The following is a 57,671-nucleotide window of genomic DNA, read 5'->3' as shown; positions in this document are numbered from 1 at the left end:
TAAAAGTAAAAGGTAATATAGATAAAAATGTCATCGAAGCTATGCAAAATGGCTTAGAAATTCAAAATGAAAAAAAAGGGGCTCACGCCAAAACTAAAATAACCTCAATGAGTTTTGCTCCATTTTTAGGCTTTGAAATTTTTGGTTCAAGCGGAGGCTATACGAAACTAAAAGTAATCATTAATGAAGGTAAAAATAGAGAGTTAAGACGCTTTTTTGGACATTTTGATTTAGAAGTGATGGATCTTAAAAGAGTGGCATTTGGAGCATTAGATCTTGGTATGTTAAAAGCTGGCAAATATCGTTATTTGGAAAATGGCGAGTATGAAAAACTGCGCGATTTTTTAAAAATAAATGATATTAGGTATTAAAATTAATACTTTAAAAATACTTAAATTAATTAAAATTTAATTTTAATTTTGTATAATTAGCAATTTAATTTATATAAAAAAGGAAAATTATGGCAAACCATAAATCTGCTGAAAAAAGAGCAAGACAAACTATCAAAAGAACTGAAAGAAATAGATTTTATAGAACAAGATTAAAAAACATTACAAAAGCGGTTCGTGAAGCAGCGGCAAATAACGATAAAGAAGCTGCACAAAATGCATTAAAAGTAGCTAATAAAAGCATTCACGCTATGGTAAGTCGCGGATTTTTGAAAAAACAAACTGCATCACGCCGTGTTAGCAGATTAGCATTATTGGTAAACAAATTAGCATAATTAATGTTAGCTGATAAACTCAAACCTTTTTTAGCACGCTTTGATGAGTTAAATACTCTTCTTAGTGATGTTAATATCTCTAATGATATTTCTAAAATGACAGCTCTATCTAAAGAGCAAAAAAATTTAGAACCCATAGTAGAAAAAGCAAAAGAATATCTCAAAACCTTAGATGATATAGAAGAAAATAAACTTCTTTTATCTGATCCTGAACTAGGTGAACTTGCAAAAGAAGAACTTAAAAATCTCGAAGTTTTAAAGCCACAACTTGAAGAAAAATTAAAAATTCTTTTATTACCTAAAGATCCAAACGATGATAAGAATATCTTTTTAGAAATTCGTGCAGGTACAGGTGGTGATGAAGCTTCTTTATTTGTTGGAGATTTAGTAAAAGCTTATATACGCTATGCTGAAAATCGTGATTACAAATATGAAATTGTAAGTTCAAGTGAAGGTAGCGTAGGTGGATTTAAAGAAATCATCATTCTTATCAAAGGAAATGGAGCTTATTCAAGGCTAAAATACGAAGGTGGCACGCATAGGGTTCAAAGAGTACCTGAAACAGAATCTCAAGGTAGAGTTCATACTTCAGCTATTACAGTGGCTATTATGCCTGAAGTTGATGATGTTGAAATTCAAATCAATCCAAATGATTTAAAAATCGATGTAATGCGTAGTAGCGGTCATGGTGGTCAAAGCGTAAATACCACAGATAGTGCTGTAAGAATCACTCACATTCCAACAGGTATAGTTGTAGTAAATCAAGATGGTAAAAGCCAACATAAAAACAAAGAAAGTGCCATGAAAGTCTTAAAGGCAAGACTTTTTGAAATGCAAGAACAAGAACGCTTAGCTAAAGAAAGCCAAGCAAGAAAATCACAAGTTGGAAGTGGTGATAGAAGCGAACGCATACGCACTTATAATTTCCCTCAAAATAGAATTAGTGATCATAGAATAAATCTTACTTTATATAGACTTGATGCGATTTTAGAAGGTGGACTTTTTGATGAAATCATCGAGCCATTAATCGCTTATTATCAAGCAGAGGCTTTAAAACAAGAAAATTTATAATTCTTGTTTTAATTATTGCTTGCTAATAAAATTCTATATTGTTCTTTATCAACATTTATCAAAAGCGAAACTAATTTAAAAGCTCTAAATTTTTCCATTACAAAAAGATCTTTACTATCTTTTAAAACTATAGCAACTAAATTTTTCATTACTTTATCAAGCCAAATATTTTTATATTTATCATTTGCTGAATGATATCTTCCAATAGCATTCCAATTAAACCCGTATCGTTGTATAATTTCATAAAGTAATCTTGCTGCTATGTCTATATTTGCACTAACTTTTACAATCTCTTTTTCGCTAACACCATAACGCTTTAAATGAATGCTATTAATTTGCATTAAACCATAATCTCTTGTTTGATTTTTATTTCTACCAATGATATTATGTTCATAAGCTGCATTCTCTGTCAAAGCTATGGCTTTAAGTAATGCCATGGGTATGTTATACTTTCTAGCCGCGATTTTAAAATCTTTATCATATTTATAAAAATTTTCAGGTATATAAGTATCACCTATAAAAATTTTTGTATCAAAAGCAAAAGTAAAATTAAAAAATATTGCTAATAATAAAATCCTTTTTAACATTTTACTCCTTTATAGTACTTATGCTATAGCAAATTTATAAATAAAAATTATGCAAATAAGTTAATAAATTATCTAAGAATTTCTTTTATAGTAAGTTGAGGGGTGATTAATCCTCTAAAATTATTTTTAGAAATACTAGCTATAAAATCAATATTTTCACCAATTTCTGGCTCATAATCAAAGTTAAAAAATAAAGCTTCTAAAGTCTTATTTCCTTGTGTTAAAATAAGTTTTATATGATTTTCATCTTTACCAAGTCTTTTTTTGTTTTTTACAAAAAGCTTATCAAATTTAAAATATGGTCTTGGGTTTTTATGCCCAAAAGGTTCAAAAAATTCCAATATCTCTAAAAGTTCAAAATCAACTTCATTTGGATCAATACTACCTAAAACCTCATCAGTATTGTAAAAATCATCTTTAGGGATATTTTGACAAATTTCATAAAGCTTATTTTTAAAAATACCAAATTTTTCAAGCTCGACTAAAACTCCAGCTGCACCTTTATGTCCACCATAGCTTAAAACAAATTCTTTAGCTTGTTCTATAACATTTAAAATATCTATCCTACCCACGCTTCTAACGCTAGCTTTAGCCTTTTGCTCACATTCTGAAAAAACAAAGGCAGGCTTGTTAAAATGCTTTGCTAAACGACTTGCAACTATACCCAAAACACCCTCATGCCAATTTTGGCCATTGACAATAATCACAGGATCATTTTCATCAACTTGTTCTAAACATTGTTTAAAAAGCTCGCGCTCTTCATCTTTACGGCTATTATTATAAGTAATGATTTGTTCTAAATAACCCATAACCTCATTAATATTTTTAGAATGCAAAAATTTATAAGAAATAATCGCATCATCCATTCTACCTGCACTATTAATCAAAGGTGCAATTAAAAAACTAATATTATCAAGCTCAAATTTATCCTTACCAAAATACTGCTTGATAGCTTTAAATGCAACTCGTTTTGAATCATTAATACACTCTATGCCCTTTCTAACTAAGGCTCTATTTAAATCTCTAAGCTCCATCATATCTGCGATAATTGCGATAGATAAAAGCTCTATAAATTTACACATATTATAATTAATCTTACATACTTCTTTTATAGCAGCAACTAAATACCAAGCCACTTGAGCACCACAAATTTCAATATCAGGAAATTCACAATCTTGTTGTTTAGGATTAATAATCGCATAAGCTTTTGGTAAAGTAGCTGGAGGCATATGATGATCGGTAATAATTAAATCAATTCCTTTTTGCAAACAAAGCTCTGCTGCATCAAAAGCTGCTATACCATTATCTACAGTGATGATTAAATCTACCCCATTAAGTTCATTGATGATTTCTTCATTTAGACCATATCCATCTTTAAAACGATTTGGAATTTTTACCACATAGTCATATCCGATATCATCAAAAAATTCAGATAAAATCACACAAGAAATCACCCCATCTACATCATAATCTCCAACAATAGCAAGCTTTTGATTTTTTTCAATCGCTTCTTTAATACGTAAAGCACCCTTATAGACATCTTTTAAACAAGATGGCATAGGTAAATCACAAAGCTTTACATGTGTATCATTGATAAAACGCTGGTGTAAAATTTCTTTTATTTTGGCTTTATTTAGCATGATTTGTTAAAGATGCCTTGATAAAAGAAAAAATAGCCGGATTAACCCTAACTAAGCGTGAAGTAAATTCAGGGTGAAACTGCACTGCTAAGAAAAATGGATGATCTTTAAGCTCTACAGCCTCAACTAAACCTTCATTTTCTCCGCTTATAATAAGCCCATTTTTTTCAAACATTTCTTTATATTTTGGATTAGCTTCATAGCGGTGGCGGTGGCGTTCTTTTACGCTTTTTTGATTATCATAAACCTTACTTAAAAGTGTATTTGGCTTGATATGACACTCATAAGCTCCAAGACGCATAGTTCCACCGAGTGGAGTTTTACTTGTTCTAATTTGCTTTTCTCCACTTGCGTCAATAAATTCATCAATCAAAAAGATGATAGGATTTTTACAATTTGGATTGAATTCATGAGAATTTGCATCTTCTAGTTTTAAAACATTGCGTGCAAATTCCACTAAAGAAAGCTGCATACCCAAACAAATTCCTAAAAATGGAATTTTATTTTCTCTTGCATATTGTATGGCTTTGATTTTTCCTTCTACTCCACGGTAGCCAAAACCACCTGCTACTAAAATCCCATTTACATCTTTAAAGCTTTCTTCGACATTTGCATTTTCTAATTTTTCACTATCGATCCATTTTAAATTTACTCTTGCATCAAGTGCTGCGCCTGCATGGATAATGGCCTCTGTTAAGCTTTTATAGCTTTCTTTTAAATCTACATACTTTCCTACAAAAGCAATGCTAAGTTCATTACTTGGAGCGATGACTCTTTTTACTAAAGAATCCCATTCGTTCATATTTGGCTTTAAATTTTGAAGATCTAATAAACTTGCAATAGAATTTAAAATATCTTGTTTTAAAAAATTTAGTGGAATTTGATAAATACTAGCTGCGTCCACACTTTCTATAACACAGTTTTTTTCAACCCCACATGAAATTGCTATTTTGTCTTTCAACTCTCTATCTAAAGATTTTTCACTTCTGCAAATGATCATATCAGGGCTTATACCTATACGGCGTAATTCTCCCACACTATGTTGAGTTGGTTTTGTTTTAAGTTCTCCTGCTGCTTTGATAAATGGCACTAAAGTCAAGTGAATATTAATAGCATTGTATTTACCCACTTCAAGTTTTAAAGCTCTAATAGCTTCTAAAAATGGTAAGCCTTCTATATCTCCTACCGTGCCACCTATTTCAACAATTAAAATATCTTTATCAACTCCAGCCTTTTTAATACGATCTTTTATCTCATCAACTATATGAGGGATTACTTGTATAGTTTTTCCTAAGTAATCTCCTCTTCTTTCTTTTTCTATAACACTTTGATAAACTCTTCCTGTGGTAAAGTTATTATCCTGAGTTAAATTCTCATTTAAAAATCTCTCATAATGTCCTAAGTCTAAATCTGTCTCAGCTCCATCTTCAGTTACAAAAACTTCCCCATGCTCCAAAGGACTCATCGTGCCAGGATCTACATTAATATAAGGATCTGCTTTTAAAATACTTACTTTTAAACCTGAATTTTTTAAAATCGTAGCTATAGAAGCTGCTGCTATACCTTTTCCTAATGAGCTTAAAACACCACCGGTTACAAAAATATACTTAGTTTGTTTTAATTTCATAAAATAACCTTAATTTCTTTTTTTGAAATTATAACGAATAAAAAATTTTATTTTTATAAACATTTGTGTAAAATTCAATTATTTTTGAAGGAAATTTTCGATGAAAATCACATTATTAAATCATACTCCACTTTCTGTATGCTCTCATGCAACAAGAACATGTTGGCAAAGTTTTGACAAAGGTGATTGTGGTGGTGAGAAAGACAAAGAATTAATCGATCGAGTGGGAAATAAATTCAAACATGCTTCAACCTTAGAGCATTTAAACTATACTTTTTATATACAAGGTATTTCAAGAGCATGCTTACAAGAAGTTGCAAGACACCGCCACACTAGTCCTAGTGTAAAAAGCACAAGATATACTTTAAAAGAACTAAGAAATGAAAGCGAATTTAAAGAAAATGACTTTGAAAATGCTAAAAGATACTTAGTATTAACCGGAAATGAAGTAGTGGATAATGCAAGCATCAAAGCTTTAGAAAATCTGCGTTTGATTTTGCAAAATAGCATTAGTTTAGACATAGCAAAATACTGCTTACCAGAAAGCTATAAAACAGAATTAACTTTAACAATTAATGCAAGAAGTTTGCAAAATTTTATCACTCTAAGAAGCTCAAAATCAGCCCTTTGGGAGATAAGACAACTCGCAAATGCCTTATTTGAAAACTTGCCTGAGGAACATCAATTTATTTTTAAACATTGTGTTTATCAAGAAGAAAATTCCCAAGATTAATTGGGAATTTTTACTTATATTTTTTTAAGAAATTCAGTTTTTAAAACAATCACACCAAATTTATCTACCTTAGCTTCAATTTCAGTGTCTTTGTTTGTAAGCTTAATATTTTTTATAGTCGTGCCACGCTTTAAAGTAGTGCTTGCACCTTTTACTTTCAAATCTTTCACAACACTTACACTATCACCTGCATTAAGCTCAGTTCCATTTGCATCTTTTGGCATATATTCTCCTTAGAATTTATAAGTATATCCTAGATATAAACCATAATTTGTTTGTTTAGGATCGTAAAAGTTTGAACCTACCTTGCTTTGGTAGAAATTTCTTGTATTATAATGAGTTTGCTCGGCTTTAAAACCAAACTCAATTTCATTTGCTTGATTTAACTCATATAAAGCACCGATTTTTGCTCCATAAGTATAACCATCAAAATCTTGAGATAATGATAAAAAGCTTGTTTTTAAAGTAATATCCGTTCTTGCATAGCCACCATATACACCTAAAACAGCTCTTGTTTTTTCAAAGATTTTTGGAGTAAAATCATAACCAAGCAAAAACTTATGTGTAGTAAATTCTCCATCAATTTTTAATCTTGTGGTATTGATTACATCACTAAATTCGCTTGAATAATTATAAGCACCATAAATTCTATGGTTTTCACTAAAACGATAACCAACTCTTAAACCAAAAACAGGAACATTACCTTCTAAATCACCATTAAATTTTTTATTATTTTTAGTATGATCAAGATCAGATTTTACCTTAGTATGAAACCATCCTGCATCAATACCTAATAATATTCCTGAATTTTCATCAGCTAAAGCTAAATTTGAAACCAAAGCAACACTTGCAACTAAACTAAATAATTTTAATTTCATATTTTCCTCCTTAAAATAAGACTTAATATATCCTTTTATTTTTAATAAAAACTTAATTTTGTGGCACTACTAAGTCAGATCTACATTCAATCACAGTATGCACATTACCACGAGGATTAAAATCGCCTACTACTTTTATCCATTTTGGATCAAGTTTTTCTTTTAAAGTATTATAAATTTCATTAATACTTGCTTCATGTGAAACATTTCTATACATAAAGGTATTAATATAAAGTTTGATCGCTTTAAGTTCTACTACTAATTTATTTGGAATGTATTCTAAGTAAATTGTAGCAAAATCAGGATACCCACTACGCGGACAACAACACATAAATTCAGGTAAAGTGATTTTAATCACATAATCATTTTTAGCATCATTTGGCCAAACTTCCATATTTTCTACACTAAATTCTTTGATTTCTTTTTCACCATATCGCATTTATAATCCTTAGTTTGTTTTTAAAACTTTATAATACCACAATATTTTATATTTTATTTTGACAAAATTTAAAAAGCTTATCTTGAAGTGAAAGTAATTTTTCACTTTCATTACTAAGAATTTTTATACACAAACCCTCATAAAAAAGTTGATTTATATCGTCAAATGAAGCTTTTAATTCTTCATAAAACTCATCATATCCAAAAAGATAAATACTCAAATAATGCGTATGATTTGCAAAAAAATTTAAATCATTTTCTTTCATATAAGAAGGATTGATTTTAATTTTATCATTTAAAATTAAAGTATCATTTCTATAAATTTGAGTTAAACTCTCATAATTTTTAAAAACAAATTTTTCATCCATAGCCACTCTACCAAAAATGACAAAATCAACATAAACTAATCTTGAAAAAGAAGCTAGATTAATCTTTGTATTTTGTATAAAATTTGCATTTTCTTGAAGCAAAAGTGGCTTTGGCATATAAAAAAAGCTTGCATTTTCTTCAAGAGTAAAATCAATATTTTTACTCGCAAAAGAATCTTTAGTATCATATACCTTTTCATAACTTTGTGTGAGTATAGCGGTGTTTGTACTTTTCTTACATATGATTTCAAAACTTAAATGATCCTCTTTAAAAATTCCAGCACTAGAGTTTAAAACATATATACTAGTTAATTTTTTATCATAAAAATTCCTCATAAGTTTAAAAGGAGGAGTAAAAAAAGAATTTTTTATGATAGTTTTTTCATTGATAGTATCTAATGTAAGTTTAAAAACACTCTTTTGAGCAAACAAATCAATCCTTTAAAAGTGTGTATTTTTTAATCCAAGTAATGATTTCATCTAAACCTTCTTTAGTTTGAAGATTACTCATGATAAAAGGTCTATCTCCACGCATTTTTAAAGTATCTTCTTGCATGATTTTTAAAGAAGCATTCACATAAGGAGCTAAGTCTATTTTATTGATAATCATTAAATCAGATCTACAAATAGCAGGACCACCTTTGCGTGGAATTTTTTCTCCTTGAGCAACATCTATAACAAAGATAAAAAAATCCACAAGTTCAGGTGAAAAAGTCATTGATAAATTATCTCCACCACTTTCTATAAAAATAAGATCTAAATCACTAAAACGCTCTTGTAAAAGTTCAACAGCTTCAAGATTACAAGAAGCATCTTCTCTAATGGCTGTATGAGGACAACCTCCAGTTTGCACTCCAATGATTCTTTCTTTTTCAAGAACGCCTTGTTCGATTAAAAAATTTGCATCTTCATTTGTATAAATATCATTCGTAATTACAGCCAAAGAAAGCTCATCTTTTAAAGTTTGACATAAATTTAATACTAAAGCTGTTTTACCACTACCTACAGGACCACCTATGCCTATTTTAACCATTATAACCCTTTTAAGAAATATAAATTTTAAATGCTAAATTTTGGTGTTTTATACCCAAATAATCATTTAAGATATTGTGATTTTCACACCAATCTTTTAAAGTTAAATTTTGTAATTTAGAAAGAACCTTTTGAAAATCTTGCTGTAATTGAAAAAGTAAAATCTGTCCTTCATTTTGTGATAAAGGCACGATTTTTACAAGAATATTAACAAAATTACTCATTAAAGCAAACAAAAAACTTTCATACATAAAATCAAGCTCATTATCTTTACAAAATAAAGCATATACAAAAGGATAAATAGGAGTTTGATTTCCTTTAATGTATTGATTTAATAAAGGATTTGATAATCCATAAAGACTGACATTTTTTACAAAGCGTTTAGCTAGAAAAACATAAGCTTGACTTTGTTCTTTTGCAACTATACTTGATAAAAATTTTCTTTGAAAGACTAGTAAATTTTTTACATCATTTGCATTTTCATAAGCTATTTTCAAAGCTAAAAGTTCAAAATACAAAATATTAGAATAAAGCTGAGTTTTTAAAACTTTTTTAGCATCTTCTATATTTTTTATATAAGCAAAATTCACATAAGATTCTAAACCAAAAGAATGTGAAAAAGCTCCTATAGGAAAAGAAGAATCACTAATTTGTAAAAGTAAAAAATTTAATTTATTCATCTTTATTCTTTAATAAGTTTAAAATTTGGATCAACTTGGATAAAACTTGGCATATCAAGCATATATTTTGGCTCTAAAATTTCCTCACATTTTTCGTATTTTATATTAAATTTTTCTAAAAACCTTATGATAGAGTTTTGCTCTAAAGTAAGAAGTTTATGATCTTTATAAAATAAATTTAAGTGCATATTGCCCACTTGATAACTTATTAAAGCAAGGTTGTATTCATTTTCTATGTGAATTTTTAAAACCTTTTCAGGTTTGATTTTCACTAAAATCAAAAAATCCTCATCATATAAACAATCATTATGATTTAAACCTTTATTATTAGGCATTTTTATAGCGACATCTAGTCCTTTTAAAGTCGTTGTTCTTAATATCTTTTTAAAAGTATCAAACCAACTAAGCTCTAAAAAATCGCATTCTTTGTTTAAATCATAATGCGTTATTTTATTTTGAAGTAAAATCATTAAATCATAAAATATTTTCTAGCTAAAGCTAAAGAATCAACGCTCTTAGAGCTAATAAGCTCACCATTTATTTTTACTTCATAAGTTTGTGGATTTACTTCTATATCTTGAACTTTATCATTAAATTTCAAGTCTTTTTTAGTAATATTTCTACAATTTTTTACTGCAACACATTTTCTTTTTAAACTTAATTTTTCAGGTATATTAGCATCTAAAGAAGCTTTAGAAACAAAATGTAAAGCATTTTCATTTAAATTTGCACCAAACATTTTTTCATAGATAATAGGCTCAGGTGTTGGGATAGAAGCATTAGCATCGCCTATTTTTGCACCTACTATCAAGCCACCTTTTAAAATAAGCTTTGGTTTTACTCCAAAAAATTTAGGTTGCCAAAGTACTAAATCAGCAAATTTTCCTACTTCAATAGAACCAACATAACTATCAATCCCATGTGCAATAGCAGGATTTATAGTATATTTTGCTATATAGCGTTTAATACGAAAATTATCATCTAAATCATTATCTTCTTTCAAAGCACCAAATTCTTTTTTACATTTATCAGCACTTTGCCATGTTCTTAAAATCACCTCACCTACGCGTCCCATAGCTTGAGAATCACTACTCATAATGCTAAAAACACCCATATCATGAAGTTTATCTTCTGCTGCTATAGTTTCAGGACGAATTCTACTATCTGCAAATTCAACATCTTCTTTGATTTTATTATCTAAATGATGACAAACCATAAGCATATCTAAATGTTCATCAATGGTATTTTTAGTAAAAGGCATAGTAGGATTAGTACTTGCAGGTAAAACATTTTCAAAACCTGCCATTTTAATAATATCAGGAGCATGGCCACCACCTGCACCTTCAGTGTGAAAAGTATGAATAACTCTACCATTAATAGCTTTAATCGTATCTTCTACAAAACCTGCTTCATTTAAAGTATCTGTATGGATAGCTACTTGTATATCCATTTCATCAGCTATATTTAAACTAGCATCAATCACACTAGAAGTAGCACCCCAATCTTCATGAATTTTTAAGCCGCATGCACCGGCTATGATTTGCTCTTTTAAAGCATTTTTATTACTTGAATTTCCTTTACCTAAAAAGCCAAAATTCATAGGGTAATTTTGCGTAGCTTTTAACATAGAATGTATATGATAAGCCCCACTTGTGCAAGTTGTAGCATTTGTTCCCTCACTTGGTCCTATGCCACCTCCTATCATAGTAGTAACACCACTATATAAGGCACATTCAATTTGAGTTGGGGAGATAAAATGTATATGAGTATCAATACCACCTGCAGTTACTATTAAACCTTCTGCACCGATAATATCTGTACTTGTGCCTATAACTAAGCTAGGATCAACTCCATCTTGTATATCAGGATTGCCTGCTTTTCCTATACCTACTATATAGCCATTTTTTATCCCAATATCTGCTTTATAAATACCGGTATAATCAACAATCAAAGCATTAGTTAAAACTAAATCCGGAAATTCTCCCTCACTTACACTTTGAGCCATACCATCTCTAATATTTTTACCACCACCAAATTTAACTTCTTCGCCATATAAAGTATAATCTTTTTCTACTCTTAAAATCAAATCTGTATCTGCTAATCTTACTCTATCATTAGTTGTTGGACCATACATATTCACATAGTCTTTTTTGCTAATCTTAATCAAAGAAATCCTTTCTCTTTTGCTTTTGATAAAGCTTTAGTTTTATTTTCATCATTGATAAAATCATCACAAAGATTATTAAAACCTAAAACTTTTTTTAAACCACCAAATTCTATTAAACTTACTGTTTTTTCTTCACCTGGTTCAAATCTCACACTTGTTCCTGAAGCGATATTTAACCTTTTACCATAAGCTTTTTCTCTATCAAAAGACAAAAAGCGATTAACTTCAAAGAAATGAAAATGCGAACCAACTTGTATAGGACGATCACCTTTATTGCTTACTTTAATTTCTATAGAAGTTTTATTTTCATTAAGCACAATAAATTCTGATGATAAAAATATCTCTCCAGCTTTTATTTTATCATCATTTGCTATAGGCTCATGTATAGTAACTAATTTTGTGCCATCTTCAAAAGGAAGTTCTATTTGAATTTCTTCAAGCATACTTGCAACACCATCAATCACATCTTCACTTGTAAGTAAAGTTTTCCCTATGCTCATCAATTCACTCACACTTAAATTTTTTCTTGCAAGTTCCATTAATTCATAACATATATAAGCTAAAGCTTCATTATAATTTAATTTTATTTTTTGCTCTTTTCTATCTTTAGCGATTTTCCCTGCATAATGAAGCATTAATCGTTGCAATTGCTGCTGAGTAAAATGCATTTTAATCCTTATAAATTTTTTAGATATTATATAACTATTTGCTTGCTTTTAAGCAAAAAATTCTATTACATTTTTTAATTCTATTTTATAGTCTTTTTGAATTTCTATAAAAGGAGGATTTAAATTTTCACATTGAGCTTTAAATTTTTGATGATTTAAAATAAGAGTGTTTATTTCTTCTTTTTCACTAAATAAACGCTTTTCTATGACATTTTCATTTTAATAGATTAATTCATAATTTTGCAAAATATATTTTTTTGAAAAAAGAATAAAAAGTATTTTAATATCAGAATAATTTTGAAATTTTTGTAACTTTTTTGGAGTAAAATAAATTCCTTCAATGATTAAATTTTGTTTATTTTCTATACAAGTTTGAATCATACCATCTACAATAGGAAATAAAAAATCAGTTATTTTTTCATCCTCATCTACTCTAAAAGGACAATTTTTCAAGAAGTCTTTGAACAAGCAAGGTCTTTCCACTATGACCTTGCCCTCCAATTAAAAAAATCATTTAAAAATTAAACATCCAAATGTTTAACATCTTTAGCATGAGCTTGTATGTACTCACGGCGTGGTTCTACATCATCACCCATGAAAAGGTTGAAAGTATCATTTGCTCTTTGAGCATCCTCTATGGTGATCTTTAACAAACGACGATTACTTGGATCCATAGTTGTTTCCCAAAGTTGTTCAGGATTCATCTCACCAAGACCTTTATAGCGTTGTATATAAGCACCTTTTTTAGCATTTTTTTCAACTTCATCTAAAATTTCTAAAATATCTTTATCAAATTTTAAGTCTCTATCTTTAATTTTTTGATAAATATAATTTGCCTCTTCATATAAAGGATTAGCAAATAAATCATCATTGATGATAAGCTCTTCTAAACCATTTTCAGTTTGTACATAAACACGAATTTCATTTTCATTGATATATGAATTTAAGATATTGTGATTTTGTTTTTCTAAAAATTCTTTTATGACTTTAAATAATTCTTCATTAGAAGCTTTTATCAAATCAGGATTTTCTATCAAATACCTAATCACTGAAATTACATTAAATCTTTTTTCTAATTCTTTTAAAACACTTCTATAAGCTGCAACGATTTTTAGAAAATCTTTTAAATCGTTTAATCCTATACCCTCATAAGTAGAACTTTCTATACCTGTTTCGATCAAATAATCATTTAAAGCTTTTTCATCTTTTAGATAAATTTCTTTTTTTTGACCTTTTTTATAGCGATATAAAGGTGGTTGAGCTAAATAAATATGTCCATTTGTTACAAGATCATTCATAAAACGGAAGAAAAATGTCAAAAGCAAAGTTTGTATGTGAGAACCATCTACATCAGCATCTGTCATAATGATAATTTTATGATATCTTAGTTTTTCTATATCAAACTCATCACCAATACCACAACCAAAAGCTGTGATCATATTTTGAATTTGTTCACTTTTTAAAATTTTATCTAGTCTTGCTTTTTCAACATTGAGTATTTTACCTCTTAAAGGTAAAATCGCTTGGAAAGTTCTTTCTCTACCTTGTTTTGCAGAACCTCCCGCACTATCACCCTCAACTAAATAAATTTCACTTTCACTTGGATCTTTACTTTGACAATCAGCTAATTTTCCTGGCAAAGTCCCTACACTTGAACTTTCTTTTTTACGGGTTAATTCTCTAGCTTTTTTAGCTGCTTCTCTACCACGAGCTGCCATTAAAGCTTTATTCATGATAGCTTTTGCTTCAATAGGATTTTCTTCAAAATATTTTGTTAAATACTCAAAAGAAGCCTTAGAAACTATAGGTCTAACATAACTTGAACCTAATTTTCCTTTGGTTTGTCCTTCAAATTGCGGCTCAGGTACTTTAACACTTACAACTGCTATCAAACCTTCTCTTACATCATCACCTGTGATTTTAGAGTCTTTCTCTCTAGCACTAGCATTTGCTTCAATGTAATTACTAATAACACGAGTTAAACCCATTCTAAAACCTGCTTCGTGCGTTCCACCATCTGGAGTTTTTATATTATTAACAAAAGAAAGTAAATTTTCACTATAACTATCATTATAAAGCAATGCTACTTCAACATTTACATCTTCTTCATCTACATTGAAAAATATTGCCTTAGTTAGAGCTTGTTTTTTGTTTAAATCTGTAACAAATTGACTTATACCACCTTCAAAATGAAAGCTTTCTGCTTTTCCTACACGATTATCTTTAAAATTTATAGTAATTTTTGGATTTAAATATGCAAGTTCACGAAATCTTTTAGCTAAAATTTCATAATCAAAATCAGTCACTTCAAAAATTTGATCATCTGGCCAAAATTCTATGATTGTTCCTGTTTTTTTACTTTTACCTATGGTTTCAAAATTACTTGTAACTTTACCTTCTGAAAATTCTTGGCGATAAATTTCTCCATCTCTATGCACTGTAGCAACTAATTTTTTTGATAAAGCATTTACAACGCTCACACCAACCCCGTGTAAACCACCTGAAACTTTATAAGTATCTTTATCAAATTTTCCACCTGCATGAAGCACGGTTAAAACTACAGTTAAAGTAGGGATATTTTCAGTAGGGTGAATTCCCACAGGAATTCCTCTACCATTATCACTTACTATACAAGAACCTTCTGTGGTGATTTCTACATTAATCGTATCACAAAAACCTGCCATAGCTTCATCGATAGAATTATCCACTACTTCATAAATCATATGATGAAGACCGCCTATGTTGGTATCACCTATGTACATACCAGGACGTTTTCTAACAGCTTCTAAGCCTTTTAAAACTTTAATATTTCCTGCGCCATAATTTTGATTTTCTTGCATTTATTTTCCTTATAAAATAACTGGCATAATTACTGTTTGTAATTCTTCACTTGAAACTAAAAACGCCATATGAGGTTCATTTATGCTAAGTTTGAATGTTTCACTTTCAATAGAATTTAAAAAATCAGTGATGAATTTATTTTTAATGCAAAGATTAAATTCTTCATCTATGTTTAATTCCATTTCAAGTTCAGTTTTTGCTTCCATATTATCTAAACTAATACCTTCAAATACAAGTTTATCTTTATGGAAATTTAATTTCATTTTTTCAGTAATTACATTGATTTTTTTCAATGCATCCATAAATTCTTCTGTTTTAAAAATAAATTCTTTTGTAATATTTTTTGGAATTACTCTTTCATAATCAGGGAATTTATCATTAATAAGTTTTGTGAAAAACTCAAAATTATCATTTTTTGCAATCAATATATTTTCATCATAATAAATTTCAATTTTTTCAAAAAAGATTTTTTGCATTTCTAAAATAGCTTTTTTAGGGATACAAAGATTAAATTCTTTTTCATTTGTTTTATTTAGTGTAAAAACTGCTAAGCGTTTAGTATCTGTTCCTACAAAGCTAATGTGGGTTGTTTTTATATCAAGTAAAGCACCATTTAAAGAATACTTTGGATTATTTGTATCAACTGCAGGTAGGATTTTTTTCAAAGATCTACTTAAATCACTTGAATCAATATCAAATTTATCTTTTCCTTCAGTGCTTGGGAAATTTGGAAAATCTTCATAATTAAACATAGGAAGTTTATATTTAGTTCCTTTTTGTCTAATAAAAAGGAAATTTTCTATAGTTTCTAAGACCACATCTTCATTATTTAAACTTTTAATGATATCTAAAATACTTTTAGCATTAGCAGTTGCAAAACCTGCACTTTCAACTTTGATTTTTTTGATTTTATAGTTAATACCTATTTCATAGTCACTTGCTCTTATGATTAATTTATCTTCAACTACTTCAAAAAGTAAGTGAGAAGCGATGTTGCTTGAGTCTTTTTTATCTACATAAGAGTTAGTTAAAACTATGGCAGATTCTAAAGTGTTTTTATTAATGCTAATTTTCATTTTTACTTCCTTTGTTTTTTAAATTTATTTTATCATAATAATAAGCAATGTGAAAATGTGAAATGCTTTTTAAAAGCCTTTTTTTATAGAAATTTTACTCATAGAATAAAATTTTTTATTTTTCACTTTTATTCACAGGGTACTTTTTATTTTTGTTAAAATTTTATTTCTTAATTCATCTACTATGGCTTTTAGGTTTTCATTTTCACTCATTAACTCTTGAATTTTTTTAATATTATGTGAAATGGCAGTGTGATCTTTCATATTAAAAAATCTAGCAAGTTGAGGCATAGACATAGTTGTAAGCTCTCTTGCTAAATATATCACAACCCTTCTTGCCATAACGATATTTTGTGTTTTTTTATTTGATTTTATATCATTTGATTTAAGATTATAGCTTTTTGAAACATCAGCAAGTATGTCTTCAACACTAATATTTTCTTTTGTTTCTTTAATGTGATCTTTCATAAAGCTTTTAACGATTTCTAAAGTGATTTCTTGATTAAAAAGCCTTGCTTGGGCATTTAGATTTGTAATCATACCTTCAATTTCTCGGATGTTATCTCCCATTGAAGTAGCGATGTAGCTTATAACTTCAGGTTTGAGATAAATAGCATTAAATTCACATTTTTTCTTGATAATTGCGATTTTTGTATCAAGCTGAGGTGGAGTGATATCTGCGATGATCCCATTTGCAAAACGGCTTTTTAAGCGTTCTGTTATGCCTTTTAACATATTTGGAGGATTATCACTTGTCATGATGATTTGTCCAAATTTTTCTTTTATTTCATTAAAAGTAAAGAAAAATTCTTCTTGAATTTTATCTGTTTTACCTAAAAACTGCACATCATCGATGAGTAAAACATCGCAATTTTTGTATTTTTCATGAAATTTACTCATAGTTTTGTTATTTAAATGCATGGTAAAATCATTGATAAAATTATCACTTGTAGCATAAATAACCTTATATCCATTATCTAAGCACACATTTCCGACAGCTTGAAGCAAGTGAGTTTTTCCAAGTCCTGTAGGGCCATAGATAAAGATAGGGTTGTATAATTTTCCAAGTTTGCTTTTATCGGTAATAGCTTTGCAAGTTGCATAGGCAAATTGATTAGAATCTCCTACAACAAAGCTTTCAAAAGTAAAAGAAGGATTTAAAATAGTACTTTGAAATTTAATCTGTGAAATATCTGTAGAAAAATGTTTTTTCTCTATCTTTTGATCATTTGTAATGATTTTAACTTGAGGGTTAATCCCTGTTTTTACTTCATAAAAATAAGCTAGTTTTTGTGCGTATTTTGTTTGTATAAATTTAGCTAAAAAATGATTTGGTGCGATAAATACTAAGATATTATTTTTACTTAATTTTTCACTAAATTGTAAGTGAGAAATGTAAGTATTGTATTCGTTATTGCTAATTTCAGTTTTAAATTCAAATAAAAAATCTTTTATATTCATTATTATTCTTATAAATTATGATGTAAAACTTGAAATTCTAGCTTATTTTTTATAAAAAATGGTTAAAATTATTCACATAAAAATTTAAATTTCACATCTATGTGAATAAAAAGGTGAAAAGTTTGAAAGTTTTAGGGATAGATCCTGGTTCTAGATATTGTGGATATGCTATTGTAGAAAGAATAAATAATAAAAATCAACTCATAGAAGCAGGACTTATCAAAATCAAACCCAATGATTTACAGTATCAAATTACAGAATTATGTGAAGGACTTGATCTAATCTTTAAAAATCATCAGTTTGATGAGGTAGCTATAGAAGATATATTTTTTGCTTATAATCCAAAAACGGTTCTAAAACTAGCACAATTTCGTGGAGCTTTGAGTTTAAAAATCTTACAAATTCATGGAGAATTTGCAGAATACACACCTTTACAAGTGAAAAAAACCGTAACAGGTAAAGCAAAAGCTACTAAAGAGCAAGTAGCTTTTATGGTAAAAAGATTACTTGGAATTTCAAAAGACATCAAGCCACTTGATATTACCGATGCTATCGCAGTAGCTTTGACGCATTTAGCAAATTTGAGAGTAAAAAAGTGATTTTACTTTCCATTTCCTATAAAATAAATTTCAACATCATGTAGAAGTTTTTCACATACAGCAGAATCAGTATTTTTTTCTACTACTAGGTTGATATGATTTTTGGTATCTCTAAAACTTCCTGCAGATTTTGAATTTTTTAATTCTAATTTTTGATTATCTTTTAAATATTTAATAGTTATTACAAATTTATGTGCCGCAGTAGCTTCGCCTAGATTTGTTTCTATCAAAACATTCATATTTGATGCTTTTGCTAGGGTTGCTTGAGTTTTGTTAATCACTTCTTTCATTCTTCTATTGAGTTCTAAAATTCTTGAGATGAATTTATTATCTATACTTTCAAATGCTATTTTTAGTTTATTCATAATTTCTTGATTAGTAGGTTTATCAGGTGCTACATAAACCATATAAAGTCCATTTTTAATATCTACTTTAGTGCTTTTAGTATCACGCCCACTACCAAAAACTTTTATATATATAGCATTATCAAGATATACTCTATCTATCATAGGACCATAGATTTCATATTCTCTTTTTCTTACGATTACTTCTCTTGCGGCTACTTGAATTTTTACTGAACAATCATGAATTATAGGTTCCATTTCTTTTTTTATTTCAAGTAGTTCTTTTAGCATATAACATCCTTATTATTTTTTTAGTATTATAGATTATAACAAAAAAATGTTTTTTTCTTTGTTAATTTTAGTTTATATAATTTTTATAACATTCCAAAGTTATTTTAAAAAAAGGAAAAAAATGAAAATTAAAACTATAGTTTCAAGTTTAGTTTTAGCAAGTACTTTATTTGCTGCAAATTCTCATCATGCTCATCATGGAGCTTCTGGAAGTATTTCATCACAAATCATGATGAGTATGCATGAACCTATGATGAAAAATCCTTTAGTACAAAGCAATGACATAGAAAGAGATTTTTTAGCTAATATGATTCCACATCACCAAGGTGCTATTGATTCATCTAAGCTTTTATTAGAACATACTAAAAGTGAAGAGATGAAAAAAATCGCTCAAAATATCATAAAAGCTCAAGAAAAAGAAATCCAAGAATTTCAAGAAATTCTAGATAAAAATCTTTATACAAAAACTCAAATTGATGAAGAAACTTATAAAAAATTCGTTCAAGAAGAAAAAGAGTTAATGCAAAAAATGATGATTTTAATGAGTTCGGTTAAAGAAAGCAAAAACATCAATAAAGACTTTTTAGAAGCGATGATAGCACATCATCAAGGTGCAGTAGATGCTTCAAAACAAATTTTATTTTACTCTAAAGATAAAACTATCACTGATATTGCTAAAAAAATCATCTTAGATCAAGAAAAAGAAATTCAAGAATTTACGAATTTGTTAAAGTATATGTAAAAATAGGTAGTTTGGTAAAACTACCTAGATATCATTTTGCATTTTCATAGATCATATTAAACATTGTATTTGCTATTTTGTCTTTGAAGTCATTATTTTGAGTAAATTGTTTAAAAAGTTCCAAATTTAAATTTAAAAGATCTTGAATTTTGTCTTCTAAAATTTCATCAAATCTAATGCGCGAATTTTGCATACCTGATTTGTTAAAAGTTTCGCGTATTTCTTCATTTTTTGCTATATCATCTTTTATATCATATAAGATTTTAGCTATTTTGTCGCTTTCGTTAAAGTCTATATTTGCGTATTTGTTGTTAAAATCTTTAATGATGTTTGAAAGCTCTTCTAATTCAGCTTCGGCACTTTTACTCGAACCATCTGCAAAAGAAGGTTTTAGCTCTCCATTTCCTTGCAAAATGATATCTTGTGTTTTATCAAGTTGTAAGCGATAACTATCAAAATCCACATTATCTAAAATTCCTTTAGCTAAATCCTCTGGTTTAGGTAAGATAATCTTACTAGTAAGTTTTTTAAGTAGTATATAAAGCTTTTCAAGTTCTATATCTTCATAGGGTAATATTTGAGCTAAAAAAGAATACTCTTTAAGATAAGTCCTTGCTTTATTATAAAAATCTAATTTTTCATCATCACTTTTTTGATCAAATCTAGTTAACATTGTGTCTAATTTTGAATGAATGACATTTTCTTTTTCATTTTTTAAAATGGCATTTGTAAAATCATCTATTTCTTCTTGGGTGTAAATTTCATATTCATTTAGATTTGCTTTTAAATCAAAAATTCTATTATCATCTGTAGCTTCACTTAAGTAAGTTTGCTCATAAAATACACTAAAAGATTTTGCTATATCTTCATGGGTGTTTGCAAAGTCTAGTACGAAAGTATTTTCTTTGTTTTTGCAAGTTCGGTTTAGTCTTGATAGAGTTTGCACTGCACTTACTCCGCTTAATGCTTTATCTACATACATCGTATGTAATAATGGCTCATCAAATCCGGTTTGGTATTTTTCCGCAACGATTAAAAAACGATACTCATTTTTTTTAAACTCATCTTTTAAAGCATTTTCTGAAAAACCATTCAAACCACTTTCGCTATAAATTTCACCTTCTAAATTTACTTCACCTGAAAAAGCCACTATAGCTTTAAAATGTGGATAATTTTTTCTTAAATACTCTCTAAAAACAAGATAATACTTCACAGCATTTTCTCTTGAGCTTGTTACAACCATAGCTTTTGCTTTGCCATTTATCTTTTTAAAACTATTTTGGAAAAAATGCTCACACATGATTTGTGATTTTTGTTCGATTGTTTTTATATTGTTTTGGACATAAGCTTTTAGTTTTGCGTTTGCTCTTTTTTTATCGTATTTTGGATTGTCATTTGTGCAAGATATGAGTTTATAGTAACTTTTATAAGTTGTATAGCCTTTTAATACATCGAGTATAAAACCTTCTTCTATGGCTTGTTTCATCGAGTAAAGATGAAAAGGGATAAACATTTGTTCTCCATTAACATCACAAGGCATACCAAACATTTCTAAGGTTTTTGGCTTAGGCGTAGCGGTAAATGCAAAATAAGAAGCATTACTTTGGAGTTTTTTATTTTTTATGATTTCTAAAATTTCATCATCTAAATTTTGATTTTCATCATAGCTTTTGCTTCTTATGACTTCAGCCATTTTTTGAGCATTGCTTCCGCTTTGGCTAGAGTGTGCTTCATCGATGATGATAGCAAAAGTTTTGCTTTTTAAGGTTTTGATCTCATCTAAAATGAAAGGAAATTTTTGTATGGTTGTGATGATGATCTTCTTACCTTCTTCTAAAGCATTTTTAAGCTGTTTGCTTCCATGAGTGATGGCTTCGACTAGGTCTTTTGTCTTCTGTGAAAAAGATTTTACATTTTCTCTTATTTGCCTATCAAGCACTTTTCTATCGGTTACTACGATGATAGAATCAAAGATGTTTTTTTCAAGTCTATGTAAGCTTACGAGATTATGTGCAAGCCAAGATATAGAATTACTCTTGCCACTTCCTGCACTATGTTGTATCAAGTAGCGTTGCCCTGTGCCGTTTTCTTTTGCATGGGCGAGTAGTTTTTCTACTACATCAAATTGATGGTATCTAGGAAAGATGATGATTTCTTCGTTTTCCTTTTTCACAACTTGCACAAAATTAAAAAATAAATTAAGCAAAGTATCTTTTTTAAAGATTTTTTCCCATAAATAAGCTGTTTTTATACCATCACTTGGTGGGTTGCCTGCTCCATTTGCTAAGCCTATTTTGCCACTACCATTGTTTAAACCAAGATTAAAAGGCAAAAACGTAGTTGCATCTTGATCTAATTTTGTACTCATATAGCAAAGATCATTATCTAGTGCAAAATGCACTATAGTAAAGCTAAATATAGCTTCTTTTGGGTTTCTGGTTTTTTTATACTGATCTATGCCGTGGAAGACATTTTGTCCGGTGAAATGGCTTTTAAGTTCTATGGTGATAAGGGGCAAGCCATTTAAAAAGATCACCATATCAAGGGAGTTATTATTTTGCGTGCTATAGTGAAGCTGGCGTATGATAGAAAGGGTGTTTTGCTCGTATTTTTTCACGCTTTCTTCGTTTGCACTAGTGTTTGGTTTTGAAAAGGCTAGGTAAATTTTAATGCCTTTGATCTCCACATAGCTTTGTAAGACTTTGACTATGCCTTTGGTTTTAATCTGTGAGAAAATACGATTAAAAAGTTCTTTTTTATAATTTTGCCCACAACGCTTTTTGAGCTCTTCTAATGCTACACTTTGCGTAGCTTGTAAAAAATTCTCAAAAAGCTCTACATCTAAACATAAATTTTTATCGTAATTTTCATTTGTTCTTTTGATATAGGCATGGTTTTCTAACAAATATGATTCTATGAAATTTTCTAAATCTTTCTCTTGGTAGTTAGTCATTGTTAACTCCCTTTATTTTTTCTTGTAATATTTTTATTTTTTCTTCTGATTGTTTTAAATATTCTCGGCATTTTTTTATTTTATCCGCAAAGAATATTTTTATTCCTAATATACTACTTAAAGAAGAGAAAATAATACTTATAGCAATCTTCCATATAGGTTCTAGCCATTTATATTGTGAAGCAACAAAATAACTGCATATGCATAGAAGCATAAAAAACACAGTAATTGTAGATATGCGTAAAAATTTGTAAATTTTAAGAGTTTTTTTATTTCTTTCGAACTCTTTTATTTCATATTTAAGTTTTTCACTTCTATAGTTTTTAATTTCGTCATCTTTACTTTTATTGTTTTGTTTCAATTCTTCATTTTCTTTTTGTAGTTTATTATGTTCATTATTTACTTTATTAACTTCATTGGTTAAAGTTTCTATTTCATTTTTCATTGTATTTATTTTTTCTTCTTTAATACTATGTTGCTGGATAAAATAATCCAAATCTACGCCACTCATATTAGAAAGAGAAACTATATTATCTTCATCAATGTCTTCAGGCCTGATATCCAACGATCGAAGATCAACTAAAATTTCTTTAGCTAGTTCTTCATCCATACCTTCTTTTATTTTCTTATCAAGTTGATTATATAAATCAATATTGTGATTATGTAAATTAAGTGCTATAGATATTCTAGCTCTTACCTCAGGTTTAAAAATTAATAGTTTATTATTGTTTTTAGAGAAGTTTCCAAGTTTTAGCCATAAAATATTAGTTAAGTACATTACTTGTATTGCAATAGGAATTTTACTCTTAGAGGTAATTTTTATATATTTTGAAATACTTATATATTTATTTTCATCAGTTAAAAATAAATATTTAGAATTCTCTATAGTTGCCATATTATTTTTTCTTAATATATTTAGTTTATTTAAAAATTCTATTTTTTCATTATCAATTTCAGGCAACTTTTCTTTTATATCACTCGAAACAATGTTAAATTGTTGATTTTTTTCTAAATTAAAATCTACCTCATCAATTTCTTTTTTTAATATAGCATTTTCTCGAAGTTTTTTAAATAATTTTATTTTTTCTTCTATAATTTTTGATGTATCATTGCCGCAACGATTTCTTATTGTTTTTGCTGCATCTTTCTCTTCAATATTTTTATTGTTTATTAAAGCATTGAAGAAATTTTCTATCCGTTGTTCTTCTCTTGAAGTATAATATAAATAAATTACTTTTTTGTTCTTATTGATTTCTATAATTAAATCAAATAATTCATTTATCATCGAATTATAAAAAGTTCCGTTATATCCCATAAAATGAAAAATAATTTCCATGTTTATATAAATACTTAATTTTTCCCATCTTCTATTGTCAAACGTATCTTGATATCTTAATGCATTATATACAATTACACCATTAGATATAATATTTAATAAAGGATTATTCATATTTTTAATAATAAACCTATTAATATCATTTTCATAATTATTAAGTGTATTTCCTAAAAAATAATTAATCAATTCTTTGTTTAATATTTCTTTCTCTTTATCATCTGATAACATACCAGAATCTAAAGATGTATGTAATTGATCGATTAGTGTTTTTTCTTCATGTATAACTTTTCTTAACTCATTTTTTATACATTGAGTGTCACCGATAGCATTACAATTAAAAAATTTTTTAGCATTTGTATCGAATTGTAATTTTTTATTTTTTACCATTACTTTTAATCTTTGTTCTATAACAGCTTTAGGCATATCAAATTCAAATTCATTTTTTAGACATTCATATATTTCAGTGTTGGTAAAATTATTTAGATTTTTATCGCATATTATAAACACAATAAAAGAGTCCAATATTTCAAATAAATCTTTTCCTTGTTGTCGTAAAGAATCAAAAACCGCTAAAGCTGATAATATTTGATATTTTTCTTCCATATTTCTCCTTTTATAAATTAATCCTACCACATACGGCTTGGTTTATGAGTGTGGTTTTGTATTCTTTTATGAGTTTTATTTGTTTTTCGGTTTTTTCTATCAATAAATCTATTTTTTCGCATTTTTCATCTAAGAAATTTGCGATTTGCTCTTGCTCTTTTGGTGGTGGGACAGGCAAAGACATTTTTTTAAAATCTAAATAATCTATACTTTCTCTAATTTCCATAATGCCATAAGCATATATTTTTAAAAATTTTTGTACATTTTTAATTTGAAATAAATAAGAATAATAACTCATTAAATATTTTGGGCTATTTATATAAAAAACCAAATAAATAGGACTAACTAAACCATTATATGCAGAAACTCCTAAAGAACCAATTACGGCATTCATTTTGTTTAATACTAAATCATTAATTCTTGCAATTTTATAGCTTTGTAAATCTTCTTTTGATTTATTACCTATATTGCCTTTTTCTTCATAAGGAACTACACCGATATCTTTAATTAAAGAAAGAATAGTGTGTAACTTCAAATTTGTATTTTGTTCATTTCTTTGATTAAAAACTGCTTTTAATGGTTTAATTTCCCAATGCTCTGGAATTTCCCCAAGCCATTCTATGCCACTATCTTTGAAATTTTTCATTGCATGATCTCTTTTAAAAGATTTTGCACTTCTTTTTCTAGCTTTTCTAATTCGCTGTTTATTTCTTCTAGCTTTCTTGGTGGAGTATAGGTATAAAAGTATTTGTTAAAAAGTATTTCATAACCCACACTGGCACTATCCCAAGCTATCCAAGAATTTTTCACATAGGGTTTTACTTCTGTGTCGTAGTAGCTTTGTATGTTTGTTTTGAGTGGGATTTTTTCAGTGTTGTTGGTTTTGTCACTATCTATGATGATGTTTTCTTCACTTTTTTTGAGTTTTACACCTAAAAAGCTTATGAATTCGTTTCTATCTTCAAAATCTTGTGGGTTTTGCTCTAACTCTTGTAATTTTTCTAAGATTTTGTCTTTGTCTTTGAGTTTTGCAAATTTTTCATCTTCTTTTAAAACTTCTATACTTTTTGGCTTTTCTATGGTGATTTTAATATAGCCAAAGTCTTCATTGTCAAAAATTTTGCAGTCTTTGTTAGGAACATTTTCTAAAAATAAATTTGTGATTTTTTCTATATGTTCTTTTGTCATTTCATTTTGTTTAGAGCCTAAAGACTTTTTCATCTTAGAAAAATACTCTTCGCTTGTAGCGTTTATAAGCTGGACTTTGCCTTTTTTATGTTCTGGCTTTTTGTTGGTGATGATCCATATGAAAGTAGGAATTCCTGTATTGTAAAACATATTTGTAGGTAGAGCGACTATAGCTTCAAGATAGTCTTTTTCTATGATGTGTTTTCTTATGGCTACCATGCCACTATCTGAGTTAAAAAGTGATGAGCCATTATGCACGCTTGCGATGCGAGAGCCTAAAGGGGTATCCGTTTTCATCTTGCTAAGCATATTAAGTAAAAACATCATTTGCCCATCGCTTTTGCTTGTGATACCTACGCTAAATCTTGGGTCATTGCAAGTTGAATTTGAACCTTTCTTTTCTACACCTAGAATTTTTTGATCATTTTCCCAAGACTTGCCATAAGGTGGATTGCTAAGCATGAAATCAAATTTTTTATCTTGTTGATCATTGCTTAAAGTGGAGCCAAATTTTATATGATCTGGATCTTCGCCTTTTATCAGCATATCTGCTTTGCATATGGCGTAGGTTTCGGGGTTGATTTCTTGTCCGTAAAGATAGATGTTTGCTTTTGATTGTATAAGGCCATCAGGATCTGTGATGAATTCTTTTGACTCTGTGAGCATTCCACCGCTTCCGCAAGCATTATCATAAATAAGCCATGTCCCTTTTTTGATCTGTTCTTTTACGGGTAAAAATACAAGGTGGGTCATAAGCTCTATGATCTCTCTTGGAGTAAAATGCTCTCCGGCTTCTTCGTTGTTTTCTTCGTTGAATTTACGAATGAGCTCTTCAAAAACATATCCCATGCCAAGGTTGCTTAAGCCTTTGTGGATAACATTTCCTTTTTCATCTAAGATATCTTCTATGCCAAAATTTACCCTAGGTGAGCAAAATCTCTCTATCACTCCAAAAAGTATGTTTGATTCTTCTAGGGTGTCAAGTTGGTTTTTGAATTTGAATTTTGAGATGATATCTTTGATATTTTCACTAAAACAATCCAAATAATTTTCAAAATTTATTCTGATATTTTTTGGATCATTTAGAAGGGTTTGTAGGCTAAATTTAGAATAATTAGAAAAGCCTAGGTTGTTTCCTTGTTTTCCACCTAGTATAAAATCTAAATTTTCAAATTTATCTTTATAAGTGTTGTAAGTTTCGAGAACTTTATCTTTTGTAGGTTCTAAAACCGCATCTACTCTTCTTATAATCGTCATAGGTAAAATAATATCGCGGTATTTGCCCTTTACATAAACATCACGAAGTAAATCATCTGCCACACTCCATATAAAGTTGATAATGGGTTGGAATTGACTTTGATTCATGATGATTTCCTTTTGTTTTTATTTATAATATATTATATAAAATCATCAATAAAAATCTTATAAACAGTTTTAAAATTTAAGCTATAAATATGAAAAATCGAAAGAAATAAAAAATGGTGGTCCGATTGAGTTTTAACTAATATTTATAAAGGCTTATTTTTAGATATTTGCAGTTTTTTATATTTTTTAAAGAACCCCAAAAAGAACCCTATTTAAAATATAAAAAAGGGGAGGGTCTCATTCCGCCACTATCCCCCTCTAGCAAAATTATATCTTCTTTTTTTAATAAGAATATTAAAATAAGCCAAAATTTCAAAGTAAAGCTATTTGTAGAATTTTTAATGCAGATTAATCAAAGGAGAGGGTCTCATCCCGCCACTATCCTCCTCTGATGAGATTATTATAACTTTTTATCCTGATAATTTAATAAGAAATTTTTTTATTTTTCTTTTTGGTTCTTTTTATTCTCTTTTTAATTTTTATAAAAAGAGAATAAAGCTACATTTTATAGTAGTATTATATTAATTACAATACATACTTTTTAAGTGTTTATGCATTCTGTGATTTATTTATTGATAGTTCTAAATTGCTAACTAATTTAAATCTTTTATTTCATGTTGTAAATCTATGATTTGTGTTTGTAATTTCCAGTAGTCATCGTTAATATTTTTTTCTAGTTTTTGTACTTTATCTTCTTGCATGGTTTCTTGAAAAAGTGGAGAATAAAGTTGAGGATTTGTTTTTATATAATAGTTCAAATCTATTTCTGCTTCTTGTAATATTTCCATAGTAGTTAAACCATTTTCTATTTGTTTTTTTGAATTTGCACTAGATAAAATTTCAATTTCCATTTTTTCCTGTGGTAATACCAAAGTCATTAGATCTGACATTCCTAAAGTTTTGATTGTATTTGGATAATTTTCAGCCCATCTTTCTAATATTTTTAAAGCATAGTGAGAAATTTGTTTATTTATCCATAAATTATAAATTTGATGAAATGATGTTTCATTTAAAATAGATTCTAGTCTTTTTATATTTGGATAATTAAAATTCATAACATTCCTTTTTTGATTTTTATTTAATTACAAGTATAAAATATTTTGTCTTATAAATATAAAAATTAAGATGAAAATTTTAGTAAAAGCAGGATAGCTATTTACTCCAAAAAATGACACCATTTTTTAAGTAAATAACAAAATATTCTCTGCGAGGCTCATAGAAAAAATGATTTTTTGAGATTAATTTTTTTAATTTATGATTTGTAATTTTTATGTATATCTAAAAATATTTTAAATAATTATCTTATGTATTTTTATTATAATTTTACAAAATAAATATCATGATTTTACTCAACAAATGAATAGTAATTTATTAGATAATATTTAAGAAAGGCGTAAAATGGAAAGAAATGAATTGCAAAGCTTACAAGAATTAAAAGAAGAAGAAAAAATAAAAATTTTAGATCGTGCAAGTAATGGTATATTAGAAAAAGAAAATGCAGATTTTCTAATAAAACTTATCGATAATGCAGAAAATAAAACAGAAGTTTTGAAAATATCAGCTCTAGGTATGACTTATAAAAGAACAGGTTTTCATTTTGATGTGCGTTTGGAGAAAAATGAAGGACAAACAATAAGATATTTGAAAAAGAATGAGAATCTTAGTTTTGATCAAGGTGGAATTACTCATAAACTTATAATAGGCGATAATTATCCTGCTCTTTTAAATCTTTTAATTAGCTATAAAAACAAAATTAAAGTAATTTATATAGATCCACCTTATGGAAAAGATGATTTAGGTGCATTTGCACAAACTAATTACAACAATGCAATCACAAGAGATAATTTGCTTTCCATGCTTTATCCAAGATTAATACTAGCAAGACAACTTTTAAAAGATGATGGTGTTATTTTTTGTAGTATCGATGATAGAAATCAAGCTTATGTTAAATGTTTGTTTGATGAAGTTTTTGGGGAGGGAAATTTTTGTGGAAATATTGTTTGGCTTAAAGGTAATGCGCAAAACGACGCAGGAACAATACAGGGAAATCATGAGTATATTTTATGCTACGCCAAAAATATTACAGTTAAGCCTATTTATCAAATAAAGCAAAAAGTAGAAGTTAGAGCTTTTAAAGATGAAAAAATAGATAAATTTTACTACGAAGGCTCTGGGCTTACCACAGGTGGTGCTGGTGGAACTTTAAATGCTAGACCAAATTTAGGGTATAGTATTTATTACAACTCGCAAACTAAAGATTTTTTTGCTAAAAACGATTACGATAAAGAATTAGCAAAAGTTAGTAATAGTGAAGAAGAAGTTTATACAAGTGAATTATCTTTTTTAGAGAAGGGTTATGAGGTAATCCGTCCTCCAAAAAAGGGTGTTGGACTTGGGTGTTGGACTTGGGCGTTGGATAAATTTAATGCTTCTAAAAATGATATACTTATCCGTAAAAATAGTAATGGTTATACTGTTTTGAAAAAAGAATGGTTAAAGTCCAGCCAAGTGAAGAAAAATGAAAAAGGTGAATATTATGCTGTGATAGAAAAAGAAAATCCTCCAAAAAGTTTTATTGATTTTGTTGGCAGCGGAGTAGGAACAAATGTTCTAACTAGTATTATGAGTAATAAAATATTTAATAATCCAAAATCTACAAATTTAATTAACTATCTTATTAAAATTTCCACAGATAACGAATCTATCATTCTAGACTTCTTTGCAGGCAGTGGAACTACAGGACATGCTGTTTTGGAATTAAACAAACAAGATGGTGGTAATAGACAATTTATTTTAGTTACTAATAATGAAATAACAGATTTAAATCCAAATGGAATTGCCCTAGATGTTACTTCAAAGCGTTTAAAAAGAATCATGAGCGGAGAATGTTATGATGAAAGTAAAGATTTTAAATGGTTAGAAAAAAATACTCCTTATGGAGATAGCTTAGAAGTTAGTGAAATTCAAAGTATTGCTTCAAGCGATCATTCAGTTTTTGAAAAAATAGATGAAAAACTTTATGGAAAAGATTTTGAAAATATCCATGATAAAATAGAATGGATATGCAAAGAATTTGAGCTAACTTGCAGAAAAATAGAAGGTGAATGATGAAACAAGAAATTATAGAATTACAAAATGAAACTGTAAATTCCTTGTTTAATTTAGCCATGCAAGGGAAAGAAAATATCACCTTAAAAGCACCCACTGGAAGTGGTAAAACATATATGATGGCAAGCTTGATGAATAAAATGCTAGAAATTGATGATGATTTTATTTTTATAGTTTCTACTCTTTCTAAAGGAAAATTAGCAGGACAAAATTTTGAAAGTTTTGCAAATTTATCTTTAAATACTTTTACAAAATTAAACCCTTTTTACATTAGTAGTGGTGCAGAAAATACAAAAAATACAGAATATAGTCTATATATTGATATAAATCATAATGTGTTTGTTTTGCCTACTTCACAATATACTAAAGCAAGTAGAATTAGTAAAGAAAAAAGCTTATTAGTATTTTTAGAAACTTGCAAAAATCTAGGTAAAAAAATAATTTTAATAAGAGATGAAAGCCATATAGCTACAAATCTGCTAAATGAGTTATCAAATTATTTTACTCAAGTTATTAACTTTTCAGCTACTCCTAAAAACGATCAATTTGATGTTTGTATATCAGAAAACGACGCTGTTAGTGCAAATTTGATTAAAAAAGTAGAATATATAGAAGATGAAGAAGATTTAGAAAGTGGATTAAGCAAAGCTTTATATAAATTTAAAAGCATTAAAGAAGTTTATAATAAAGAAGGGATAGTTCCTGCTTTTATAATACAAATTTCTAATCAAAATAATGCAGAATATGAAATGGAAATCATCAAAAAAGTTTTGAAAGAAAAAGATTTAAAATGGGTATGTTTTGTAGAAAAAGAAAATGGCTATGAAAGTAATAGTAGATTAGAAAAAGTAAAAAATAAAAGCCTGTGGCAAAACTATGTTAAACAAAATGATTTTCCTATTGACGTTGTAATCTTTAAAATGGTTATAACAGAAGGCTTTGATATGCCTAGAGCTTGTATGCTTTATCAAGTTAGAAATTCGCAATCTAAACAACTTGATGAGCAAGTTATTGGGCGTATAAGGCGTAATCCTTGTTTAACATATTTTGAAAAATTAGATAAAAACACTCAAGAAATTTTTAGTACAGCTTATGTTTATGGTATAAAACCTAAAGAAGATCAAAATAAACGCACAATAGTGAAATTAAAGGGCGAAATTAATAAAGGTTTATTTGAAAACGAAATAATTAAAGAATTTGCTCCATTTAAAATCACTGTTCTTAGAGAAGTTGCTTTAGATGATATAGATATATCAGATTGTATTAACAATGATATAGAATACTATAATGAGTCTATTTTTAAAGCTTATAAAAAATTTCAATCTTGTAGTGATAAAGTAAAAGAAAAGCAAAGAGATTTTGTTACAGATTTTAATAAATGGTTTGTGTTTAATGCTAATTTAGATAATATCAGCAATAAAGTAAGTTCTGTTGTTGAAGATTATGAAAAATATGGAGATGTAGTTGAAGTTCAATTAAGAGATGATATTTATAGTTTTTTTGATAGCAATGGAAGTTCAGTTATATTTACTGATTGGATATGGGAAAGTAAAGGGAGTAGATTTCAATTTGATAGTGAAGCTGAAGAGGAGTGGTTTACAATCCTTGCTAATTTAAAAGATATATGTTGCAAAAAAATAAAAATTAATAATGTAGAAGTTTCTTTATTTGGTAAGAATTTCATAGATAAATCAAATATTAAATTTGATTATTATCACACAAGAAAACACACAAGTTATCCCGACTTTATCTTTAAAGATAAGCAAAATAAAATTCATATTTTTGAAGTAAAAAGTGTAAATAAAAGTAGTTCTTCAAATATAGATGAGACTTCATATAAAGAAAAAATTAAAAAGCTAAAAGAAGCTTATATTTATGCAAGTGAAAAAACAGGGTATATTTTTTACCTTCCCGTGAAAATTGGTGATGATTGGAAAATATGGAAATGTGAAAATGGAGTGGTTGAGGAAAATATAACTGAAGAAATGTTTGTTGAATATATGAGAGGTAAAAAGTAGGGTAGGTTATTTTGATTTTTGTTAGCATGTGATAGTTCTTGAGTATGAGCGAATAGTTTTACTTAAAGAACTATCAAATCAAGATTAATTATAATATCTTAAAAATTTTCCTCTTTCCACCTTTTTCTTGTGCTTCATAAAAAATACTCCAATAAATGTTTTTATATTTATCTAGCAGTTTCCATAAAGCATTTCTACCTACTATTTCTACATAATCTTGTTCAATTTTCTTTTTGATTTTACTTGCTAAATCTTGCTGACAAATACCATTTTTGTTTTCATTAAGAATTTCTTTAACGAGATTAAGGGTAATTTGTGTTTTATGATTTTCTGCAAATTCTAAATAATCCACAAATTCAAATTCTAAATTTGATGTGTTTATTTTAAATGCCTGAGATTTTGTAGCAAATCTTCTTTTTTGAGGCTCTAAAAGAATTACAAACTCTTCGTCTGCTTTAATATCTTTTTTATGTAAAAAATATCCTTCATCCACACTATCTAAAAAAGTTGTTGCACCTTTGTAGGCTTTATTATTTTCATCTGGTTTTTGTTTTGGTTGATGATGCAGAAAAATAATAGTAGCTCCATTATCTCTTATTTTTTGCAATTCATCAAAAACCTTAATCATTGTAAAGTCTTTATTAAAATCATCTTGAATAAAATTTCTAATGCTATCAATTACAATTAATGTGTTTTTTAAATCTTTAGCTTTTTTTAAATCTCTAAAAAGACTAAACTTATTTGTATTGTTAGAAAAAAAATAATAAAAATTTGAACTTTTTAAAAATTCACTTCCTTTTCGTTCTTTCAATATTCTTTCATTATTGTCGCCATCAAAATAAAATATACGATCTACTTTGTTATTATCAAGCAGATATTTACTTAAATATAACATAAAATAACTCTTACCACTTCCTGCACTAGCATAAAACATTACTAAAGACTGTTTTACAAGAAAACTATCTATCAACCATTCAAAATCAATGTTTTCTAGTTTTTCTATATTTACTTGCTTGAAATTCTTTTCAAAAACAATATCAAGTAGTAGCTTGTTGCTCTTTATAGAATTCATAAATTCCCTTTGACCATGTTTTTATCTAGCCATATTTCAATCTCACTTCTTTTATATAGAATTGTTTTTCCTAATTTAATAAAAGGCAAGGAGTTAGCTTGATTTTGATTTTTTTGCATACGCATTTTATATTGTTTACTAAGACTAATTCCAAATTCGCATTCTAATTGCTTAGGGGTTAAAAAATTTTTGTTTTTTGGTTCTATAATTTGCATGTATTATCCTTTATATTTTCATAAAATAATAATTTATTTTCTAAAAATTGTCAATAATTATCATTAAATTTTTTTATTTTCTTTAAAATTATTTTATTGTAGAATATATTTTATGAAAACGATAGGTGAAAAATTAAGAGATTTGCGGAATGCTTACGGATTAAGCCAAAGAGAATTTGGAGAAAAAGTAGGTATTACTAAAGGTAGTATCAATTCTTATGAAAACAATGTAAATTCCATTACTCAAGGTGCAAAATGGAAAATTTTGCAAGCAACAGGGATAGGGTTTGAATACTTTGATTCTGATATGACGCTAAGTGAGGCCTTTAAAAAATACAATATAGATATAAGTAAAAAACTTGAATTTAAGAAAATAGAAGAAAGTATTTGTGCTATATGTGATGGAGTTAAAAACTATATAGATGGAAAATATTTAGAAACATTTAATATAAAATCATTATTTTTAAATCATTTATTTGATGGTATGGGATATTTTGATTTGTGTTTTTTAAAAGTAAAACATAATGAATTAGAGCCTTATGCAAAAAATGGTGATATTTTAGTTGTATCAAGTAATAAAAATGCTGAAAATGGAGATAAAATCATCATTAATTACAAAGAAAATATTCTTATAGTTCAATATTTTCATGAGTTTGATAAAATAATACTTAAAACTATGAGTGGAGAAGAAATAAAATTTTATAATAGCGAATTTAGTGATTGTGTAGACATTTTAGCAATTATAAAAGGTAAATTTTATTTTGAAGTATGATTTATTTACTAAAGAGATAGAAATGAATAAAGGGCTTAGAATTCTTAAGCTTTACAATGAGTTAGGAAAGCTTTTATAAGGTAAAGAAGTATTGAATATTTAAAAAAATTATGTTAAACATTCTAAAAATTTGATAATCTAAAAAATTTGATTTTATGGATAATTTTCCTACAGAAAGTAAAAAGAAAATTTTATAATCTGTTTCAAGTTTTGTAATATAAGGTTTTATACTCTTTTTAATGAAATTAAAAAGAGTATAAAAATAATTATGAGAAATAAAATATAATATATTTATATTCCTAAAAATTCTAAATTATTTAAATAATCATCATACCATTGTAAAAGTTTTCTTTTTTGAATGATGGTTGCTTTTTCTCTTTCATAAGAAAATTTTATTTGATTAAGTTCTTTATGTGCTAAAACGCTTTCAATAACTTCTTCGCTAATATTTAATTTTAAGAGCTCTGCCTTATGTTGAGAGCAAATAGTTCTAAATGTAGCTCTAAAACCATGAGAACTAGCTCGCTTGTGCCATTTATTTTTACCTCCTAAATTTTTAATGGCTTTACCTATGCTATCTCTATTAATATGTCCTTGTATGGTTTGTGCAGGAAAAACAAAATCGCTAATTTCTCCGCTAAATAAAAATTGCTCTTTTAATACCTTAATCATTGTTTTTGTAAGTGGAATTTCATGTGCAATTTTTGTTTTTGTTTCATTTGCTGGTATAGTCCAAATTTGTTTTTCAAAATCAATATTAGCCCATTTTACACTAGCAGTGTTAAAAGGTCTATTGATACTAAGAATTTGTAAATACAAAGCCCTTTTTGTTTGTTTTTCCATTCTATTATCTTGCTTTAGATCTTGAATAAATTCTTTTAAATCTTCTGATTGAATTAAGGCAGGGTATCTTGTATCTATATTATGGTTGTTTTGAAATCTTTTAGAGGAAGCAAAGTTATCTTTTAAGCCATCGCTAGGATCAAAATCAATATATCTATCTTTTAAGGCTATTCTAAAAATACCCTGAACATGATTGATTAAACGGTGTATGGTTTCTAACCTACTTGTATAAGGATTATTTGGATTATAAATAGCATTAAATATAGATAATAAATCACTATATTTTATGTTTTTTACATCTAAATTTCCTAAACTTGGCATGAGATATTTTTCTACCATTTGTATAATTTTTTTAACATAGCTATCGCTAAGACATTTTTTTTGTTTTTGATCTATATAAAGAATAAATAAGTTTTTAAACTTATATTTATCATTTCCATTTTTTAGTAACCGTATATCTTTACATTTTTCAAATTCTTTTAAAAACTGAATAGCTTCTTTTCTAGCTTCAGCTACACTATAAATTCCTTCTCTAAATTCTTTAAGTTTTGTGTATTTGTCATTAATTTTAATACTAAAAGTTTTTTGGCCACTAGGATATACAAAAATATAAAGCTCTTTTGGATTACCTACAGCTTTTTTGTATCGTTTATCACTAGGTTTTAAATTTCTAATATCTTTATCTTGTAAGCTTTGTTTTGCTATGTTTGCCATTATTTTCCTTTAAAGAACCCTATTAGGTTTTAAGAACCCTAATAATGATCTTAATTAATTGAAAATAATTATAACACAAAAGAAATTAATTGAAATCAAAGATCATTTAGTTTGTTTATATATAGCATTTTGAAAGCATTTTTTGGAAATTAAAGAAATCGAAAGAAATAAAAAATGGTGGCTCCGATTGGACTTGAACCAACGACCACCACCATGTCAAGGTGGTGCTCTACCAACTGAGCTACGGAACCTTAAAAAACAAAAATTATATAAAAATATTTTTACATTGTGCTTAAAATCACTTTTTAATTTTTTTCATATCATTTAACCATAAATCTAGCTGTGCTTCAAAACCTATACCTTTGCTATGATAAAATTTCAAATCTTTTTCTAGGTATCTTTGCTTAACCCATCCTCCAAAATCATGTGGATAAAGGTAGTTTTTTCTTTGTGGGTTATTATTATCAAGATAAGGAAGTATTTTTAATGCAGGATTATTTTGTACATAATTTAGTGCTTCATTTATAGCAAGATAGCTTGAGTTTGACTTAGGCGAACTTGCTAAAAATACCACACATTGAGCTAAGATGATCCTAGCTTCAGGATAGCCTATGTTTTTTACTGCTATGAGTGTGCTTGTGGCTAGGTTAAGTGCTTGTGGGTTTGCATTTGAGATATCTTCACTTGCAAATATCACTAATCTTCTAGCGATGAAATCCGCACTTTCGCCCCCATCGATCAGCCTCGCAAGATAATACAAACTCGCATCCACATCACTTCCTCTTAAACTTTTTATCATAGAACTAGCTAGTCTATAGTGTGTATCTTTACTTGAAGTGCCATCGCTTAAAACATTTGCTCTTAATTTTTTTAAAGTTTCAAGTGTGATATGAGTGCTATCTAAAGCCAAAGCAAACTCACATAAATTTAAAAAGCTTCTTGCATCATTTGCACTAGAAGTGATTAAAAAGTCTTTAGCATCATCATCGATTTTACATTGGAGTTTTTCTTGCACTTTTGTGGCAAGTTTTTCTAAGTCTTTATACTCTAAACCTTTAAATTCAAAAAGCATACTTCTGCTTCTTATGCCTGAAGTTAAAGTAAAGTAGGGGTTTTCAGTGCTTGCGCCTATGAAAAGGCATTTTTGATTTTCCAAAGGGATTAAAAGCATTTCTTGTTGGGTTTTTGAAAGCCTATGTACCTCATCAATAAATATCAAAGGTTTATATAAAGAATTTTCATAATTACTTAGTATTTTTCTAAGCTCTTCAAGTTTAAAATTCCCTCCATCAAATTCATAAAAATCAAGTTTATACTCATACGCTATTGCTCTTGCAAAAGAAGTCTTCCCGCAACCTGCTGGGCCAAAAAATACACTATGAGGGAGTTTTGAAACTTGTATGAATTTTTTAAAAATTTTTACTAAATTTTCTTGTCCTAAAACCTCATCTAAAGTTTTAGGACGAAAAGTTAAGCTTAAATTTGTCATTGTGGATTTATGGTAAGTCTTTCACCATTAATGATAGTTGTAACATCACTTTTATTAGAATCATCATAGATAAAATCAAGCATATAAGAGCCATTATTATCTACGAAATAAGTATCAAAATTTGCAAAATCAGGCCAAATTTGACTAGGAAGAATTTCTGTGTTTGCATGAAATTGTGATTTTATATTGTTTTCAGTGAAAATAGTTTGTCCATTTGCGTCAAATTTTTTACCTTCTTTTTCAAAACTTAGATTATTTAAGATGATTTGTGGGTTTGCTTTTAAAAACTGACTTGCCAAAAGCATCATAGAAAAAATATCAGTGTTTGAATTTTGCATTAAGCTATCATAAGCTTTTTTAGAAAGATTATTAAAATTCATATCTAAATTAATATTATTTAGCATAAAGTTTTCGTTTGCAAGGTTAAATTTAGCTAAATCTAGTTTTAAAACACTATCATAATCGTTTTGAGTATTTTGAGCTGTTTTTGCAAAAATTTTTAATTTATCAAAGTCAAAAGCAATAGAACTTATAAAACTAGCACTATCAATGCTTATATTTTGCTCACTATTTCTACTAGGACTAAAGATATCATTAAAACTTAATTTTTGTATAGGAAATTCAGAAATTTTGATATTTTTTGCTTCTAATTTTTCTTTATGAGATAGTTGTTCTAATAAAACATAACCTAGATTAAGTTCCATATTTTTTACAAATTCATCAGAACCTATAATCTTAAATGATGTATTATTTAAAACTAAATTTGTATTATTGCGTGTGAAATTAATATCATTTATTTTTGCATTGATGTTAATGTCACCACCTTTGACGCTAACTAAGATTTTAAAGATTTCTTCGTTTGGAAAAATGCCTTTTAAGTCTTCATTTTCATTTAAAATAGAAACGATAGCATTATTACTTGCAAAAAAATTATTGGAAAAATCCACATTCACTTTAAAACTATAAGGTAAATCATTAAGTGTAGCTATAAAACTTCCTTTGGAATTTAAAAGTCCTTTAGTGTAATTAGTATCTTCAACATTATAATATGCTGTATCTTGACTCATTTGTGCAAAGATTTTTTCATTGATTGAGTTAATATAAGAAGCTGAGGTAAAAAACCCTATAACCAGTAAAATTACTACTACAACCCCTGCGATGATTTTTTTCATTCATTTTCCTTAAGTGAAATTTTAAAAATTATATATTTTTATTACTAACTAATGCTTATAAAATTCTCACATTTATACATTACTTAACTTTTTTACTTATAATTGCACTATTTAAAATCAAAGGTAAAAAAATGAAACTTTTTGGAACAGATGGAGTACGCGGTAAAGCGGGGGAGTTTTTGGATTCATTTTTAGCAATGCGTTTGGCTATGGCTGCTGGAATTTATTTTAAAGACAAAGCCCTTACAAACAATATCTTAGTAGGAAAAGATACAAGAAGAAGTGGTTATATGATAGAAAATGCTATCGTTTCAGGACTTACTTCTATAGGTTATAATGTTATAGAAATAGGCCCTATGCCAACACCTGCTATTGCGTTTTTAACTGAAGATATGCGTTGTGATGCAGGGATTATGATATCAGCTTCACACAATCCTTACTATGATAATGGCATTAAATTTTTTGATGCACACGGAAATAAACTTGATGAGCAAGCAGAAGCAAAAATAGAAGAAATTTATTTTAATGATAAACTCATAGAAGAAGCAAGAACAACAAAATCACAAATTGGTCAAGCAAAAAGAATTGATGATGTGATAGGAAGATATATTGTTTCTATAAAAAATTCTTTTCCTAAAGAGCTGACTTTAAAGTCTTTACGCGTTGTGTTAGATGTGGCTCATGGAGCTTCTTATAAGGTAGCACCTACGGTTTTTAAAGAACTTGGTGCAGATGTGATTGTGATCAATGATAAGCCAAATGGTTTAAATATCAATGAAAATTGCGGGGCTTTACATCCTTTAAATTTAGCTTTAGAGGTAAAGAAATTTAGAGCAGATGTGGGTTTTGCTTTTGATGGGGATGCGGATCGTTTGGTTGTTGTGGATGAAAAAGGCGAAGTAGCTCATGGAGATAGTCTTTTGGGTGTTTTAGCTTTATTTTTGAAAAAACAAGGCAAGTTAAAATCAAGTGTAGTTAGCACTATAATGAGCAATGGTGCTTTAAAAGAGTTTTTAACTAAACATAAAATCACACATGAAACTTGCAATGTAGGCGATAAATATGTACTTGAAAAACTCAAAGAATGCGGTGGAAATTTTGGTGGTGAGCAGAGTGGGCATATTATCTTTAGTGACTATGCAAAAACTGGAGATGGTTTGGTAGCTGCTTTACAATTTAGTGCTTTAATGCTAAGTGAAGCAAAAAGTGCAAGTGAAATTTTAAATCAAGTTAAACCTTACCCACAGCTTTTGCATAATCTTAAAATTTCAGAGAAAAAAGACTTAAGCAAGCTTGCAGGCTTAGAAGAATTGAAAAAAGATTTAGAAAAAAAAGGAATTGCTAGTTTGTTTAGGTATTCAGGTACAGAAAATTTAATACGCTTATTACTTGAAGCAAAAGATATTAAGCTTTTAGAAAAAGAAATGAAAGCTGTTGAAAGCTTTTTTATGAAAGCATTGAATGCTTAAAATTTTATCTTTAAAATTTTGGCTTGTTTTTGCTTTAGTTTTTATACTAGATCAAGTAAGTAAGTATTTGTTTTTGCAAGGGCTTGAGTATAAGGGTGAAATTTTTGATTTAGTTTTAACCTATAATACCGGTGTAGCCTTTTCAATGTTTGCATTTTTAGGAGAGTATTTAAAATACATACAACTTGTTTTTATTTTGGCTTTGTTTGTGTATTTGCTTTATCAAAAAGAATTTTTTAAAACACATTTGATCGCTTTTGCTATTATGCTATCTGCTGGGTGTTCAAATTTACTTGATCGCTTTGTGCATATAGGTGTGGTAGATTTTGTATTTTGGCATAAGTGGTTTGAATTTGCTGTGTTTAATTTAGCTGATGTGATGATAAACATTAGTGTAGCTTTGATTTTAATAAAAGAAATTTTTAATAAAAAAGGAGAAAAATGTTAGATTTTTTAACTGACTGGTATTTGTGGATTAAAATGGTGCATTATTTAGCTTTTGTTTCTTGGATGGCTGGATTGTTTTATTTACCAAGACTTTTTGTCTATCATACAGAGCATAAAGATAATAAAGGCTTTGTAGAAGTGGTAAAAATTCAAGAAAGAAAATTGTATTTTTATATCCAAACTCCTGCGATGATAGTAACTTTAATAAGTGGAAGTTTGATGTTGCATGTAAATAAAGTTTTGATGGTTGGATCAGGATTTATGCATGCTAAATTAACCTGTGCTTTGCTTTTGATTATTTATCATTTGCAAAATTATTATTATTTAAAACAACTTCAAAATGATACTTGCAAAAAGAGTGGGAAATTTTTTAGAGCTTATAATGAAATTCCAACGATATTATTTATAATTATCGCTATTATGATGGTGGTAAGACCATTTTAGTAAAAAGCCTTTAAAGGCTTTTTATCCTTTAAACTCCATACTTTTAAAATCAAGTGGATCAACATTTTCTTGCATGATATTAATGTGTTCTTTATCTTGTAAGCGTTTATTATCTCTAAATACAGCACGCACTAAATCCATACCAGTGTAAAAATCTTTCATTAATACCATAAACAAATAACGCCCAAATTCACTTGTGTATAAAGTATTATTTTCTTTTTTTATAGCCTTGCTTAGCTTAAGACCTAAAAGTTCTATGAAAAGATCTTTTTCTAAATTGCAATCTAAAGTTTTGTTAAATTTATCAATCTCGATTTTACCTGCAAACATTTCAGTTAAAAAGACATATTTGATGATTTCTTTTTTACCAAAATTAGCTTTAGCAATATTTGCATTTTGCTTTTCTTTGATGAGTTTAGAATAATCATTTAAATTAAAAGCATTGATTAAAAGCTCTCCATCTAAAAAGCTAAAAGCCCCACTCCCCACGCCTAAATACTCATGATGGCTACTTACATACTCATCATTAAAGCTACTTTTTTCTAAAGAAAATGACCATGCATTATTTCTTTCATAATCTTTGAAAAAATCTATAATGATTTTATAAAACTCAAATTCATTATCTTTAAAACTTACTCCTAGAGTTTTTGCGATATTATCTTTTGTGAGGTTTGATTTCATTAAAGGATAAGTTGTGATTTGTTGAGGTTTTAAATTTTTGGCTATTTCTAAATCATTGAGTAATTGCTCTTTAGTTTGAGAAGGAAAGTTAAAAATCAAATCAATACTCATAATAGGAAGCACACCTATAGCTTTAGAAAGCTTTTCTTGAAGCTCTTTGCTTGAGCCAAATTTATGATATCTTGCTACTTTTTTTAAAGTATCATCATCAAAACTTTGTATACCACAACTTAAACGATCTATAAGCCCTTTAAACATTTCTAGCTTTTTAGGTTCGATATGATTAGGATCGCTCTCACAAGAAATTTCTTTAATATTAAATAATTTTTTGCAAAGTTCTAAAGTTTTAGCAAGTTCTTCTTCATTAATTAAAGTAGTACCACCACCCACATACATAGAAGTAAAATCAAATCCTTTGTCTTTGATTTGTTTGATTTCTTCTCTTAAGCTTTCAAAATATCTTTTTGCTAAATCTTCACTATAATAATACTTATGAAAACTACAATATGGACAAAAAGTATGGCAAAATGGTATATGAGCATAGAGCATATAAGATTTTTTTGGATTAACTTTTTTTTCTTGTCCTTCTTTTAAAAGTTTCACATCAAAACCATTCTCTAAAGATTTTTGCATGGCTTTATGTGAGTAAGAAAGAGCTAAGTTTTGTAAAAAATTCATATTTTTCCTAAAAATTTCATTTTGTAGTTATTTAAAAAGACTATAATTGTATCATATTTTTACAAAGGCTTTATAATGAAAAATATTTTTATAGCATTTTTTATATTTTTATTAGGGCTTATAAGCGTGTCAAATTCTGCACCTTTAGATGAAATTTTTCAAGATGTTAATGTTTCAGGTAATATGCGTTATCGTTTTGAGCATAATAGCCCAAAAGATAGAGGAAATAATAATTTTAATCAAAGAATTCAAATTCAAATGCATTAACAACTAAGCCTTAAGGCTCAGTTGTTATAAAAGTTTTCTTTTAAGTTTTCTTCCATAGCTTTGATATTTTCTTTTGATTCTTCTTTAGCGTTAAATCCACCACCAAAGGCTTTCATAACATCTACAATGGAATTTGCAAGCTCATAAGATGAGTTAGTGTAAGAAAGTTTAGCATTTAGGTAATTTCTTTGATCTTGTAAAAAATCAGCTAAATTAATCACACCATTTTCATATCTTAAGGTAGAAATTTCATAAATTTTACTTTGAGCTAGAAATAAATTTTTATAATTTTGCTCATTTTCATAATAGCTTTGGCGGTTAAATAAAGCAAGTCTTATTTCTCCAAAGGCTGTTTTTAAGGTGTTTTCATATTGTAAAAAAGCTTCATCTTTGGTAAGTTTTGCGATATTAACATTATTCATAATCTCACCCCAATGAAAAATCGGCATTGCAAAATTTCCAGCTACATTCCAAGTATTACTTCCATGTTTAACTAAAAGATCTAAATCATTACTTTGAAAACCCAAAAGTCCTGTTAAAGAAAGGTTTGGTAAAAATGCAGTTCTGGCTACTCCAACAAGATAGTTTTTTTCTTCTAAAATTTTTAAACTAGCTTGTATATCAGGTCTTTGAAGTAAAATTTCACTACCAATACCTTCAGGTATGCTAAGCTCGTATTGTCCTATTTTTTTATACTCTATGCTATTATAAAGTATATCATCAATATCATTTGAAGTTAAGATTTTTAAAGCTTTAGTATTAGCTTCTTTTTGAATTTTAGCATTTGTGAGTAAAACTCTTGAATTTTCAAGTTCAGCTTTAAATTTGTTAAGCTCATACTCACTAATTACTCCAAGTTTAAAATGCTCTAATTTTAACTCATAAGTTTTTTGATAACTTTGGGTTGTTTCTTCTAAAATTTTTACTTGCTCACTTAAGCTTGCTAGATTAAAATAAGTTTTTACTACATTAGAAATTAAGCTTAATCTTGCACTTTCATAGTCAAACTCACTAGTTTGTAATTTTGCTTTTGAAGCATTATAAGTATCTCTGTATTTACCCCATAAATCTACTTCATAACTTAAATTTAAACCCATATTAAAATCATTGCCATAGACAAATTCATTACTTTTGTTGCTTGGAGCATTGATGCTAGTTTTTGCTCTTGCTCCGCTAGCACTTCCATCTAGTTTAGGAAGCAGATCGCTTCTTGCTATACCTAAAGCCTCATAAGCTTTTTGTAAATTCATATATGCAATTTGCAAGTCGTTATTGTTTTTTAAAGCTTGATCGACTAAGGTGTTTAAATAATTATCATCAAAAGCTTTCCACCATTGTTTGTTAATGCTAATGTTTTGATCTAAGCTTTTAGTGTAATTTACATCTTTAATTTCTAAATTTGGTTTTAAACTGCAAGCTGTTATTAAAAAACAACTTGCAAAAATTATTAACTTACGCATTGATTTTACCTCTTTTTTTATCAAGCCATTTATTAAAACTTTCTAGTAAATAGAAAAATAAAGGTACAAAGAAAATGGCTATAGTAGAAGCTGCTATCATACCACCTATAATACCTGTACCTATCGCATGGCGGCTTGCACTTCCTGCTCCATATGCAAAGAAAAGTGGTAAAATACCACAAATAAATGCCAATGAAGTCATTACAATAGGTCTAAATCTCAATTTTGCTGCACTAATAGAAGCTTCAAAAATACTCTTTCCTTTTTTAAGATGCTCTTCCATAGCAAATTCAACAATCAAAATGGCATTTTTAGCAGAAAGGCCTATTAAAAGTAAAAGTCCCGTTTGAAAATATATATCATTTTCTAATCCTCTAAGCCATACAAAAAGCAAAGAACCAAATACTGCAAAAGGCACAGCCGTAATTACTGCTAAAGGCATGAGCCATCTTTCATATTGTGCTGCTAGAATTAAAAATACAAATAATAGTCCTAGCATAAATGCTATTTGTCCAGCACCGCTACTTGTAACTTCTTGATAAGCTGAACCTGACCAAGCAATAGAATAATCCTCTCCTAAAGTTTCTTTTGCCACTTGTGCAATTGCATCAATGGCTTGTCCTGAAGTATATCCAGGAGCAGGATCACCTTGCACTAAAGCCGATGGAAACATATTAAAGCGTTTTACATCATCAGGACCAACACTTCTTTGTAATGTTAAAACGCTATCTAGAGCTATCATAGAACCATCTTTTGATCTAACAAAGATGTTTTTTAAAGCATTTTGAGTATTTCTAAAATCTCCAATTGCGCTTATATTTACACGATAATTTTTTCCAAGCATAGAAAAATCATTTACATAATAAGTTCCTATGGTGGCATTTAGAGTGCTAAATACATCAGCTAAATTTAAACCATAAAGTTTTACTTTATCGCGATCAATTTCTAGTTTTAATTGCGGAAAATTAGTATCAAGCGTTGTTCTTACATTGTGAAGTTCGGGACGCTTATTTGCTGCTTCAACTAATTTATTTACATCAACTTGAATTTGATCATAACTTTTTCCGCTACGATTTTGTGCATACATCTCAAAACCACCAGTTAAGCTTAAACCTTGGATTGGTGGTGGATTAACAAAGAAAGTTTGAAAATTTGGATTTAAGAAGTATTGTTTGTTATAAGATCCAACTAAATCAAAACTACTAATATCTCTATCATCCCAATTTTTCAAATTAACAAACATTGCGCCAGAATTTTCTTTTAAAGAACCTGTAAAAAGATCATAGCCTATAAGTCCTACCACATTAGTTACATTCTCATTTTTGCGGATTTCTTCTGCCATAGCATCCATTGATTGAGTAGTTCTATTAAGCGAAGATGCTGCGGGTAGATTGACAATAGTTAAAAAGTTTCCTTGATCTTCATTTGGAACAAGTGAATTTGGAACAAGTTTGAAAAGTCCATATAAACCACCCAAAAAGATTATAAAAATTAACATAAAACGCACTGTTCTTTTAAGTATATAAGCCACACCAGCGCCAAAAACTTCGGTAGACCAATCAAAAATATCATTAAATTTTTTCACAAAGTAAAAAGGTTCACCTTCATTTCTTCTTAAAAAAATTGCACATAAAGAAGGAGTTAGTGTTAAAGCTACAAAGCCTGATATAGTAACAGATATTGCTAAGGTTATGGCAAATTGTTTTTGGATTTCTCCCACAAAACCTGATATAAATGAAACGGGTATGAAAACCGCACAAAGTACAAGAACTATAGAAACAACAGGTGCAGCAACTTCATCCATAGCTTTAATAGCTGCTTCTTTTATGCTTATATTTGGATCTTCATGCATAATTCTATCGATATTTTCAACTACTATAATTGCATCATCAACAACAATACCAATAGCCAATACTAAGGCAAAAAGCGTAAGTAGATTGATACTAAAACCTAAGACATATAATCCTGCAAAAGTTCCCAAAATAGAAACAGGAACAGCAATCATTGGTATAATAGTTGAGCGGAAATTTTTTAAGAACAAATACATTACAATTACAACTAAAATTAATGCTTCAAAGAAAGTTTTAACCACTTCTTTAATGGAAGCTTTAATAAATATAGTTGTATCATAAGGTACTTTATAAGTTAATCCTTCAGGGAAATTTTTAGAAAGTTCTTCAAATTTTTTCTGCACTAATTCTGCTGTATTTACAGCATTTGCTCCGGTTTGTAAGAAAATCAAAATAGGAGTAGCGTCATTTCCGTTTAATCTACCTTTAAAAGTATATTCTCTTGATCCTAAAGAAACTTCGGCTACATCTTTAAGTCTTAAAAAAGAGCCATCACTATTTGCTCTTATGATAATATCTTCAAATTCTTTAGTATTTTTTAATCTTCCTTGCATAGTTACTGAATACACATAAGGAGATCTTTCCACCACAGGTTCTTGACCTATCTTACCAGTAGCATATTGAGCATTTTGCTCGCTAACTGCAGCAATAACATCAGTTGCAGTAACTTGATATTTGTTTAACAAATCAGGATTAAGCCAAATTCTCATAGAATAATTTCTTGCACCAATAGCTACGGCATTACCCACACCAGGAACCCTAGCAAGATCATCTAAAATATTTAATGCAGCATAATTATACACTTCGAGTGAATCCATAGAGCCATCAGGAGAATATAAAGTAGCAACTTCTAATATACTTGAACCGGTTTTTCTTACACTAACACCAGTTTTTTTAACATCTTCAGGTAGTTTTGCCATAGCAGCTGAAATTCTATTATTAACATCAACTGTTGCTTGGTCAGGATCTGTACCTATATTAAAATATACACTTAAGCTCATATCTCCTGAAGAGCTTGAAGTTGAATCCATATAAATCATATTTTCAACCCCATTGATTGCATCTTCAAGAGGAATAGCCACCGTTTGAGCCACCGTTTGAGCATCAGCTCCTGAGTAAGTTGCACTTACCTTAACAACGGGTGGAGTTAAGGAAGGATATTGCTCCACGGGTAAAGAATAAAGTCCTATAATACCTGCTAAAGAAATGATAATAGCTACAACAGAAGCAAATACAGGTCTTTCTATAAAGAATTTAGAAAACATTATTTATTCTCCATTACGCTAACACTTGCACCAGGACGGATTTTTTTGAAGTTATTTAAAATCACTTTATCCCCATTTTTTAAGCCCTTATCAATAATTGCTTTATCAGAAGTTTGATAAATAACATTAACAATAGTTTTAACTACTTTTCCATCTACAAGGGTATAAACATAAGTAGCACTATCATCTTGCAAAAGCGCAACTTGAGGAATTTCAAAACCATCTTTTTGAACAAAACCACCAACATGAACATTTGCGAAAGAGCCAGGCATTAAGTTTGAATTGTTGTTATCAAAAATAGCCTTTGCTTTTACTCCACCACTATGAGTATCTATAACGCTATCTACGAAATATAATTTTCCATTGAAAAGTTCTCCACCAACATTAGCTTGCACTTGGATATTTTCTAATTTCCAATTGCCGCTTTGAATATTTTTATTCATATTGATTTTATCTACATCAGAAATATAAAAATCTGCAAAAATTGGGTTAATGTTTGTAATGCGTACAAGTTCAGTAGATGAAGCATTTACATAATCACCCACATCCATTAACGCATCACCTAAAATTCCATCAAAAGGAGCACTTACTATGGTGTATTTTAAGTCTAATCTTGCATTAGCAAGTTTTGCTCTAGCGCTTTCTAGATTAGCTTTTGTGGAGTTAAATTTAGCCAAACTTGCATCAAATTCTTTTTGTGAAATAGCATTTTTTTCTATTAAAATACTATCTCTTTTAAAATTTTTTTCAGCATCATCAAAATTAGCTCTTGCTACCAAAGCTTCTCCATAAGCCATATTTACACTTGCTTGGTATTTGTCAGGTTCTATAAGAAAAAGCTTATCGCCTTTTTTTACAGCTTGACCACTTTTGAAGTATTTTGCTTTGATTTCACCGCTTACTTTAGGTTTGACTACTACATCTAATTCAGTACTTAATCTCGCAGGATAAGTAAATTCTAAAGGTAAATTAGCGCTTTGCATAGTCATAATACTAACAGGTTGAGGAGGGAGTTGTTTAACTTGTGCATTTTTATCATCTGAACATGCTATAAAGATAAGAGAAGCACAAGCTAGAGTTAAAAGTTTTGTTTTCATTTGTTTCCTTAAGTTATTTATTTAGCTAAATAAAAAGTAATTTATATTACAAAATTAATAAATACTATTTTATCAATCTTTAGTTAATTAAAATTAACAAGACCTTGAGTAAAAAGCTTTACGATTTTTTTTGCATGGCTTTGTTGTTCTTTTTTATTCATTGAAACTTTATTTTCAAAAGTGCTTTGTATAAAAAATGTCCCTCTAAGCATAGCGCAAAAAGTATAACTTAAAAATTCAGCATTTTGAGCTAAAATTTCATTTTCTTCTTCAAATCTTTTTCGAAGAACATATTCTACTTCTTTTCTATTGCTTCCTTTAAACCATTTTCCAAAATCAAATTTTTCATTATAAATTTCAGAATACAAAAGTCTTACTATAGCTATAGTTTTGGTGTCGTTAAAAATCCCTAAATAAGCTTTTGCAAATTGATATAAGAATTCTTCTAAATTAGCATCAGGTGAAAGTCGCATATTTTTTTTTAAAATAGCTAAAAAATGATTTTCTGCAAAATCATTTAAAACCGCTTCAAATAAACCTTCTTTACTTTTAAAATGCTCATATACGCAAGAAAAAGATCCACCAGCTTGTTTGATAATATCTTTAAGATTAGTTGCTTCGTAGCCATTTTTTAAAAATGACTCCGCAGCGATTTGTTTGATTTTTTCAAGCCTTGCTTGAGATTTTGAAGAAATTCTTTTTTTCATTTTAGTATTTTTTATGCTCTATGATAGAATTTTTAGGATATACAAAATTGCTCTCGCGTAATATGACAATATTTTTATCATCAAGTGCATAGGCTTTGATGGTTAATGGTATTACAGTGTCTTTTCTATCATTATCGGCTAGTTTTTTAGTAGCTTTTAAAACAACTATATGTTTATCTTTTTCGCCAGCTTTTAGTTTAAAAGATTTTTTAGGTCTAATGATTTCTAAGCCATCTTCAATGCCTTGTAATTTCACATCAAAATAATACTCATGAGTTTTATTATCGGTGTTTTGAAATAAAAATACATAAGCATTACTAATAATTAATTCTCCATCATGGGTTTTTCTGATTTGATAAAGCTCACTAGAACGGTTGATATTTAAAAGCATATTTTCTTTTTTACTTCCCATAAAAACTAAAGCCACAAAAACACCACACAAAACAACTAAATATCCAATAGTTCTAAATCTAAAATATTTTACTTTTTCCCTTGTTTCAATAGCTTTTGCACTAGTCCAATTAATTAAGCTAGGACGATTAAATTTGGCTTGAACTTTTGAACAAGCATCGGCACATTCAAGACAATTAATACACTCAAGTTGCATTCCTTGGCGTATATCTATATGTGTAGGACAAATTTTTACACAGGCCTCACATCCTATACATTCACCTTGTGGTGGCTTTTGATAAAGTTTGGTATGTCCATCATAAATCATACCTCCTCTTTTATCATCATATATTACTTGAACGGTGTTATTATCAAACATTACAGATTGAATTCTTGCATAAGGACATACATAAACACAAAATTTTTCACCCAAATATACTATATCAAAAGTAAAAGCCAAAGAAGCACAAAATAAAATCCCTAAAAGTAATAAATGATCAGCAGGATTTTGAATGTATGTAAAAAAATCTTCAGGTGGTACAAAATACCATAAAAATGCACTCATCATTAACAATGAAAAAAGATAAAAAATCACAATACTTAAAGCTTTTTTGACGAAAAATCCACTGACTTGCTTTTGTTTATTTGCTGTGCTTTTATGAATTTTAAAGATTTTTGTTTGCAAAAGATCTCTATAAATAACTCTAGCAATAGTTTGAGGACAGCTCCAAGCACACCAAATTCTTCCTGCTAAAGTAGTAACAAAAAGTATAGTTAAAAACATACCCATGATAACAAAAGGCATTAAATACAGCTCTTGAGTATCAAAAGCGATAAAAAATAAATTAAGTTTTTTATGATCAAAGCTTAATAAAAAGAAATGATTTCCATTTATTTTTATAAAAGGTAGTGCTATAAAAATAATCATAGAAATGATATAAGCTATATATCTTTTTTTAGTATAGTTTGTGATGTGAGCATTCATTTTATTTTCCTTAGAAATATTTCTTTATATTGTAGTATTAGAAAAATTAAATCAAACTTTGTCTTAATTAATAATTTATATTTAATTTTTATTTATATAATTATTACAAAAATAAGTTTTATTTTCAAGAAAATTATGATATAATCTTTATTTTAAAATTTATTTAAAGAAAGGTGGTGAGGGTCGTGCCAGGAATCAAGGTACATCCTAATGAGTCTTTTGACGAAGCGTATAGAAAATTCAAAAAGCAAGTAGATAGAAATCTAGTTGTTACTGAAGTTCGCGCTAGAAGATTTTTTGAGCCTATGACTGAAATTCGCAAAAAACAAAAAATTTCAGCACGCAAAAAAATGCTTAAAAGACTTTATATGCTTAGACGCTACGAGTCAAGACTCTAATACCAAAAAGCCGAGAAATCGGCTTTCTTCGTTAAAATATTTATGTTTTTTTGGATTATAATTATTCATTTTTTCGGACTTATTTTACCAGGACCTGATTTTTTCTTAGTAAGTTCATATGCATTAAGAGAAGGGGTTAAAAGTGCTTTAAAGGCAAGCTTGGGAGTAAGTTTAGCTGTTAGTATATGGATTATACTTTCTATACTCGGATTAAATGTCGTTTTTCATAAATTCCCATTTTTACAAATTATACTATCAAGTTTTGGAGCATTTTATCTTTTGTATTTATCTTTTAAGATTTACAAGAATACAAAAAATGACAAAATTAAAGTTCAAAAAACTTATATATCTGCATTTTTAAGTGGAATGATTACAAATTTATCTAATCCTAAAGCAATTTTTTATTTCGCCAGTGTTTTTGCAAGTTTTGATTTTACACAAATGCGATGGATGCTGATAGTCTTGATATTTGTTTTGATTTTAGAAACTATAATTTATTTTTCTTTGATTTCTTTATTATTTTCTAAACCATTTATGGTAAGAATTTATCAAAAGAATTTAAAACTTATTGATTATCTAAGTGCTTTTATATTTTTTGCTTTTGCTGTGTTTATTTTAAGTAGTAATTTAATGACTATGATAAACTAAAACAATTAATTTTTATTAATACTTTTTTTGTTAAAATCTTATTAAGTTAAATTTATAAATTTTTATAGGAAAGATTATGAAACATATTAAAACTATACTCAAACTTAGTATGATGAGTGGTATTGCTGCAATTAGCGCAGGTGCTTTAAGTGCATGTAGTAATAATACAAATGATTCTAGCAATAACGCTTTAAGTCAAGCGGCAAATACTCAAGGGGCCTTTGTTATTATTGAAGAAACCGCTCCAAATCAATACAAAATCAAAGATCAATTTCCAAGTGATGAAACTAGGGTGGTCTTAAAACAACTTGATGGAACTGAAAGGGTTTTAAGCAAAGAAGAAATGGATAAATTAATCCAAGAAGAAGCCGCTAAAATAGACAATGGTACTTCAAATTTAACAAATCCAAACAATGCTCAAATGAGTAGCGGTGGGCTTTCTTTAGGTGAGACATTGCTTGCGAGTGCAGCTGGAGCTATTTTGGGAAGTTGGATAGGTTCAAAGCTTTTTAACAATCAAAATTTTGCAAATCAACAAAGAGGAGCATTTTCAAATCAAAGTGCTTATCAAAGAAGTGTAAATAGCTTTAATAAAGCAAGTACAAGTGCTACTTCAGGATCAAATGCAAAAAAATCAGGCTTTTTTGGTGGTGGCTCTAAAGCTACTTCAAGTTCTACAAATTCTTTTGGCTCTTAAAAGGTGAAAAAATGAATTTTTTAAAAGTAAATCCTTTAGAAAAATCTTATTTAGAGCAAATAGGTTTTTCATGGCATACGGATAATGATGGAAGTGATTATTTAGATTCTAATTTAGTTTGTGTAAGGGAAGATGAAGCAAATGCATACTACGAAGCAGTTAATGAGCTTTATGATATGTTTGTAGCTGCTGCACAAGAAGTGATTGATAATGATCGTTTTGACGAGCTTGGAATTCCTTTTAATTTGGTTGATGCGATTAAGATGAGTTGGGAAAATGATGTACATTGGCATTTATATGGTAGGTTTGACTTAGCAGGTGGGCTTGATGGTAAGCCTATAAAACTAATAGAATTTAATGCTGATACTCCAACATCTTTATTTGAAAGTGCTATTTTGCAATGGGCTATTTTAAAGCAAAACAACCTAGATGAAAGCTCGCAATTTAATAATATATATGAAGCTTTAAGAGATAATTTTAAAAGACTTATAACCTTAGAAGAAGATGTAAGTGAATTTGAAAAATATTATGAAGGTTGGAAAATATTGTTTTCTTCAATTGCAGGTAGTGATGAGGATATGATTACAACAAAACTTTTAGCACACATTGCTAGTGAAGCTGGTTTTGAGAGTGAATTTTCTTATATTGATGAGGTAGAATTTTCACCCGAAGGAATTTTTAAAAATGATGTAAATTTTGAGTATTTTTTCAAACTCATTCCTTGGGAAAGTATAGCTATAGAAGAGGGTGAACTTGCTATGCTCTTAACTCAAATTATGCAAAATCAAAAAGCAATTATTTTAAATCCTGCTTATACTTTACTTTTTCAAAGCAAGGGTATAATGAAAATTTTATGGGAGCTTTATCCAAATCATCCTTTATTGCTTGAAACAAGTGATGAGCCTTTAGTGGGTAAAAAATGTGTTAAAAAGCCTGTTTTTGGTAGAGAAGGAGCAAATGTTTCTATTATAGAAGCTAATGGAGATATAAGTTTTGAAACAAGTGGAGATTATCAAAACAATCGTTTTGTGTATCAAGAATTTGCTGAGTTTAATCAAAATGAAAATGATTATTATCAAGCAGGAGTTTTCTTTGCTTATGAGGGTTGTGGTTTAGGTTTTAGAAAAGGTGGTTTGGTGCTTGATAATTATTCTAAATTTGTAGGGCACATTGTTAAAGGATAAAAAATGAAAATAGTATGTTTAGACGCTGCTACTTTAGGTGGAGCTGATTTAACAGCTTTTGAAAGTATTGGGGAATTTATAAGTTATGAACTTACATCTAAAGATGAGGTTATCTCAAGAATATCTGATGCACAAGTTGTGATGATAAATAAAGTCATCATTGATCAAGAAGTTATAGATAACACTAATTTAAAGCTCATTTTGCAGCTTGGCACAGGGGTAAATAATATAGATGTAGCTTATGCAAATTCTAAAGGTATAATAGTAAAAAATGCAGCTGGGTATTCTACCAAAAGTGTTTTAAGTCATACATTTGCTTTGCTTTTTGCTTTTTTAAATCAAATCCCATATTATGATGGATGGACCAAACAAGGGCTTTGGGTAAAAAGCCCAATATTCACTGATTTTAGTAGAACTTTACATACTCTAACAGGAAAAAAACATGGTATTATAGGGCTTGGAGTTATAGGTAAAGAAGTAGCTAAGGCTTCGCAAATATTTGGAGCAAATGTTTGTTATTATTCTACCTCAGGGGTTAATAATGATGATACATATGAGAAAGTAAGCCTTGAAGAGCTTTTAAAAACTTCTGATGTGATAAGTATCCATGCACCTTTAAATGAAAAAACAAAAAATTTATTAAGCAAGAAAGAATTAATGCTTTTAAAAGATGAGGCCATTTTAATTAATGTAGGTCGTGGTGGGATTATTAATGAAGTAGATTTAGCTCAAATTATGGATGAAAAAAATATTAGAGTAGGGCTTGATGTGCTTGAAGTAGAACCTATGGTTGAAAATCATCCTTTGCTTAATATAAAAAATAAAGAAAATTTAATTATCACTCCACATGTTGCATGGGCTAGTGAAGAATCCATACAAAAATTAGTCCAAATCGTATTTAATAATCTTAAGGAGTTTATAGAAAATGGCAAATGAACATAGTTTTGACATTAGTGGGGAAATTGACAAACAAGAGCTAAAAAATGCTTTAGAGCAAGCTAAAAAAGAGCTTGATAGCAGATATGATTTAAAAGGCATTAAAAGTGAAATAGAGCTAAATGAAAAAGAAAGTATTTATAAGCTTACTTGTTCAAGTGAAGCAAAAATTGAAGTGCTAAAAGATATTGTTATTTCAAAACTTATCAAAAGAGGGATTAACCCTAATGGTATTAAAGAGTTAAACAGGGAGAGTGGAGCAAATTTTAGATTGAATTTAAAAGTTAATGATGCTATTGATGCTGATAGTGCTAAGAAGATTAATAAAGCTATAAAAGATAGTAAGCTAAAGGTAACTTCAAGTATTAGAGGCAATGAAATTCGCGTAGTTGGTAAGCAAATTGATGATTTACAAAGCGTGATGAAAATAGTAAAAGAGTTAAATTTAGAACTTAATCTTAGTTTTAAAAACCTTAAATGATAAAGTCACTTCAAATAATTTTTTTGTGTTTTTTGTGCGTTTTTTTAAGCTCTTGTGCTTTAAAAAGCAAAACGCAATCACAAAGTGCTTATATTGTTTTAAAAACCCCTCAATTTAGATTTGCTGATTATGGCTTTTTATATGAGGGAAAAAATTTTACAAGTTTAGAACTTTATAGTGCCTCTAAGGCTTTACTTGAGTTAAAAATCACGGATAAAATTTGCATTAATGGTGTATGTTATGCAAAAACTTTTTTTAATAAAAGATTTTTTAATTATGAATATTATGATGATTTTTTGCAAGATTTAATTTACAAAAAACCTATTTTTTATGGGAAAAATAAGCAAATTACCTCTTGTGGTTTTACTCAAAATATTATAAGCAAAAATTATGATATTTTTTATGAGGTTTGTGATAAAAATATGAGTTTTAGTGACAAAAAATCTAAAATTAAATTTAGCATAAAATCAATATAAAGGAAAATATGAAAGATTTAAAACTTTTTCTTAATGATACTTTTAAAAGCAATATTTATAAAAACTTACAATGCAGTGAAGATGAAATTTTAATTTTAAAGCATTTGTGTAAAAATTATTTACAAGCAAATGTAAGCATTAATGCCTATAATCTTCTTAGTGAAGTTTTTAAAAATGATGAATATGAGTATTTAGATCATTTAAAAGATCTTAAAAATCTTATAGAAAAAGGTTTTATTATTCAAATTTTTTCTGATTTTAAATCGAGTAAAAACTCAAGTTTATTTTTAAATTTGTTACAATGCGAGTTAAGTTTAAGTGAGGTTTTTTTACAAATTTTAGAAAATAAAACTATACAAGATTTTATGCAAGATCAAATTTATGAAGATCATATTGCATATTTAAAAGATGAATTTTTTAAAATCGAGCTATATCAAAGATTGCGTTTTTTTGCTAAAAGCTCTCAAAGTAAGAATATTAAAAAAGATATAGCTATATTTGAAGCATATATTAAAGAGCGTTTAAAAAAGAGTAAAATTTCTAATGTTTTGGCAGATATTTTTAAAGAGTATGCTTTAAACGATAAAGAATGTTTGATATTTATTAGTTTATTAAAAGAAGAGTATTTGCTAAATACTGAAAATTCTTATAGTAGAGATTTTAATTTTTTACTTCATTTAATTAGCGAAGATGATGTTCAAAAACAAGAAAACAAAGTCTTACTAGAAGAAGATTCTAAACTACTTAGTTCAAATCTTTTAGAATATGATGAATTTGTTAATTCTTTGGGTGATATAACTAAGATTTTTTATTTAAGTGATGATATTTTACAAAGAATTATTAATTTTAAAGAACCAAAGAAGAATAAAAAAATTAAACTTCAAAATTTAGTTAAAGAACAAGATATTTTTGAGCTAATTGAGCCAAATATTAATATAGATGATGTTATTATGCCCCAAAGCACTAAAGATCTATTGGAAAGTATATTAAAACAACAAGATAAAAAGGTTTTAGAAAGATTAAATAAATGGGGTATAAAAACAAATAAAAACATAGAAGCTAAGATAATTTTCTATGGTCCTGCTGGCACGGGTAAGACTATGAGTGCGCTAAGTATGGCAAAAGCTATGAAAAAATCTATTTTGAGTTTTGATTGTTCTAAAATTTTAAGCAAATATGTGGGCGAGAGTGAGCAAAATGTAAGAAAAATTTTTGATACTTATAAAGAGCTTTGTCAAACAAGCAAACAAAGTCCTATTTTGCTTTTAAATGAAGCTGATCAATTTTTAAGTACTAGGGTAGAAAGTAGTGGCGGTGCTGATAAAATGCACAATCAAATGCAAAATATTTTTCTAGAACAAATTGAGCGTTTTAGTGGAGTTATTATAGCTACGACTAATTTTTTAGAAAGTTTAGATGTGGCTTTTTCAAGAAGATTTGAATATAAAATAGAATTTAAAAAGCCAAATTACGAACAACGCTTGATGATATGGCAAAAAGCTTTACCTAAAAATGCTAAATTTGATGATAATTTTGATTTAAAAAACCTTGCTTTGTATGAGCTAAGTGGAGCTCAAATTGCTATGGTAGTTAAAAATACAGCTTTGAAAGCAGCTATTTCTAAGGATGGTGTTTTTAAAATGAGTGATTTTTTACATACAATAGAAAAAGAAATAGAATCTTCATTTGATAAAAATAAAATAGTTGGTTTTAAAAATTAAATTCACATAAATTTCACAAGCAGTTAATATCATTTTTTACTTTTATTTAAAGGAGAAAAAATGAAAATAAAATTAATGTTAGCTAGTTTAGTTTGTGCAAGTTCTATGTTTGCAGATATGGTTGTAAGTCCAAATGCTCTACCTCAAAAAGCTCAAGAGTTTTTAAACACTCATTTTAAAGGTGTAAATGTAGGTTATGTAAAACAAGATGTAGATTCTTATGAAGTAAATTTAGTCGATGGGACTGAAATTGACTTTATCATCAATGGAGACTGGAAAGAAGTTGATGGTAAATACAAAAGCATTCCAACAGGATTTATCCCAAAAGAAATTATTGCAAAAGTACAAGCAGTACAACCAAATGCAGCTATTGTAGAAGTAGATAAAAAAATAAATGGCTATAAATTTAGAACAAACAATATGATGGAAATTTATACAGATTTTAAAGGTAATATTTTAGGCCAAAAATTCGACGATTAATAATCACCAACCCCAGCTTAGCAATTAACACTTAAATCTTACATCACTCAAACTAAACCCATTAAGGGTTTAGTTTAATTATTTAAAACTTTTTC

The 57,671-nt window shown here is 28.3% G+C and carries 55 protein-coding genes and 1 tRNA gene (1 of these 56 running past the window's edge); 22 read left to right on the top strand and 34 right to left on the bottom strand.

Annotation, left to right across the window (positions count from 1 at the left end):
• The 3 genes from L8X38_RS04400 to prfA form a co-directional block, all read left to right on the top strand.
• Positions 1-371: the end of a pseudouridine synthase gene (locus tag L8X38_RS04400; protein ID WP_263659218.1), read on the top strand. The gene continues 391 nt to the left of window position 1, outside the view; 371 of the gene's 762 nt are visible here — the last part of the coding sequence; its start codon lies off the left edge, out of view; it ends in the stop codon at positions 369-371.
• An 89-nt stretch (positions 372-460) separates the two neighbouring features.
• Positions 461-724 carry a 30S ribosomal protein S20 gene (gene rpsT / locus L8X38_RS04395; RefSeq protein WP_039617063.1) on the top strand — a complete coding sequence of 88 codons (264 nt, stop codon included), beginning with the start codon at positions 461-463 and terminating at the stop codon, positions 722-724.
• 3 nt (positions 725-727) lie between these two features.
• Entirely contained in the window at positions 728-1,795 is a 1,068-nt protein-coding gene (gene prfA / locus L8X38_RS04390) for a peptide chain release factor 1 (RefSeq protein ID WP_133319093.1), read from the top strand.
• Positions 1,796-1,803: 8 nt separating this feature from the next.
• Here prfA and L8X38_RS04385 read toward each other — a convergent pair whose 3' ends face one another.
• The 3 genes from L8X38_RS04385 to L8X38_RS04375 form a co-directional block, all read right to left on the bottom strand.
• Positions 1,804-2,382 carry a lytic transglycosylase domain-containing protein gene (locus tag L8X38_RS04385; RefSeq protein ID WP_220566962.1) on the bottom strand — a complete coding sequence of 193 codons (579 nt, stop codon included), beginning with the start codon at positions 2,380-2,382 and terminating at the stop codon, positions 1,804-1,806.
• A 68-nt stretch (positions 2,383-2,450) separates the two neighbouring features.
• Positions 2,451-4,022, bottom strand: a complete 1,572-nt coding sequence (gene recJ / locus L8X38_RS04380) for a single-stranded-DNA-specific exonuclease RecJ (RefSeq protein WP_263659219.1) — start codon at positions 4,020-4,022, stop codon at positions 2,451-2,453.
• Positions 4,012-5,649 (bottom strand): CTP synthase, encoded by a 1,638-nt coding sequence (locus L8X38_RS04375; protein WP_263661397.1) that lies wholly within the window; start codon positions 5,647-5,649, stop codon positions 4,012-4,014. The genes recJ and L8X38_RS04375 overlap by 11 nt, the downstream gene beginning before the upstream one ends.
• Before the next feature lie 100 nt (positions 5,650-5,749).
• On the opposite strand from L8X38_RS04375, the gene thyX reads away from it, so the two are divergent.
• The gene (thyX, locus tag L8X38_RS04370) at positions 5,750-6,382 is read left to right on the top strand and encodes an FAD-dependent thymidylate synthase (protein ID WP_039617054.1); all 633 of its coding nucleotides are present in this window, start codon (positions 5,750-5,752) and stop codon (positions 6,380-6,382) included.
• Positions 6,383-6,396: 14 nt separating this feature from the next.
• Here thyX and L8X38_RS04365 read toward each other — a convergent pair whose 3' ends face one another.
• The 13 genes from L8X38_RS04365 to dnaA all read right to left on the bottom strand — a co-directional run bounded on the left by L8X38_RS04365 (position 6,397) and on the right by dnaA (position 17,991).
• Positions 6,397-6,606 (bottom strand): alkylphosphonate utilization protein, encoded by a 210-nt coding sequence (locus L8X38_RS04365; RefSeq protein ID WP_039617052.1) that lies wholly within the window; start codon positions 6,604-6,606, stop codon positions 6,397-6,399.
• A 9-nt stretch (positions 6,607-6,615) separates the two neighbouring features.
• A complete protein-coding gene (locus tag L8X38_RS04360; RefSeq protein WP_263661396.1) occupies positions 6,616-7,260 on the bottom strand; it encodes a porin family protein in 645 nt (214 codons plus the stop codon).
• Between the two features lie 52 nt (positions 7,261-7,312).
• A complete protein-coding gene (gene queF / locus L8X38_RS04355) occupies positions 7,313-7,699 on the bottom strand; it encodes a preQ(1) synthase (protein ID WP_039617048.1) in 387 nt (128 codons plus the stop codon).
• A gap of 46 nt (positions 7,700-7,745) precedes the next feature.
• Entirely contained in the window at positions 7,746-8,498 is a 753-nt protein-coding gene (locus tag L8X38_RS04350) for an urease accessory protein UreD (protein WP_263661395.1), read from the bottom strand.
• Position 8,499: 1 nt separating this feature from the next.
• Positions 8,500-9,099, bottom strand: coding sequence for an urease accessory protein UreG (gene ureG / locus L8X38_RS04345; protein WP_263661394.1), 600 nt, complete (start codon positions 9,097-9,099; stop codon positions 8,500-8,502).
• Between the two features lie 10 nt (positions 9,100-9,109).
• The gene (locus L8X38_RS04340; RefSeq protein ID WP_263661393.1) at positions 9,110-9,778 is read right to left on the bottom strand and encodes an urease accessory protein UreF; all 669 of its coding nucleotides are present in this window, start codon (positions 9,776-9,778) and stop codon (positions 9,110-9,112) included.
• 2 nt (positions 9,779-9,780) lie between these two features.
• Positions 9,781-10,248 carry a hypothetical protein gene (locus tag L8X38_RS04335; protein ID WP_263661392.1) on the bottom strand — a complete coding sequence of 156 codons (468 nt, stop codon included), beginning with the start codon at positions 10,246-10,248 and terminating at the stop codon, positions 9,781-9,783.
• A complete protein-coding gene (ureC, locus tag L8X38_RS04330) occupies positions 10,248-11,945 on the bottom strand; it encodes an urease subunit alpha (protein WP_263661391.1) in 1,698 nt (565 codons plus the stop codon). The genes L8X38_RS04335 and ureC overlap by 1 nt, the downstream gene beginning before the upstream one ends.
• The gene (gene ureB, locus L8X38_RS04325; RefSeq protein WP_133319084.1) at positions 11,942-12,613 is read right to left on the bottom strand and encodes an urease subunit beta; all 672 of its coding nucleotides are present in this window, start codon (positions 12,611-12,613) and stop codon (positions 11,942-11,944) included. The genes ureC and ureB overlap by 4 nt, the downstream gene beginning before the upstream one ends.
• A gap of 219 nt (positions 12,614-12,832) precedes the next feature.
• The gene (locus tag L8X38_RS04320; RefSeq protein ID WP_220566953.1) at positions 12,833-13,096 is read right to left on the bottom strand and encodes a hypothetical protein; all 264 of its coding nucleotides are present in this window, start codon (positions 13,094-13,096) and stop codon (positions 12,833-12,835) included.
• A 38-nt stretch (positions 13,097-13,134) separates the two neighbouring features.
• Positions 13,135-15,453 (bottom strand): DNA topoisomerase (ATP-hydrolyzing) subunit B, encoded by a 2,319-nt coding sequence (gene gyrB, locus L8X38_RS04315; RefSeq protein WP_115644741.1) that lies wholly within the window; start codon positions 15,451-15,453, stop codon positions 13,135-13,137.
• Positions 15,454-15,462: 9 nt separating this feature from the next.
• Positions 15,463-16,530: a DNA polymerase III subunit beta gene (dnaN, locus tag L8X38_RS04310; RefSeq protein WP_039617031.1), complete on the bottom strand. Its 1,068-nt coding sequence runs from the start codon at positions 16,528-16,530 to the stop codon at positions 15,463-15,465.
• 132 nt (positions 16,531-16,662) lie between these two features.
• Positions 16,663-17,991 carry a chromosomal replication initiator protein DnaA gene (dnaA, locus tag L8X38_RS04305; RefSeq protein WP_263659229.1) on the bottom strand — a complete coding sequence of 443 codons (1,329 nt, stop codon included), beginning with the start codon at positions 17,989-17,991 and terminating at the stop codon, positions 16,663-16,665.
• Between the two features lie 122 nt (positions 17,992-18,113).
• Here dnaA and ruvC point away from each other — a divergent pair, with 122 nt between their 5' ends.
• The gene (ruvC, locus tag L8X38_RS04300) at positions 18,114-18,590 is read left to right on the top strand and encodes a crossover junction endodeoxyribonuclease RuvC (RefSeq protein WP_039627288.1); all 477 of its coding nucleotides are present in this window, start codon (positions 18,114-18,116) and stop codon (positions 18,588-18,590) included.
• A 2-nt stretch (positions 18,591-18,592) separates the two neighbouring features.
• On the opposite strand, the gene L8X38_RS04295 is transcribed toward ruvC, so the two are convergent.
• The gene (locus tag L8X38_RS04295; RefSeq protein ID WP_133319079.1) at positions 18,593-19,225 is read right to left on the bottom strand and encodes a hypothetical protein; all 633 of its coding nucleotides are present in this window, start codon (positions 19,223-19,225) and stop codon (positions 18,593-18,595) included.
• A gap of 121 nt (positions 19,226-19,346) precedes the next feature.
• On the opposite strand from L8X38_RS04295, the gene L8X38_RS04290 reads away from it, so the two are divergent.
• Positions 19,347-19,967 (top strand): DUF305 domain-containing protein, encoded by a 621-nt coding sequence (locus L8X38_RS04290; protein ID WP_133319078.1) that lies wholly within the window; start codon positions 19,347-19,349, stop codon positions 19,965-19,967.
• Positions 19,968-19,998: 31 nt separating this feature from the next.
• Here the strand turns inward: L8X38_RS04290 and L8X38_RS04285 are convergent, their stop codons facing one another.
• The 5 genes from L8X38_RS04285 to L8X38_RS04265 all read right to left on the bottom strand — a co-directional run bounded on the left by L8X38_RS04285 (position 19,999) and on the right by L8X38_RS04265 (position 28,467).
• Positions 19,999-22,920, bottom strand: coding sequence for a type I restriction endonuclease subunit R (locus L8X38_RS04285; protein WP_263661390.1), 2,922 nt, complete (start codon positions 22,918-22,920; stop codon positions 19,999-20,001).
• Positions 22,913-24,859: a hypothetical protein gene (locus L8X38_RS04280; protein WP_263661389.1), complete on the bottom strand. Its 1,947-nt coding sequence runs from the start codon at positions 24,857-24,859 to the stop codon at positions 22,913-22,915. Before L8X38_RS04280 ends, L8X38_RS04285 begins: the two co-directional genes overlap by 8 nt.
• A 10-nt stretch (positions 24,860-24,869) precedes the next feature.
• Entirely contained in the window at positions 24,870-25,505 is a 636-nt protein-coding gene (locus L8X38_RS04275; RefSeq protein WP_263661388.1) for a restriction endonuclease subunit S, read from the bottom strand.
• A complete protein-coding gene (locus L8X38_RS04270) occupies positions 25,502-27,412 on the bottom strand; it encodes a type I restriction-modification system subunit M (protein WP_263661387.1) in 1,911 nt (636 codons plus the stop codon). The genes L8X38_RS04275 and L8X38_RS04270 overlap by 4 nt, the downstream gene beginning before the upstream one ends.
• Before the next feature lie 593 nt (positions 27,413-28,005).
• A complete protein-coding gene (locus L8X38_RS04265; protein WP_059110996.1) occupies positions 28,006-28,467 on the bottom strand; it encodes a hypothetical protein in 462 nt (153 codons plus the stop codon).
• 343 nt (positions 28,468-28,810) lie between these two features.
• Between L8X38_RS04265 and L8X38_RS04260 the strand changes: the two genes are divergently transcribed.
• Positions 28,811-30,520, top strand: a complete 1,710-nt coding sequence (locus L8X38_RS04260) for a site-specific DNA-methyltransferase (protein ID WP_257928304.1) — start codon at positions 28,811-28,813, stop codon at positions 30,518-30,520.
• A complete protein-coding gene (locus L8X38_RS04255) occupies positions 30,520-32,538 on the top strand; it encodes a DEAD/DEAH box helicase (RefSeq protein WP_257928305.1) in 2,019 nt (672 codons plus the stop codon). Before L8X38_RS04260 ends, L8X38_RS04255 begins: the two co-directional genes overlap by 1 nt.
• An 88-nt stretch (positions 32,539-32,626) precedes the next feature.
• Here the strand turns inward: L8X38_RS04255 and L8X38_RS04250 are convergent, their stop codons facing one another.
• Positions 32,627-33,610 carry an AAA family ATPase gene (locus tag L8X38_RS04250; protein WP_059110993.1) on the bottom strand — a complete coding sequence of 328 codons (984 nt, stop codon included), beginning with the start codon at positions 33,608-33,610 and terminating at the stop codon, positions 32,627-32,629.
• Entirely contained in the window at positions 33,607-33,825 is a 219-nt protein-coding gene (locus L8X38_RS04245; protein WP_002871904.1) for a helix-turn-helix domain-containing protein, read from the bottom strand. Before L8X38_RS04245 ends, L8X38_RS04250 begins: the two co-directional genes overlap by 4 nt.
• Before the next feature lie 112 nt (positions 33,826-33,937).
• Here L8X38_RS04245 and L8X38_RS04240 point away from each other — a divergent pair, with 112 nt between their 5' ends.
• Positions 33,938-34,597 (top strand): helix-turn-helix domain-containing protein, encoded by a 660-nt coding sequence (locus tag L8X38_RS04240; protein ID WP_002871903.1) that lies wholly within the window; start codon positions 33,938-33,940, stop codon positions 34,595-34,597.
• 291 nt (positions 34,598-34,888) lie between these two features.
• Here L8X38_RS04240 and L8X38_RS04235 read toward each other — a convergent pair whose 3' ends face one another.
• The 4 genes from L8X38_RS04235 to L8X38_RS04220 all read right to left on the bottom strand — a co-directional run bounded on the left by L8X38_RS04235 (position 34,889) and on the right by L8X38_RS04220 (position 38,815).
• Positions 34,889-36,154: a tyrosine-type recombinase/integrase gene (locus L8X38_RS04235; RefSeq protein ID WP_059110992.1), complete on the bottom strand. Its 1,266-nt coding sequence runs from the start codon at positions 36,152-36,154 to the stop codon at positions 34,889-34,891.
• Between the two features lie 175 nt (positions 36,155-36,329).
• A tRNA-Val gene (locus L8X38_RS04230) sits at positions 36,330-36,405 on the bottom strand.
• Positions 36,406-36,452: 47 nt separating this feature from the next.
• Positions 36,453-37,643: a replication-associated recombination protein A gene (locus L8X38_RS04225; RefSeq protein ID WP_263661386.1), complete on the bottom strand. Its 1,191-nt coding sequence runs from the start codon at positions 37,641-37,643 to the stop codon at positions 36,453-36,455.
• Positions 37,640-38,815, bottom strand: coding sequence for a YdgA family protein (locus L8X38_RS04220; RefSeq protein WP_263661385.1), 1,176 nt, complete (start codon positions 38,813-38,815; stop codon positions 37,640-37,642). Before L8X38_RS04220 ends, L8X38_RS04225 begins: the two co-directional genes overlap by 4 nt.
• Positions 38,816-38,946: 131 nt before the next feature.
• Here L8X38_RS04220 and glmM point away from each other — a divergent pair, with 131 nt between their 5' ends.
• The 3 genes from glmM to hemJ are packed head-to-tail and all read left to right on the top strand — an operon-like array spanning position 38,947 to position 41,175.
• Positions 38,947-40,284 (top strand): phosphoglucosamine mutase, encoded by a 1,338-nt coding sequence (gene glmM, locus L8X38_RS04215; RefSeq protein ID WP_039629248.1) that lies wholly within the window; start codon positions 38,947-38,949, stop codon positions 40,282-40,284.
• The gene (gene lspA, locus L8X38_RS04210) at positions 40,277-40,732 is read left to right on the top strand and encodes a signal peptidase II (protein ID WP_133319071.1); all 456 of its coding nucleotides are present in this window, start codon (positions 40,277-40,279) and stop codon (positions 40,730-40,732) included. The genes glmM and lspA overlap by 8 nt, the downstream gene beginning before the upstream one ends.
• Positions 40,726-41,175, top strand: coding sequence for a protoporphyrinogen oxidase HemJ (gene hemJ, locus L8X38_RS04205; RefSeq protein ID WP_039629243.1), 450 nt, complete (start codon positions 40,726-40,728; stop codon positions 41,173-41,175). Before lspA ends, hemJ begins: the two co-directional genes overlap by 7 nt.
• A gap of 21 nt (positions 41,176-41,196) precedes the next feature.
• Here the strand turns inward: hemJ and L8X38_RS04200 are convergent, their stop codons facing one another.
• Positions 41,197-42,534 (bottom strand): coproporphyrinogen III oxidase family protein, encoded by a 1,338-nt coding sequence (locus L8X38_RS04200; RefSeq protein ID WP_263661384.1) that lies wholly within the window; start codon positions 42,532-42,534, stop codon positions 41,197-41,199.
• Positions 42,535-42,609: 75 nt separating this feature from the next.
• On the opposite strand from L8X38_RS04200, the gene L8X38_RS04195 reads away from it, so the two are divergent.
• Positions 42,610-42,801 carry a mini-MOMP protein gene (locus L8X38_RS04195; protein ID WP_133319069.1) on the top strand — a complete coding sequence of 64 codons (192 nt, stop codon included), beginning with the start codon at positions 42,610-42,612 and terminating at the stop codon, positions 42,799-42,801.
• A gap of 17 nt (positions 42,802-42,818) precedes the next feature.
• Here L8X38_RS04195 and L8X38_RS04190 read toward each other — a convergent pair whose 3' ends face one another.
• The 5 genes from L8X38_RS04190 to ccoG all read right to left on the bottom strand — a co-directional run bounded on the left by L8X38_RS04190 (position 42,819) and on the right by ccoG (position 50,555).
• On the bottom strand, positions 42,819-44,261 hold the full coding sequence (locus L8X38_RS04190; RefSeq protein WP_263661383.1) for an efflux transporter outer membrane subunit: 1,443 nt from the start codon (positions 44,259-44,261) through the stop codon (positions 42,819-42,821).
• On the bottom strand, positions 44,254-47,376 hold the full coding sequence (locus tag L8X38_RS04185) for an efflux RND transporter permease subunit (RefSeq protein WP_263661382.1): 3,123 nt from the start codon (positions 47,374-47,376) through the stop codon (positions 44,254-44,256). Before L8X38_RS04185 ends, L8X38_RS04190 begins: the two co-directional genes overlap by 8 nt.
• The gene (locus L8X38_RS04180) at positions 47,376-48,473 is read right to left on the bottom strand and encodes an efflux RND transporter periplasmic adaptor subunit (protein ID WP_133319066.1); all 1,098 of its coding nucleotides are present in this window, start codon (positions 48,471-48,473) and stop codon (positions 47,376-47,378) included. The genes L8X38_RS04185 and L8X38_RS04180 overlap by 1 nt, the downstream gene beginning before the upstream one ends.
• Before the next feature lie 83 nt (positions 48,474-48,556).
• Complete coding sequence (locus L8X38_RS04175; protein WP_133319065.1) at positions 48,557-49,180, bottom strand: TetR/AcrR family transcriptional regulator; 624 nt, start codon at positions 49,178-49,180, stop codon at positions 48,557-48,559.
• 1 nt (position 49,181) lies between these two features.
• Positions 49,182-50,555 carry a cytochrome c oxidase accessory protein CcoG gene (gene ccoG, locus L8X38_RS04170; RefSeq protein WP_263660430.1) on the bottom strand — a complete coding sequence of 458 codons (1,374 nt, stop codon included), beginning with the start codon at positions 50,553-50,555 and terminating at the stop codon, positions 49,182-49,184.
• A 185-nt stretch (positions 50,556-50,740) separates the two neighbouring features.
• Here ccoG and rpsU point away from each other — a divergent pair, with 185 nt between their 5' ends.
• The 9 genes from rpsU to L8X38_RS04125 all read left to right on the top strand — a co-directional run bounded on the left by rpsU (position 50,741) and on the right by L8X38_RS04125 (position 57,576).
• Positions 50,741-50,953, top strand: coding sequence for a 30S ribosomal protein S21 (rpsU, locus tag L8X38_RS04165; protein WP_002780697.1), 213 nt, complete (start codon positions 50,741-50,743; stop codon positions 50,951-50,953).
• A gap of 42 nt (positions 50,954-50,995) precedes the next feature.
• Positions 50,996-51,601, top strand: a complete 606-nt coding sequence (locus tag L8X38_RS04160; RefSeq protein WP_263659242.1) for a LysE family transporter — start codon at positions 50,996-50,998, stop codon at positions 51,599-51,601.
• A gap of 76 nt (positions 51,602-51,677) precedes the next feature.
• Positions 51,678-52,298 carry a UPF0323 family lipoprotein gene (locus tag L8X38_RS04155; RefSeq protein WP_263661381.1) on the top strand — a complete coding sequence of 207 codons (621 nt, stop codon included), beginning with the start codon at positions 51,678-51,680 and terminating at the stop codon, positions 52,296-52,298.
• 11 nt (positions 52,299-52,309) lie between these two features.
• Complete coding sequence (locus L8X38_RS04150; RefSeq protein ID WP_258107722.1) at positions 52,310-53,482, top strand: glutathionylspermidine synthase family protein; 1,173 nt, start codon at positions 52,310-52,312, stop codon at positions 53,480-53,482.
• Positions 53,483-53,485: 3 nt separating this feature from the next.
• Positions 53,486-54,418, top strand: coding sequence for a D-2-hydroxyacid dehydrogenase (locus L8X38_RS04145; protein ID WP_263661380.1), 933 nt, complete (start codon positions 53,486-53,488; stop codon positions 54,416-54,418).
• A complete protein-coding gene (locus L8X38_RS04140; protein WP_133319059.1) occupies positions 54,408-54,899 on the top strand; it encodes a YajQ family cyclic di-GMP-binding protein in 492 nt (163 codons plus the stop codon). The genes L8X38_RS04145 and L8X38_RS04140 overlap by 11 nt, the downstream gene beginning before the upstream one ends.
• 32 nt (positions 54,900-54,931) lie before the next feature.
• Entirely contained in the window at positions 54,932-55,375 is a 444-nt protein-coding gene (locus L8X38_RS04135) for a hypothetical protein (protein WP_263661379.1), read from the top strand.
• An 8-nt stretch (positions 55,376-55,383) separates the two neighbouring features.
• Positions 55,384-57,096 (top strand): ATP-binding protein, encoded by a 1,713-nt coding sequence (locus L8X38_RS04130; RefSeq protein ID WP_220566935.1) that lies wholly within the window; start codon positions 55,384-55,386, stop codon positions 57,094-57,096.
• A gap of 60 nt (positions 57,097-57,156) precedes the next feature.
• Positions 57,157-57,576, top strand: a complete 420-nt coding sequence (locus tag L8X38_RS04125) for a PepSY-like domain-containing protein (RefSeq protein ID WP_220566934.1) — start codon at positions 57,157-57,159, stop codon at positions 57,574-57,576.
• The last annotated feature ends 95 nt before the right edge of the window (positions 57,577-57,671 follow it).

The organism is Campylobacter sp. CNRCH_2014_2452 (assembly GCF_025772865.1).
Taxonomy (GTDB): Bacteria; Campylobacterota; Campylobacteria; order Campylobacterales; family Campylobacteraceae; genus Campylobacter_D; species Campylobacter_D lari_D.
The sequence above is the reverse complement of the archived record's forward strand: the minus strand, read 5'-3'. Positions and strand labels throughout refer to the sequence as shown.

Bases quoted from the DNA above. Each gene is read 5' to 3' on its own strand.
- rpsT (WP_039617063.1), top strand. From the start codon at position 461: ATGGCAAACCATAAATCTGCTGAAAAAAGAGCAAGACAAACTATCAAA.
- prfA (WP_133319093.1), top strand. From the start codon at position 728: ATGTTAGCTGATAAACTCAAACCTTTTTTAGCACGCTTTGATGAGTTA.
- L8X38_RS04385 (WP_220566962.1), bottom strand. From the start codon at position 2,382: ATGTTAAAAAGGATTTTATTATTAGCAATATTTTTTAATTTTACTTTT.
- recJ (WP_263659219.1), bottom strand. From the start codon at position 4,022: ATGCTAAATAAAGCCAAAATAAAAGAAATTTTACACCAGCGTTTTATC.
- L8X38_RS04375 (WP_263661397.1), bottom strand. From the start codon at position 5,649: ATGAAATTAAAACAAACTAAGTATATTTTTGTAACCGGTGGTGTTTTA.
- thyX (WP_039617054.1), top strand. From the start codon at position 5,750: ATGAAAATCACATTATTAAATCATACTCCACTTTCTGTATGCTCTCAT.
- L8X38_RS04365 (WP_039617052.1), bottom strand. From the start codon at position 6,606: ATGCCAAAAGATGCAAATGGAACTGAGCTTAATGCAGGTGATAGTGTA.
- L8X38_RS04360 (WP_263661396.1), bottom strand. From the start codon at position 7,260: ATGAAATTAAAATTATTTAGTTTAGTTGCAAGTGTTGCTTTGGTTTCA.
- queF (WP_039617048.1), bottom strand. From the start codon at position 7,699: ATGCGATATGGTGAAAAAGAAATCAAAGAATTTAGTGTAGAAAATATG.
- ureG (WP_263661394.1), bottom strand. From the start codon at position 9,099: ATGGTTAAAATAGGCATAGGTGGTCCTGTAGGTAGTGGTAAAACAGCT.
- L8X38_RS04340 (WP_263661393.1), bottom strand. From the start codon at position 9,778: ATGAATAAATTAAATTTTTTACTTTTACAAATTAGTGATTCTTCTTTT.
- L8X38_RS04335 (WP_263661392.1), bottom strand. From the start codon at position 10,248: ATGATTTTACTTCAAAATAAAATAACGCATTATGATTTAAACAAAGAA.
- ureB (WP_133319084.1), bottom strand. From the start codon at position 12,613: ATGCATTTTACTCAGCAGCAATTGCAACGATTAATGCTTCATTATGCA.
- gyrB (WP_115644741.1), bottom strand. From the start codon at position 15,453: ATGCAAGAAAATCAAAATTATGGCGCAGGAAATATTAAAGTTTTAAAA.
- dnaN (WP_039617031.1), bottom strand. From the start codon at position 16,530: ATGAAAATTAGCATTAATAAAAACACTTTAGAATCTGCCATAGTTTTA.
- dnaA (WP_263659229.1), bottom strand. From the start codon at position 17,991: ATGAATATAAAAGATTTTTTATTTGAATTTAAAACTGAAATTAGCAAT.
- L8X38_RS04295 (WP_133319079.1), bottom strand. From the start codon at position 19,225: ATGCTAAAAGAACTACTTGAAATAAAAAAAGAAATGGAACCTATAATT.
- L8X38_RS04290 (WP_133319078.1), top strand. From the start codon at position 19,347: ATGAAAATTAAAACTATAGTTTCAAGTTTAGTTTTAGCAAGTACTTTA.
- L8X38_RS04285 (WP_263661390.1), bottom strand. From the start codon at position 22,920: ATGACTAACTACCAAGAGAAAGATTTAGAAAATTTCATAGAATCATAT.
- L8X38_RS04280 (WP_263661389.1), bottom strand. From the start codon at position 24,859: ATGGAAGAAAAATATCAAATATTATCAGCTTTAGCGGTTTTTGATTCT.
- L8X38_RS04275 (WP_263661388.1), bottom strand. From the start codon at position 25,505: ATGAAAAATTTCAAAGATAGTGGCATAGAATGGCTTGGGGAAATTCCA.
- L8X38_RS04270 (WP_263661387.1), bottom strand. From the start codon at position 27,412: ATGAATCAAAGTCAATTCCAACCCATTATCAACTTTATATGGAGTGTG.
- L8X38_RS04265 (WP_059110996.1), bottom strand. From the start codon at position 28,467: ATGAATTTTAATTATCCAAATATAAAAAGACTAGAATCTATTTTAAAT.
- L8X38_RS04260 (WP_257928304.1), top strand. From the start codon at position 28,811: ATGGAAAGAAATGAATTGCAAAGCTTACAAGAATTAAAAGAAGAAGAA.
- L8X38_RS04255 (WP_257928305.1), top strand. From the start codon at position 30,520: ATGAAACAAGAAATTATAGAATTACAAAATGAAACTGTAAATTCCTTG.
- L8X38_RS04250 (WP_059110993.1), bottom strand. From the start codon at position 33,610: ATGAATTCTATAAAGAGCAACAAGCTACTACTTGATATTGTTTTTGAA.
- L8X38_RS04245 (WP_002871904.1), bottom strand. From the start codon at position 33,825: ATGCAAATTATAGAACCAAAAAACAAAAATTTTTTAACCCCTAAGCAA.
- L8X38_RS04240 (WP_002871903.1), top strand. From the start codon at position 33,938: ATGAAAACGATAGGTGAAAAATTAAGAGATTTGCGGAATGCTTACGGA.
- L8X38_RS04235 (WP_059110992.1), bottom strand. From the start codon at position 36,154: ATGGCAAACATAGCAAAACAAAGCTTACAAGATAAAGATATTAGAAAT.
- L8X38_RS04225 (WP_263661386.1), bottom strand. From the start codon at position 37,643: ATGACAAATTTAAGCTTAACTTTTCGTCCTAAAACTTTAGATGAGGTT.
- L8X38_RS04220 (WP_263661385.1), bottom strand. From the start codon at position 38,815: ATGAAAAAAATCATCGCAGGGGTTGTAGTAGTAATTTTACTGGTTATA.
- glmM (WP_039629248.1), top strand. From the start codon at position 38,947: ATGAAACTTTTTGGAACAGATGGAGTACGCGGTAAAGCGGGGGAGTTT.
- lspA (WP_133319071.1), top strand. From the start codon at position 40,277: ATGCTTAAAATTTTATCTTTAAAATTTTGGCTTGTTTTTGCTTTAGTT.
- hemJ (WP_039629243.1), top strand. From the start codon at position 40,726: ATGTTAGATTTTTTAACTGACTGGTATTTGTGGATTAAAATGGTGCAT.
- L8X38_RS04200 (WP_263661384.1), bottom strand. From the start codon at position 42,534: ATGAATTTTTTACAAAACTTAGCTCTTTCTTACTCACATAAAGCCATG.
- L8X38_RS04195 (WP_133319069.1), top strand. From the start codon at position 42,610: ATGAAAAATATTTTTATAGCATTTTTTATATTTTTATTAGGGCTTATA.
- L8X38_RS04190 (WP_263661383.1), bottom strand. From the start codon at position 44,261: ATGCGTAAGTTAATAATTTTTGCAAGTTGTTTTTTAATAACAGCTTGC.
- L8X38_RS04185 (WP_263661382.1), bottom strand. From the start codon at position 47,376: ATGTTTTCTAAATTCTTTATAGAAAGACCTGTATTTGCTTCTGTTGTA.
- L8X38_RS04180 (WP_133319066.1), bottom strand. From the start codon at position 48,473: ATGAAAACAAAACTTTTAACTCTAGCTTGTGCTTCTCTTATCTTTATA.
- L8X38_RS04175 (WP_133319065.1), bottom strand. From the start codon at position 49,180: ATGAAAAAAAGAATTTCTTCAAAATCTCAAGCAAGGCTTGAAAAAATC.
- ccoG (WP_263660430.1), bottom strand. From the start codon at position 50,555: ATGAATGCTCACATCACAAACTATACTAAAAAAAGATATATAGCTTAT.
- L8X38_RS04160 (WP_263659242.1), top strand. From the start codon at position 50,996: ATGTTTTTTTGGATTATAATTATTCATTTTTTCGGACTTATTTTACCA.
- L8X38_RS04155 (WP_263661381.1), top strand. From the start codon at position 51,678: ATGAAACATATTAAAACTATACTCAAACTTAGTATGATGAGTGGTATT.
- L8X38_RS04150 (WP_258107722.1), top strand. From the start codon at position 52,310: ATGAATTTTTTAAAAGTAAATCCTTTAGAAAAATCTTATTTAGAGCAA.
- L8X38_RS04145 (WP_263661380.1), top strand. From the start codon at position 53,486: ATGAAAATAGTATGTTTAGACGCTGCTACTTTAGGTGGAGCTGATTTA.
- L8X38_RS04140 (WP_133319059.1), top strand. From the start codon at position 54,408: ATGGCAAATGAACATAGTTTTGACATTAGTGGGGAAATTGACAAACAA.
- L8X38_RS04130 (WP_220566935.1), top strand. From the start codon at position 55,384: ATGAAAGATTTAAAACTTTTTCTTAATGATACTTTTAAAAGCAATATT.
- L8X38_RS04125 (WP_220566934.1), top strand. From the start codon at position 57,157: ATGAAAATAAAATTAATGTTAGCTAGTTTAGTTTGTGCAAGTTCTATG.